Annotated in this window: 57 protein-coding genes (2 of these 57 cut by a window edge); 21 read left to right on the top strand and 36 right to left on the bottom strand. The window is 62.7% G+C overall.

Annotation, left to right across the window (positions count from 1 at the left end):
• Together JHW44_RS02490 and JHW44_RS02485 are read right to left on the bottom strand one after the other, a co-directional pair.
• On the bottom strand, nt 1-60 hold the 5' end (the start) of the coding sequence (locus JHW44_RS02490; RefSeq protein ID WP_179217676.1) for a cell division protein FtsX. The gene continues 846 nt to the left of window position 1, outside the view; 60 of the gene's 906 nt are visible here — the first part of the coding sequence; it begins with the start codon at nt 58-60; its stop codon lies off the left edge, out of view.
• Nucleotides 61-80: 20 nt separating this feature from the next.
• Nucleotides 81-755: a cell division ATP-binding protein FtsE gene (locus JHW44_RS02485; protein ID WP_089343721.1), complete on the bottom strand. Its 675-nt coding sequence runs from the start codon at nt 753-755 to the stop codon at nt 81-83.
• 93 nt (nt 756-848) lie between these two features.
• Here JHW44_RS02485 and JHW44_RS02480 point away from each other — a divergent pair, with 93 nt between their 5' ends.
• Nucleotides 849-1718: a zinc-ribbon domain-containing protein gene (locus JHW44_RS02480; RefSeq protein WP_089343722.1), complete on the top strand. Its 870-nt coding sequence runs from the start codon at nt 849-851 to the stop codon at nt 1716-1718.
• A 24-nt stretch (nt 1719-1742) separates the two neighbouring features.
• On the opposite strand, the gene JHW44_RS02475 is transcribed toward JHW44_RS02480, so the two are convergent.
• The 4 genes from JHW44_RS02475 to argH are packed head-to-tail and all read right to left on the bottom strand — an operon-like array spanning nt 1743 to nt 7098.
• Nucleotides 1743-4244 carry a DUF4175 domain-containing protein gene (locus JHW44_RS02475; protein WP_245846952.1) on the bottom strand — a complete coding sequence of 834 codons (2502 nt, stop codon included), beginning with the start codon at nt 4242-4244 and terminating at the stop codon, nt 1743-1745.
• Nucleotides 4245-4282: 38 nt separating this feature from the next.
• Entirely contained in the window at nt 4283-5548 is a 1266-nt protein-coding gene (gene lysA, locus JHW44_RS02470; protein WP_089343723.1) for a diaminopimelate decarboxylase, read from the bottom strand.
• Nucleotides 5549-5695 (bottom strand): hypothetical protein, encoded by a 147-nt coding sequence (locus JHW44_RS02465; protein WP_179217662.1) that lies wholly within the window; start codon nt 5693-5695, stop codon nt 5549-5551.
• Nucleotides 5692-7098, bottom strand: coding sequence for an argininosuccinate lyase (argH, locus tag JHW44_RS02460; RefSeq protein ID WP_089343724.1), 1407 nt, complete (start codon nt 7096-7098; stop codon nt 5692-5694). The genes JHW44_RS02465 and argH overlap by 4 nt, the downstream gene beginning before the upstream one ends.
• Before the next feature lie 22 nt (nt 7099-7120).
• Here argH and JHW44_RS02455 point away from each other — a divergent pair, with 22 nt between their 5' ends.
• The gene (locus tag JHW44_RS02455) at nt 7121-7669 is read left to right on the top strand and encodes a TlpA disulfide reductase family protein (protein ID WP_245846953.1); all 549 of its coding nucleotides are present in this window, start codon (nt 7121-7123) and stop codon (nt 7667-7669) included.
• On the opposite strand, the gene JHW44_RS02450 is transcribed toward JHW44_RS02455, so the two are convergent.
• Nucleotides 7644-8219, bottom strand: a complete 576-nt coding sequence (locus JHW44_RS02450; RefSeq protein WP_089343725.1) for a DNA-3-methyladenine glycosylase I — start codon at nt 8217-8219, stop codon at nt 7644-7646. The two genes, JHW44_RS02455 and JHW44_RS02450, sit on opposite strands and share 26 nt — an antisense overlap.
• A gap of 88 nt (nt 8220-8307) precedes the next feature.
• Between JHW44_RS02450 and JHW44_RS02445 the strand changes: the two genes are divergently transcribed.
• The 3 genes from JHW44_RS02445 to phbB all read left to right on the top strand — a co-directional run bounded on the left by JHW44_RS02445 (nt 8308) and on the right by phbB (nt 11358).
• Nucleotides 8308-9135 carry an EAL domain-containing protein gene (locus JHW44_RS02445; protein ID WP_089343726.1) on the top strand — a complete coding sequence of 276 codons (828 nt, stop codon included), beginning with the start codon at nt 8308-8310 and terminating at the stop codon, nt 9133-9135.
• Nucleotides 9136-9368: 233 nt separating this feature from the next.
• Nucleotides 9369-10541, top strand: a complete 1173-nt coding sequence (locus JHW44_RS02440) for an acetyl-CoA C-acetyltransferase (RefSeq protein WP_089343727.1) — start codon at nt 9369-9371, stop codon at nt 10539-10541.
• Between the two features lie 91 nt (nt 10542-10632).
• Nucleotides 10633-11358: an acetoacetyl-CoA reductase gene (gene phbB, locus JHW44_RS02435; protein WP_089343728.1), complete on the top strand. Its 726-nt coding sequence runs from the start codon at nt 10633-10635 to the stop codon at nt 11356-11358.
• Nucleotides 11359-11437: 79 nt separating this feature from the next.
• Here the strand turns inward: phbB and JHW44_RS02430 are convergent, their stop codons facing one another.
• The 3 genes from JHW44_RS02430 to JHW44_RS02420 are packed head-to-tail and all read right to left on the bottom strand — an operon-like array spanning nt 11438 to nt 12622.
• On the bottom strand, nt 11438-11602 hold the full coding sequence (locus JHW44_RS02430) for a YdcH family protein (RefSeq protein WP_089343929.1): 165 nt from the start codon (nt 11600-11602) through the stop codon (nt 11438-11440).
• 59 nt (nt 11603-11661) lie between these two features.
• Complete coding sequence (locus tag JHW44_RS02425; protein WP_089343930.1) at nt 11662-12420, bottom strand: tRNA1(Val) (adenine(37)-N6)-methyltransferase; 759 nt, start codon at nt 12418-12420, stop codon at nt 11662-11664.
• Nucleotides 12413-12622 carry a putative signal transducing protein gene (locus JHW44_RS02420; RefSeq protein ID WP_089343729.1) on the bottom strand — a complete coding sequence of 70 codons (210 nt, stop codon included), beginning with the start codon at nt 12620-12622 and terminating at the stop codon, nt 12413-12415. The genes JHW44_RS02425 and JHW44_RS02420 overlap by 8 nt, the downstream gene beginning before the upstream one ends.
• Nucleotides 12623-12697: 75 nt before the next feature.
• Here JHW44_RS02420 and JHW44_RS02415 point away from each other — a divergent pair, with 75 nt between their 5' ends.
• Nucleotides 12698-13699 carry a polyprenyl synthetase family protein gene (locus JHW44_RS02415; RefSeq protein WP_089343730.1) on the top strand — a complete coding sequence of 334 codons (1002 nt, stop codon included), beginning with the start codon at nt 12698-12700 and terminating at the stop codon, nt 13697-13699.
• Between the two features lie 166 nt (nt 13700-13865).
• On the opposite strand, the gene JHW44_RS02410 is transcribed toward JHW44_RS02415, so the two are convergent.
• Complete coding sequence (locus JHW44_RS02410) at nt 13866-15209, bottom strand: ammonium transporter (protein WP_089343731.1); 1344 nt, start codon at nt 15207-15209, stop codon at nt 13866-13868.
• 372 nt (nt 15210-15581) lie between these two features.
• Between JHW44_RS02410 and JHW44_RS02405 the strand changes: the two genes are divergently transcribed.
• A complete protein-coding gene (locus tag JHW44_RS02405) occupies nt 15582-17867 on the top strand; it encodes a transglycosylase domain-containing protein (protein WP_089343732.1) in 2286 nt (761 codons plus the stop codon).
• 40 nt (nt 17868-17907) lie between these two features.
• Here the strand turns inward: JHW44_RS02405 and JHW44_RS02400 are convergent, their stop codons facing one another.
• Together JHW44_RS02400 and JHW44_RS02395 are read right to left on the bottom strand one after the other, a co-directional pair.
• Complete coding sequence (locus JHW44_RS02400) at nt 17908-18480, bottom strand: MlaC/ttg2D family ABC transporter substrate-binding protein (protein ID WP_245846955.1); 573 nt, start codon at nt 18478-18480, stop codon at nt 17908-17910.
• A gap of 10 nt (nt 18481-18490) precedes the next feature.
• Nucleotides 18491-19216 carry an MlaA family lipoprotein gene (locus tag JHW44_RS02395; protein WP_272850293.1) on the bottom strand — a complete coding sequence of 242 codons (726 nt, stop codon included), beginning with the start codon at nt 19214-19216 and terminating at the stop codon, nt 18491-18493.
• Nucleotides 19217-19450: 234 nt separating this feature from the next.
• Here JHW44_RS02395 and JHW44_RS02390 point away from each other — a divergent pair, with 234 nt between their 5' ends.
• The 3 genes from JHW44_RS02390 to JHW44_RS02380 all read left to right on the top strand — a co-directional run bounded on the left by JHW44_RS02390 (nt 19451) and on the right by JHW44_RS02380 (nt 24146).
• Nucleotides 19451-21202, top strand: coding sequence for a type I secretion system permease/ATPase (locus JHW44_RS02390; RefSeq protein ID WP_089343735.1), 1752 nt, complete (start codon nt 19451-19453; stop codon nt 21200-21202).
• A gap of 242 nt (nt 21203-21444) precedes the next feature.
• Nucleotides 21445-22707: an HlyD family type I secretion periplasmic adaptor subunit gene (locus JHW44_RS02385; RefSeq protein WP_245846995.1), complete on the top strand. Its 1263-nt coding sequence runs from the start codon at nt 21445-21447 to the stop codon at nt 22705-22707.
• Between the two features lie 125 nt (nt 22708-22832).
• Complete coding sequence (locus tag JHW44_RS02380; RefSeq protein ID WP_089343737.1) at nt 22833-24146, top strand: short-chain fatty acid transporter; 1314 nt, start codon at nt 22833-22835, stop codon at nt 24144-24146.
• A 57-nt stretch (nt 24147-24203) separates the two neighbouring features.
• On the opposite strand, the gene rnr is transcribed toward JHW44_RS02380, so the two are convergent.
• The 3 genes from rnr to dapE are packed head-to-tail and all read right to left on the bottom strand — an operon-like array spanning nt 24204 to nt 28045.
• The gene (gene rnr / locus JHW44_RS02375; RefSeq protein WP_089343738.1) at nt 24204-26447 is read right to left on the bottom strand and encodes a ribonuclease R; all 2244 of its coding nucleotides are present in this window, start codon (nt 26445-26447) and stop codon (nt 24204-24206) included.
• 45 nt (nt 26448-26492) lie between these two features.
• Nucleotides 26493-26909 (bottom strand): GNAT family N-acetyltransferase, encoded by a 417-nt coding sequence (locus JHW44_RS02370; RefSeq protein WP_089343739.1) that lies wholly within the window; start codon nt 26907-26909, stop codon nt 26493-26495.
• On the bottom strand, nt 26906-28045 hold the full coding sequence (dapE, locus tag JHW44_RS02365; protein WP_419182513.1) for a succinyl-diaminopimelate desuccinylase: 1140 nt from the start codon (nt 28043-28045) through the stop codon (nt 26906-26908). The genes JHW44_RS02370 and dapE overlap by 4 nt, the downstream gene beginning before the upstream one ends.
• 252 nt (nt 28046-28297) lie before the next feature.
• Between dapE and JHW44_RS02360 the strand changes: the two genes are divergently transcribed.
• Both JHW44_RS02360 and JHW44_RS02355 read left to right on the top strand, forming a co-directional pair.
• On the top strand, nt 28298-29905 hold the full coding sequence (locus tag JHW44_RS02360; RefSeq protein ID WP_089343741.1) for an acyl-CoA dehydrogenase family protein: 1608 nt from the start codon (nt 28298-28300) through the stop codon (nt 29903-29905).
• Between the two features lie 81 nt (nt 29906-29986).
• Nucleotides 29987-30451, top strand: coding sequence for an META domain-containing protein (locus JHW44_RS02355; protein WP_089343742.1), 465 nt, complete (start codon nt 29987-29989; stop codon nt 30449-30451).
• 3 nt (nt 30452-30454) lie between these two features.
• Here the strand turns inward: JHW44_RS02355 and recO are convergent, their stop codons facing one another.
• The 13 genes from recO to JHW44_RS02290 all read right to left on the bottom strand — a co-directional run bounded on the left by recO (nt 30455) and on the right by JHW44_RS02290 (nt 42414).
• Nucleotides 30455-31174 (bottom strand): DNA repair protein RecO, encoded by a 720-nt coding sequence (gene recO / locus JHW44_RS02350; RefSeq protein ID WP_089343743.1) that lies wholly within the window; start codon nt 31172-31174, stop codon nt 30455-30457.
• A 9-nt stretch (nt 31175-31183) separates the two neighbouring features.
• Nucleotides 31184-31627 carry a VOC family protein gene (locus tag JHW44_RS02345; protein WP_089343744.1) on the bottom strand — a complete coding sequence of 148 codons (444 nt, stop codon included), beginning with the start codon at nt 31625-31627 and terminating at the stop codon, nt 31184-31186.
• A 99-nt stretch (nt 31628-31726) separates the two neighbouring features.
• Entirely contained in the window at nt 31727-32743 is a 1017-nt protein-coding gene (locus JHW44_RS02340; protein ID WP_245846958.1) for a Hint domain-containing protein, read from the bottom strand.
• A gap of 259 nt (nt 32744-33002) precedes the next feature.
• Complete coding sequence (rarD, locus tag JHW44_RS02335; protein WP_089343746.1) at nt 33003-33941, bottom strand: EamA family transporter RarD; 939 nt, start codon at nt 33939-33941, stop codon at nt 33003-33005.
• Nucleotides 33942-33986: 45 nt separating this feature from the next.
• Nucleotides 33987-34322, bottom strand: coding sequence for a DUF1491 family protein (locus tag JHW44_RS02330; protein WP_089343747.1), 336 nt, complete (start codon nt 34320-34322; stop codon nt 33987-33989).
• Nucleotides 34323-34330: 8 nt separating this feature from the next.
• Nucleotides 34331-35248, bottom strand: a complete 918-nt coding sequence (gene era, locus JHW44_RS02325) for a GTPase Era (RefSeq protein ID WP_089343748.1) — start codon at nt 35246-35248, stop codon at nt 34331-34333.
• Nucleotides 35245-35934 carry a ribonuclease III gene (rnc, locus tag JHW44_RS02320; RefSeq protein ID WP_089343749.1) on the bottom strand — a complete coding sequence of 230 codons (690 nt, stop codon included), beginning with the start codon at nt 35932-35934 and terminating at the stop codon, nt 35245-35247. Before rnc ends, era begins: the two co-directional genes overlap by 4 nt.
• Nucleotides 35931-36737, bottom strand: coding sequence for a signal peptidase I (gene lepB, locus JHW44_RS02315; protein ID WP_089343750.1), 807 nt, complete (start codon nt 36735-36737; stop codon nt 35931-35933). Before lepB ends, rnc begins: the two co-directional genes overlap by 4 nt.
• A 72-nt stretch (nt 36738-36809) precedes the next feature.
• Nucleotides 36810-37223 carry a holo-ACP synthase gene (gene acpS, locus JHW44_RS02310; protein WP_089343931.1) on the bottom strand — a complete coding sequence of 138 codons (414 nt, stop codon included), beginning with the start codon at nt 37221-37223 and terminating at the stop codon, nt 36810-36812.
• Between the two features lie 34 nt (nt 37224-37257).
• Nucleotides 37258-37992: a pyridoxine 5'-phosphate synthase gene (locus JHW44_RS02305; RefSeq protein ID WP_089343751.1), complete on the bottom strand. Its 735-nt coding sequence runs from the start codon at nt 37990-37992 to the stop codon at nt 37258-37260.
• A gap of 27 nt (nt 37993-38019) precedes the next feature.
• Nucleotides 38020-38850: a 4-(cytidine 5'-diphospho)-2-C-methyl-D-erythritol kinase gene (locus JHW44_RS02300; RefSeq protein WP_089343752.1), complete on the bottom strand. Its 831-nt coding sequence runs from the start codon at nt 38848-38850 to the stop codon at nt 38020-38022.
• A 9-nt stretch (nt 38851-38859) separates the two neighbouring features.
• Nucleotides 38860-40671 (bottom strand): tetratricopeptide repeat protein, encoded by a 1812-nt coding sequence (locus JHW44_RS02295; protein ID WP_245846960.1) that lies wholly within the window; start codon nt 40669-40671, stop codon nt 38860-38862.
• A gap of 87 nt (nt 40672-40758) precedes the next feature.
• Nucleotides 40759-42414: an electron transfer flavoprotein-ubiquinone oxidoreductase gene (locus JHW44_RS02290; protein ID WP_089343754.1), complete on the bottom strand. Its 1656-nt coding sequence runs from the start codon at nt 42412-42414 to the stop codon at nt 40759-40761.
• A gap of 247 nt (nt 42415-42661) precedes the next feature.
• Here JHW44_RS02290 and greA point away from each other — a divergent pair, with 247 nt between their 5' ends.
• Both greA and JHW44_RS02280 read left to right on the top strand, forming a co-directional pair.
• Nucleotides 42662-43132, top strand: coding sequence for a transcription elongation factor GreA (gene greA, locus JHW44_RS02285; RefSeq protein ID WP_179217665.1), 471 nt, complete (start codon nt 42662-42664; stop codon nt 43130-43132).
• A gap of 50 nt (nt 43133-43182) precedes the next feature.
• Nucleotides 43183-44079, top strand: a complete 897-nt coding sequence (locus JHW44_RS02280; protein ID WP_272850292.1) for a hypothetical protein — start codon at nt 43183-43185, stop codon at nt 44077-44079.
• Here the strand turns inward: JHW44_RS02280 and JHW44_RS02275 are convergent.
• Nucleotides 44076-44603 (bottom strand): GNAT family N-acetyltransferase, encoded by a 528-nt coding sequence (locus JHW44_RS02275; RefSeq protein ID WP_179217666.1) that lies wholly within the window; start codon nt 44601-44603, stop codon nt 44076-44078. The two genes, JHW44_RS02280 and JHW44_RS02275, sit on opposite strands and share 4 nt — an antisense overlap.
• A gap of 150 nt (nt 44604-44753) precedes the next feature.
• Between JHW44_RS02275 and JHW44_RS02270 the strand changes: the two genes are divergently transcribed.
• Nucleotides 44754-45431, top strand: a complete 678-nt coding sequence (locus tag JHW44_RS02270; RefSeq protein ID WP_245846997.1) for an AzlC family ABC transporter permease — start codon at nt 44754-44756, stop codon at nt 45429-45431.
• An 8-nt stretch (nt 45432-45439) separates the two neighbouring features.
• Entirely contained in the window at nt 45440-45763 is a 324-nt protein-coding gene (locus JHW44_RS02265) for an AzlD domain-containing protein (RefSeq protein WP_089343756.1), read from the top strand.
• Here the strand turns inward: JHW44_RS02265 and JHW44_RS02260 are convergent.
• The 4 genes from JHW44_RS02260 to JHW44_RS02245 are packed head-to-tail and all read right to left on the bottom strand — an operon-like array spanning nt 45760 to nt 49330.
• Nucleotides 45760-46392 (bottom strand): hypothetical protein, encoded by a 633-nt coding sequence (locus JHW44_RS02260; protein WP_089343757.1) that lies wholly within the window; start codon nt 46390-46392, stop codon nt 45760-45762. The genes JHW44_RS02265 and JHW44_RS02260 overlap by 4 nt on opposite strands.
• A gap of 16 nt (nt 46393-46408) precedes the next feature.
• Nucleotides 46409-46561 (bottom strand): aa3-type cytochrome c oxidase subunit IV, encoded by a 153-nt coding sequence (locus JHW44_RS02255; RefSeq protein ID WP_089343758.1) that lies wholly within the window; start codon nt 46559-46561, stop codon nt 46409-46411.
• Nucleotides 46562-46613: 52 nt separating this feature from the next.
• On the bottom strand, nt 46614-47636 hold the full coding sequence (locus JHW44_RS02250) for an MBL fold metallo-hydrolase (protein ID WP_245846961.1): 1023 nt from the start codon (nt 47634-47636) through the stop codon (nt 46614-46616).
• Nucleotides 47633-49330 carry an acyl-CoA dehydrogenase family protein gene (locus JHW44_RS02245; protein ID WP_089343759.1) on the bottom strand — a complete coding sequence of 566 codons (1698 nt, stop codon included), beginning with the start codon at nt 49328-49330 and terminating at the stop codon, nt 47633-47635. Before JHW44_RS02245 ends, JHW44_RS02250 begins: the two co-directional genes overlap by 4 nt.
• 112 nt (nt 49331-49442) lie before the next feature.
• On the opposite strand from JHW44_RS02245, the gene JHW44_RS02240 reads away from it, so the two are divergent.
• Nucleotides 49443-50393 carry an L-threonylcarbamoyladenylate synthase gene (locus tag JHW44_RS02240; protein WP_089343760.1) on the top strand — a complete coding sequence of 317 codons (951 nt, stop codon included), beginning with the start codon at nt 49443-49445 and terminating at the stop codon, nt 50391-50393.
• 97 nt (nt 50394-50490) lie between these two features.
• Here JHW44_RS02240 and JHW44_RS02235 read toward each other — a convergent pair whose 3' ends face one another.
• Entirely contained in the window at nt 50491-51918 is a 1428-nt protein-coding gene (locus JHW44_RS02235; RefSeq protein WP_089343761.1) for a Glu/Leu/Phe/Val family dehydrogenase, read from the bottom strand.
• Nucleotides 51919-52139: 221 nt separating this feature from the next.
• Here JHW44_RS02235 and JHW44_RS02230 point away from each other — a divergent pair, with 221 nt between their 5' ends.
• From JHW44_RS02230 to JHW44_RS02215, 4 genes are all read left to right on the top strand, one after another.
• On the top strand, nt 52140-52790 hold the full coding sequence (locus JHW44_RS02230; RefSeq protein WP_245846962.1) for a TetR/AcrR family transcriptional regulator: 651 nt from the start codon (nt 52140-52142) through the stop codon (nt 52788-52790).
• Between the two features lie 136 nt (nt 52791-52926).
• Nucleotides 52927-53268: a hypothetical protein gene (locus JHW44_RS02225; RefSeq protein ID WP_245846963.1), complete on the top strand. Its 342-nt coding sequence runs from the start codon at nt 52927-52929 to the stop codon at nt 53266-53268.
• 4 nt (nt 53269-53272) lie between these two features.
• Entirely contained in the window at nt 53273-53560 is a 288-nt protein-coding gene (locus JHW44_RS02220) for an I78 family peptidase inhibitor (RefSeq protein ID WP_179217668.1), read from the top strand.
• A gap of 100 nt (nt 53561-53660) precedes the next feature.
• A complete protein-coding gene (locus tag JHW44_RS02215) occupies nt 53661-53993 on the top strand; it encodes a DUF2794 domain-containing protein (protein WP_089343937.1) in 333 nt (110 codons plus the stop codon).
• 14 nt (nt 53994-54007) lie between these two features.
• On the opposite strand, the gene hrpB is transcribed toward JHW44_RS02215, so the two are convergent.
• Nucleotides 54008-55873: the 3' portion of an ATP-dependent helicase HrpB gene (gene hrpB / locus JHW44_RS02210; protein WP_089343763.1), read on the bottom strand. Its footprint extends 570 nt past the window's final position; only the last 1866 of its 2436 coding nucleotides appear in the window; its start codon lies off the right edge, out of view; its stop codon occupies nt 54008-54010.

Below are 55873 nucleotides of genomic sequence, written 5' to 3'. Positions count from 1 at the left end.
TCGATCGCCGACGCCGCCATCTCCCCACAGCAATCCACGCCACAGCGCCCGCAGGTTCAATCCACGAAAGTCAGCCCGTCTCACAGATCCGCTCCGGCCAGTTGCAGGCTGCCCCCGGCAATCCGCAGCACCCGCGCCGCGACCTGTGCCTTGGTGGCCCGGATCAGATTCAGATCGTGGGTCGCGACCACGACCGATTTGCCCGATTTGTTCAGTTCGATCAGCAATTGCATCAAGCGCATGGACATGTCCCAATCCAGATTTCCGGTCGGCTCATCGGCCAGAATCAGGTCCGGCGACAAGATGACCGCACGCGCCAGCGCGGCACGCTGACGTTCGCCCCCCGACAGTTCGGGCGGCAGGGCGCGGGCCAACTGCGACAATTGCACCCAGCCCAGCAGGTCGCGCAGCGCCGGCATATCCACCTCGCGTCCCGCCACATTCAGCGGCAGGGCGATATTCTCGGCAACCGGCAGGTGGTCCAGAAACTGGGTATCCTGATGCACGACACCGACGCGGCGACGCAATGCCGCGATATCGTCGCGCCCCATGCCGACAAGATCATGGCCAAAGGCATGGATCTGTCCCGATGTGGGCAGCAGATCGGCATAAAGCAGACGCAGCAGCGTGGTTTTGCCCGAACCGGATGGTCCGGTCAGGAAATGGAACATTCCCGGTTGCAGGCTGAGCGTCATATTCGACAAAAGCTCGGCTCCGCCGTGATAGCCAAAGCCGACATCCTGCATTTCGATCAAGCCACACCCCCTTCTTTTCGGGTTTTTCAACGGCCGCTTGGAAGCCGTGTCCGCGCTTGATAGAACAGGCTCAAGGTGAATGCGAGGGTCGGCATGGGTGAAATAAGTTTGATCTGTCCGGGCTGCGCGGCGGAATACAGAATTCCGCCTGATGCCATCCCCGAAGGTGGCCGCGATGTCGAATGCACGGCCTGCAATCGCATCTGGTTCGTGCCCGGCCCCTATCAGCAACCGGAGTCCCAAACGGCTGCACCGGCGGGGAATGCCGTCCCCGCGCCCGCCGAGAATGAGGATGACGAGGCCCTGGCACCGGATGAAGCGCCGCTTCCGCCTCCGGCACGGCAAAGATTGCCCGAATCGGTGCTGAGCATTCTGCGTGACGAAGTGGAACATGAGCGCCGCGCCCGCATGGCCGAGGACGAGTTGTTCGGAAAGCCCGAGCACAAGTCTTCAGGCGTCTCGCCCACGCCGGTCAAACCGGCCGAATACGATTGGCCCGCGACAACGATCATCACCCCCTCGCAAAACCCGAAACCACTGCGCCCGGCAGATGCAGCGGTTCAAAAGCCCAAGTCGCCTCCGCGCCCGGTTCCGGCGCCGCCGCCCGCGCCAAGGGATATGTCGCCAGAGGCCGAGCGTCCTCGGCCCAGCGCCACATCCGCAACCGTCGTCGCGGCCGCATCACCAGCCAATCCCGCACCGGCTGCGCAAGCCGAGGTGATGGCCCAGCAAAGCACGGCAGAACTGCCCGGTGCCTATGCCCAGCCAGCGGCAGGGCATGCCATCAGCAGTTATTCGATGGGCTTTGGTCTGGCCGCGATGATCGCTTTTGGCGGGCTTGCGCTGTATCTTCTGGCACCCGGCCTGGCCGATGCCGGATCGCTTGGCGAGGCACTGACGGGCTTTCGCGACTGGGTGGATCAGGGTCGGCAATGGCTGCATGTCACGGTGCGCGGCGCCTGAAGACTCTCTGTCAGGGCCGCCCCGTCAGAACCGGTCCAGCAGCCGTCCCAGATAGTCGCGCTCTTGCCGCGGCCGGTCGCGTTCACCGCTGCGCCGGCGGATTTCTTCCAGCAGATCACGCGCGCGGCGGGCCGGGTCCTGGCCTTCGGCAAGGGGATCTCCGGTGGTGATCTGGCTGCCATTGCCGCCGGTCTGCCGGCCCAGAGGGTCCAGCAGGGCACGGGACTGGCGCGTTGCGCCCTCTTGTCCGGGCTGCTGGACCTCTGCGCCCTGACCTTGCTGCGACTCGTCCGCGTTGCGCTGGTCATCACCTTCAGTGCCACCGCCTGAACCCAGCATGTCTGCCAACGACCGCATCCCTTCGCGCATCGCCTGAATCGCATCGGCCTGCCGTTGCAGGGCCGCACTGGTGTCCCCTTCGCGCAGGGCCTGCTCAGCCTCCTCCATGGCGCGACCGGCCTCGTCCAGCCTCTGCCCCGCGCTGTCGCCCTGCTGAGATCCCTGACCGGGCAACAGCCCCCGCTGCCGCCCCAGTTCCTCGCGCAGTTCGCGTTGCCGACCGGCCAGCTCATCGGCATTTTCGGATCGCTCCTGGAACTGGCCCTGCCCGAACTGGCGCTGCATGTCGCGGAAGGCCTCATCCGAGAGGCGCTGTTGTTCGCGCAGCGTATCGGCAAGCTGGTTCATCGACTGGTTGCCCTCGCCACCCTCCTGCCCTTCACCACTGCCGCCCTGCGTGATCTGCAGGTTTTCCATCAGGCGGTTGAACTGTTCCAGCAATTGCTGGGCCTCGGCCATCCGGCCTTCGTTCATCAGCCGCTGGATTTCATCCATCATCTGCTGGATCTGATCGCCCGAAACCTGTTGGCGTTGCTGGTTCTTGGCAAAGCGATCCGCCGGATCCTGCTTGCCCTGTTCGGCCAGCATGCGGGTATAAGCATCGGTGGCTTCGCGCAATTCATCCATCAGGCGCTGGATCTCATCGGGGTTGGCACCGTTGCGGATGGCCTCGGACAGCTTTTCCTGCGCCTGTTTCATCTGCGCCAGGGCATCCGCCAGCCCACCATCCTCAAGCTGGATGGCCGCCTGCCACAGGGCTTCGGCCAGGGCATCCCTCTTTTTGTCCGAAAGCCTTTCGCCCTCCAGCATGGCGACCGCAGCGCGCAATTCCAGATAAAGTGGCTGTTCGATGAAACCTTCCGGACGCCAGGTGATCGCCCGCAGGATTTCGGCGCTACGCCCCGCATTCTGGCGCGACCACAGCAGATCTCGCCGCATCTCGATCAGCGCCGCGGCGCGTGGTTCGAAAAAACGGCGGCCCGGCAATTCGGTGCTGATCGCTGGCGCACGCCCGATCTGCCCGATGCCATCCTCACCCTGCAAGGTGATCTCCACGGGCAGATTCGCCCAGGGGTGGCGCGACAGATCCTCGACCAACTGGCCGGAAAATTCGCGCCGGTCTCCCCTGCGCGGCAAGGGCAGGTCCAGACTGAAGGCCTGGCGCGGTTCGGGATCGACCTTCAGGCCATAGCGACGCTCAACCGAGGCAAGATCCAGTGCAATTCGCGCCCGTCCAGCGGCCACCCCGTGATCGTCCGTCATCCGAAAGGGCTGAACAAGACGACCATCCGCACGGCGCGAAGGGGCAGCCGTGCTCAGGACCACCGGGGCCATATCGGGCTGAACCTCAACCTGCAGGCTTCGGCCGGGCAGTTCGATCACACCGGAATATTCCGCACGGATCACCGGGGCCTTTGCATCCTCCGATGTCTGCGGTCCGATATCCTGCTGGATCGCCGCATCCTCACCGTACAGACGGAACGAGACCTCGCTGCCCTTGGGCAGTTTCAGCACTTCATCCTGAGGCAGGGCGTTGAGATAGATCGTCGGGCGCCTTGTATAGGCCGGAGGCTCGGCCCAGCCTTCCCAGTTCGGGCCTTGGACAATGCGGGCCTCGCCCGTGCCGGATCTGGACATGGTCGCGGCCACCGCCTGCAAACCCTGACCGACCTGCGCCGCGCCACCGAAGATCAGTGACATCGTCAAGGCGACAGCCGCCGCCAGACGCAGAGCGAAGGGGTCGCGACGAGCCAGTCCGGCATCGGGGGATACGACGCGCGCCTGTGCGGCACGTTCGCGCATCTGGGCCAGATGGGCCTGCCACAGGGCACCCTCTCCGCCAAGCACGGCATGGTCGGACAGGGCGCTCAACGGACGCCCGCCAAGCCCGCAGTCCACGCGCTCCAGGGCCTCCTGCCAGCTTGCCGGGCGATAGCGCAGCCCGCCCCAGATTGCCGCTCCGACAACGGCAAGCAGCATTCCTGCGGCCAGCCAGGGCAGCACGACGGGCGGAATCACCGCCACGGCACCAAGAGAAAACGCGGCAATCACGACGCAAAGCAGCGTGGCCAGAGGCCAGAAAGCGGCAGCCGCACGTTCCCATATCATCGCCCAACGCGTCAGCCTGACGGCCCGTGACGCATTGGGGATATCGGTCAGGCCAGTTTCGACCTGCCGGGGGGACATGCCCCCCTTTTCGTGTATGCCAATCGCTTTGCGCCGCCTTAGAGCCATTCGGGGATGGTATCGCGCGCCAGCATTTCCTCAAATGAAGGTCTGGCCCGGATGACGGCGAAGTGATCGCCGCTGACCAGCACTTCGGGCACCAGCGGTCGCGAGTTGTATTCCGACGCCATCACCGCGCCATAGGCCCCGGCTGAACGAAAGGCGACCAGATCGCCGGACTGCAACTGCGGAAGCTGTGCGCCTTTTTCAAAGGTGTCACCCGATTCGCAGATCGGACCGACGACATCCATCTCGCGCAGCGATGCGCCAAGTTCCGCCTGTGCCACCGGCACGATATCGTGATGGGCATTGTACATCGCCGGACGCAGCAGATCGTTCATCGCCGCATCCACGATCAGGAAATCACGGCCCTCGCCTTCCTTCAGATAGATCACCTGCGCCAGCAGGATGCCGGCATTGCCGACAATGTTGCGCCCCGGTTCGATCTCGATCTCGCAGCCCAGATCCCCGACGGTTTCGCGGATGACCTGTCCGTATTCGATCGGCAGGGGTGGCGCGGTATTGTCGCGACGATAGGGAATCCCCAACCCGCCACCCAGATCAAGCCGTGAAATCTCATGCCCACCGGCGCGCAGCGCCCGCGTCAGCTCTGCAACCTTGGTGTAGGCAAGGCGAAAGGGCTCCAGATCGGTCAGCTGGCTGCCGATATGCACATCGATCCCGACGACCTTCAGCCCGGGCAGCGCGGCGGCCTCGGCATAGACCTGGCGCGCCTTGGAAATGGGAATGCCGAACTTGTTGTCGGATTTGCCGGTGGCGATCTTTTCGTGGGTCTTGGCATCGACATCGGGATTGACCCGAATCGCGATGGGAACCTCGGCCCCCATGGATGCCGCGACGCTTGAAAGGACAAGCATTTCCGGTTCGGATTCGATATTGAACTGGCGGATTCCGCCTTCGATGGCCTGACGCATTTCCTGCGCGGTCTTGCCGACACCGGAAAACACGATCCTGTTTCCCGGCACTCCGGCCGCCTTGGCGCGCAGATATTCACCGCCCGAAACCACATCCATGCCCGCGCCCAGATCGGCCATCAGCTTCAGGACGGCAAGATTCGAGTTCGCCTTGACGGCAAAGCAGACAAGGTGATCGGTCCAGTCCAGCGCCTGCCGGAACAGATTGAAATGCCGCGTCAGCGTGGCTGCGGAATAGACATAGACCGGGGTGCCGACCTCGGCCGCGATCTGCGTCAAAGGCACGTCTTCGGCACATAGCGTGCCATCGCGATAGGTGAAATGATCCATCTAGAGTTCCGTCCGGACGCCAATATAGGCATCACCTGAAATGGTGATGCCGCTTTCCTGATCAGCCTTCGGGCTGGGCCGCACCGGCGGACCATCGACGCCACATGCGGCCAGCGCCAGAACTGCAATCAATGCCAGACGCATCATGCCAGTTTCTCTTTCCAGCGCGCGATTTGCGCCCGCACCTGATCCGGGGCCGTTCCACCATAGCTCTGGCGCGAGGCGACCGAGTTATGCACGCCCAGAACGCCAAAGACATCCTCGGTGATCGCGGCATTGACCGACTGCATGTCTTCCAGCGACAGATCGGGCAGATCGACGCCGCGCTGTTCAGCCATCGCCACCAGAGAACCGGTCACATGGTGAGCGTCGCGGAAGGGCAGCCCGGCCTCGCGCACCAGCCAGTCGGCCAGATCCGTCGCGGTCGAGAAGCCCGCCGATGCCGCCGCCTCGAGCTTGTCCTTGTTGGCCGTCAGATCCGACAGCATGCCCGCCATGGCAGCCAATGCCAGCTGCAGGTTGTCCGCCGCGTCGAAGACCTGTTCCTTGTCTTCCTGCATGTCCTTGGAATAGGCCAGCGGCAGGCCCTTCATCACCGTGAACAGCGCCACGGTCGCCCCCAGAATCCGCCCGATCTTGGCGCGAATCAGTTCGGCGGCATCGGGGTTGCGCTTCTGGGGCATGATGCTGCTGCCCGTGGACCATTTGTCCGACATCGAGACAAAGCGGAACTGCGCAGATGACCAGATCACCAGTTCCTCGGCAAGGCGCGACATATGCACCGCGCAGATCGAGGCTGCCGACAGGAATTCCAGCGCGAAATCACGGTCGCTGACCGCATCGAGGCTGTTGGCCATGGGGCGATCGAAATCCAGTGCCCTGGCGGTGGCCTCGCGGTCGATGGGATAGCCGGTTCCGGCCAGAGCCGCAGCTCCAAGGGGCGATTCGTTCATCCGCCGGCGCGCGTCCTGAAAACGCGACAGATCGCGTCCGAACATCTCGACATAGGCCATCATGTGATGGCCCCAGGTCACCGGCTGCGCGGTCTGCAGATGGGTGAACCCGGGCATGACCCAGCCGGCCCCGCTTTCGGCCTGCGACAGGGCCGCGCGAATCAGCGTGGTCAGCCCGTCGATCACCGCGTCACATTGATCGCGCACCCACAGACGGAAGTCCGTGGCCACCTGATCGTTGCGCGACCGCCCGGTATGCAGGCGTCCCGCAGGTTCGCCGATGATCTCTTTCAGCCGCGCTTCGACATTCATGTGAATGTCTTCCAGCTCTGTGCGGAAGGGGAAATCGCCGGCTTCGATCTCTGACAAGACCGTGAGCAGGCCTTCCCCGATGGCCTTGGCATCGTTATCGCTGATGATGCCTTGCGCGGCCAACATGGCGGCGTGGGCCCGGCTCCCCCGGATATCCTGGGCATAGAGTCGCCGGTCAAACCCGATCGAGGCGTTGATGGCCTCCATGATCGCATCGGGTCCGGCGGCAAAGCGGCCGCCCCACATCGTGTTGGCGGCATCCTTGGTTTGGGGCCGGTCAGTCATTCTAAGGTCCTTCGGAGGTCAAATGCTGCGTTCTGCCCTGCTTTATACGGCGCTGGTTATCGGTGCAAACACCGCCTTGGCTGGCGAGGTCGATTGGCAGGCCGCCCAATCGGCGGGATTGGTGAAACTCGTGCCCTCCGAGGACGCCCCGGCCGTGTCCGAACTGGGCTTCACCGACCCCGATGGTGGCGAGCATTTCCTTGCCGATTACCGTGGAAAAGTCGTCTTGCTGAACTTCTGGGCGACATGGTGCGCCCCCTGCCGCGAGGAAATGCCCTCGCTGGAAAAACTGCAGGCCGAGATGGGCGGCGATGATTTCGCTGTCGTGCCGGTCGCCACCGGTCGCAATGCCCCTGACAAGATAACCAAGTTCTTTGATGAAACGGGCGTGCAGAATCTGCCGGTTCTTCTGGACCCGAAACAGCAGCTTGCACGCGAAATGGGCGTGCTGGGCCTGCCGGTCACGATTCTGATCGACCGCGAAGGCCATGAGGTCGCCAGATTGCTGGGCGATGCAGATTGGGCCGGAGAGCCCGCCAAAGAGGTCATCCGCCAGTTGACAGCCGACTGACCTCGCCGTGACGCGGGCAGGTGGTGACATGGTCGTTGACCATCCCGGTCGCCTGCATGAAGGCATAGGTGATCACCGGCCCGCAAAAACTGAAACCACGTTTTTTCAAAGCCCTGGACATGGCCGCCGACTCGGCCGTATCGGTGGGGACATCGGCTGCCGTCGCGAAATTGTTCTGCTTCGGCGCGCCGCCAACGAATGACCACAGCCAGGGCGCGAAACCTTCCTGCTCTTCGACCTCGATGAAATGGCGCGCACCTTTCACGGTGGCGGCGATCTTGCCCCGATGGCGGATGATCCCCGGGTTCTTCAGCGCCATCTCGATCCTGCGATCATCCCAGGCGGCGATTTTCTCGGGGTCGAAACCTTCGAATTCCGCGCGAAAGGCATCGCGCTTGCGAAGGATCGTGATCCAGCTCAAGCCGGCCTGAAAGCCGTCCAGCACCAGCTTTTCCCACAAGGCGCGCGAATCATGTTCCGGCACGCCCCATTCGCGGTCGTGATACTCCACATAAAGCGGATCGTTGCCGCACCAAACGCATCGAGTCATGTCACGTTAACCTTATGTCCAGATTTTCCTGCGCGTTCACCGGAAATTAGGCAATCTTCGCCAGAGTGCACCAACACCTGTATCGAAGATGAGGCCTGACGTGAACGACGGCATCCCGACCATAAGCTCACCGCTGGATTTCGCAATCGATCAGCAAAGCCGGATCACCATGCCTGCCGTGCGCGCCGCGGTCGAGCAAGGTCACGGAGTTCTGGCCTTTCAGCCCATCGTCCAGGCGCAGCGCACCCATCAGGCCGCATTCTACGAAGGGTTGATCCGAATCATCGACGATTCGGGGCGGATCGTGCCACTCAAGGATTTCCTGCCGGCTGCCGAAAGCACCGAACTTGGCCGCCAGATCGATTGTCTGTCCCTGTCGCTGGGATTGCGGGCACTGGCCGAGGATCGCGCGCTGCGCCTGTCGATCAACATGTCGGCTCGCTCGATCGGCTATCCGGAATGGAGCAGAACCCTGCGCCGCGGAATTTGCGAAGATCCCTGCATCGGTGAAAGGTTGATTCTTGAAATTACCGAAAGCTCGGCCATGGGAATGCCCGATCAGGTGCGCAATTTCATGCGCGAAATCCAGGATTTCGGTATCGCCCTTGCCCTGGATGACTTCGGCGCAGGCTATACCTCGTTTCGGTATCTGCGTGATTTCTGCTTTGACATGATCAAGATCGACGGCCAGTTCATCCGCGAGATCGCCGAACATCCCGACAATCAGGTGCTGACCCGCGCGCTGATGTCCATTGCGCATCATTTCGACATGTTCACCGTCGCCGAATCGGTGGAAACCGCCGAGGATGCCAGCTTTCTGATCGACAACGGCATCGACTGCCTTCAGGGCTTCTACTTCGGCGCGCCAACCATTGCGCCGCCATGGAAATCACCGCCCTCTGTTGCCCTGAGATGACTCCCGTGCCTCGCCCCCCCCGAGGACCCTTCAGCTTTCAAGGCTGCGCCGCCCGTCTTGCCAGAATCCCTCCCGATCCGCTGTCTGCGGGTGGACCCACCTGATGTCAATTCATGCGGCATTCTGTCCGTTCCACACCTTATGCGGTGAAGCTTGGCTTGACCTTACGACATGAAACCGCATCCTAACCTCGATTCGCCGGACATCCGGCGCAGATGGGAAGGAGCCCCTCCATGACAAATGCCGTAATTGTTTCCGCTGCTCGTACACCGGTCGGAAGTTTCCTCGGATCCTTCGCTAACGTGCCCGCCCACGATCTGGGCGCAGCCGTTCTGAAAGAAGTTGTCGCCCGCGCCGGCGTCGACCCCGCTGAAATCAGCGAAACGATCCTTGGTCAGGTTCTGATCGCCGCCCAGGGCCAGAACCCCGCACGTCAGGCCCATATCAATGCTGGCCTGCCACAGGAATCCGCTGCATGGCTGCTGAACCAGGTTTGCGGCTCTGGGCTGCGCGCCGTCGCGTTGGCTGCACAGCAGGTAATGCTGGGTGACGCGCAGATCGTTCTGGCGGGCGGACAGGAAAGCATGTCCATGTCGCCCCATGCGGCCTATCTGCGGGCCGGTCAGAAGATGGGCGACGTGAAAATGATCGACACGATGATCCGTGACGGTCTGTGGGACGCCTTCAACAATTACCATATGGGCCAGACGGCCGAAAACGTTGCCGAGCAGTGGCAGATCAGCCGCGAACAGCAGGACGAATTCGCCGCTGCCTCGCAAAACAAGGCGGAAGCGGCGCAGAAAGAGGGCCGTTTCGATGACGAGATCGTTGCCTACACGGTCAAGGGCCGCAAGGGCGACACGGTCGTCGACAAGGATGAATATATCCGTGCCGGATCGACCGTAGAGGCGATGCAGAAGCTGCGCCCCGCCTTTACCAAGGACGGTTCGGTGACCGCTGGCAACGCCTCGGGTCTGAACGACGGCGCCGCCGCCGTGATGGTCATGACCGAAGAAGAAGCAGCCCGTCGCGGTCTGACCCCGCTGGCACGGATTGCCTCGCATGCAACCGCCGGTCTGGACCCTGCAATCATGGGCACCGGCCCGATTCCCGCCAGCCGCAAGGCGCTGGAAAAAGCCGGCTGGAAGGTCGGCGATCTGGACCTGGTCGAAGCCAACGAGGCATTCGCGGCGCAGGCCTGCGCCGTGAACAAGGACATGGGCTGGGATCCCTCTATCGTGAACGTCAATGGCGGCGCGATTGCCATCGGCCACCCGATTGGTGCTTCGGGTGCGCGTATCCTGAACACCCTGCTGTTCGAAATGCAGCGTCGCGATGCCAAGAAAGGCCTGGCGACCCTGTGCATCGGCGGCGGCATGGGTGTCGCCATGTGCCTGGAGCGGTAACAGCGAAAATTGGGTGCGCAATTATGTTGCGCACCTTACCTCTGTTCGATAGCAAGATTTCAACCTGGTTTCAGAAGAGGGAGGTTTACCGATGTCCAAAGTCGCACTGGTCACCGGAGGCACGCGCGGAATCGGCGCTGCAATTTCAAAGGCACTGAAAGAAGCTGGCTACACCGTTGCTGCAAACTATGCCGGCAATGACGACGCCGCCAAGGCCTTTACAGAAGAAACGGGAATCAAGACCTTCAAATGGTCGGTTGCCGATTATGACGCCTGCGCGGCAGGGATCAAACAGGTCGAGGATGATCTGGGGCCAATCGCGGTTCTGGTCAACAATGCCGGGATCACACGGGACGCGATGTTCCACAAGATGACCCCTCAACAATGGAAAGAGGTCATCGACACCAATCTGACCGGCCTGTTCAACATGACGCATTCGGTCTGGCCGGGCATGCGGGAACGCAAGTTCGGACGGGTGGTCAATATCAGTTCGGTCAACGGACAAAAGGGTCAGGCCGGGCAGGCAAACTATTCGGCCGCCAAGGCCGGTGACATCGGCTTCACCCGCGCACTGGCGCAGGAAGGTGCCCGGGCCGGCATCACGGTCAATGCCATCGCGCCGGGATATATCGGCACCGAAATGGTCCGCGCCATTGATGAAAAGGTCCTGAAAGAGCGTATCATTCCGCAAATTCCGGTGGGTCGTCTGGGCGAGCCTGAAGAAATCGCCCGCACGGTGGTTTTCCTTGCCGCCGATGACGCAGGTTTCATCACCGGCTCGACCATCAGCGCGAATGGCGGTCAGTTCTTCTCGTAGAATTCCGACCGGCAGAAATGATCAAGGCCCGCGATCAGACGCGGGCCTTTTTCTTTATCCTGTCACGGTTCAACCAGGATCAGTTGGACAATCGCGATATTTCTTCCTTGATGCGAAGCTTCTCGCGTTTCAGTTGAGTGATTTCGAGATTACTCGTACTTGGACTTCTTTGTGCCCTCTCAACAGCATCAGAGAGTGTCTGATGCTTTCTGCGCAGCTCCTCAACATGGGAAGTAACCGACATCGCGTCCTCCTCTGGGGTTGTGTCGAACATCATCATTGCACCACAGGATTTCGATTCTGTCACGATACTTTCGCAAACAGCCTCGTGATTGGCTGTCCGTCGCGCAGGACCGCTCGCGCAACCTCTGTCAGATCCTCTCCGTCGCGTTCATGGGCGGCACCCGCATGCATGACGAAGGGTGCCAGCAAGCGCAGGGGACTGCGGGCACCCTTTTGTGCCGTCAGCAGCACGCGGCCTGCCTGACGTCCGGCGCGCGCGGCGATGGGCAGCACCGCAATCGCACCGGCGCGCCCCCTCAATCCGACCAACAGATCATCCAGCCGATCCGCCCTCTGGATCAATGTCAATATCCCGCCGGGCCGCAACCTGCGCAATCCGGCATCCAGCCAGACCGACAACGGGGTCACCTCCTGCCGTGCAGCCGCGCGGCCTGCCAAGGGAGCCGGCGTGCCAGACAGGAAATAGGGCGGATTCGCGATCACGTGATCAAAGCTGAGCGCCTTCAGTTCGGCAGGCGGCCGTGACAGATCCCCGGTCATTACCCGCAGGGCAATCCCGTTTCTGGCGCCGTTTCCGCGGGCCAGTTCGGCAAAATCCTCTTGCTGTTCCAGCCCGACCAGATGCAGCCCCGGCACGCGCCAGCCAAGGCACAGGCTGGCCACCCCTGCCCCGCAGCCCAGTTCCAGCACCCTTTGCCCGGCCTGCGCAGGGCAGGCTGCGGCCAGCATCACCGCATCCGCGCCCGAGCGATAGCCCCGCGCAGGCTGGGTAATCTGCAGCCGCCCCCCCAGAAAGCCATCCTCGCGAGTCTCAGTCATCCAGCCCGGCATCCCGCAGCACCGCGCGTGCCATGAACTCGTCGCGATCGGCCACCATCACCCTGCGAGGCAATATGCCGATCGAACCTTCCAGAACGCTCATATGCTGGTCCATTTCAAATGCGACGATCCCCTCGGCCTGCAACAGGTCAAGAACGCGGGAAAGCCGGACGGGATCGGTGCTGCGCAATAGCTCTTTCATCGTCAAAAACGTAAGGGGCGGTTGCGAAATTGTCGATGGCGTGGCAAGGGTTTGTCGCAAACGCAAGGTGTGGACATGGGTGTGAACGAAAACGTCCAGAAGCCGCTTGATCATCTGTCGGCGGCACTGGCTCCTGAAATGGAGGCGGTGAACAGGCTGATCCGCGAACGCATGTCCAGTCGGCATGCGCCGCGGATCCCCGAGGTGACGGCCCATCTGATCGAGGCGGGCGGCAAGCGCCTGCGTCCCATGCTGACTCTGGCGGCGGCCAAGCTGCTTGGCTATGACGGCCCCTATCACATCCATTTCGCCGCCTCGGTGGAATTCATCCACACCGCCACGCTGCTGCATGACGATGTCGTGGATGAAAGCAGCCAGCGACGCGGGCGGCCCACGGCCAATCTGCTCTGGGACAACAAATCCTCGGTCCTGGTCGGGGATTATCTCTTTGCCCGCAGCTTCCAGCTGATGGTCGAGCCCGACAATATGCGGGCATTGGAAATCCTGGCCAATGCCAGCGCGACAATTGCCGAAGGCGAAGTGTTGCAGCTGACAGCGGCGCAGGATCTGCAGACCGATGAGGATGTCTACCTGCAGATCGTACGCGGCAAGACAGCGGCACTGTTCTCGGCAGCGACCGAGGTCGGTGGTGTTGTGGCAGCGGGATCGCCCGAACAGGTCAAGGCCTTGTTCGATTATGGCGATGCGCTGGGAATTGCCTTCCAGATCGTGGACGACCTGCTGGACTATGGCGGCGTGACCCAGACCATTGGCAAGAATGTCGGCGACGACTTCCGCGAACGCAAGCTGACCCTGCCGGTCATCAAGGCGATTGCCGCCGCCGATGCCGAAGAGCGCGCATTCTGGGTACGCACCATTGAACACGGCGATCAGCGCGATGGCGACCTGGAGCAAGCCCTGAGGCTGATGGCAGACCATGGCGCCATGGAGGCCGCGCGACGCGATGCGCTGGACTGGGCCGGGCGCGCGAAAACCGCGTTGACTGCCCTGCCCGATCACCCGATCCGCGCCATGTTGATGGATCTGGCCGATTTCGTCGTCAGCCGCGTCGCGTAGATAAAACAATCCACCATCGAATCCGAAGGCCGCCTGTCGCGAGAACGCAGGCGGCCTTTGGGTTTTCTGTCGGGACCAACTGGGCCTGACAGGCACGACGACCCTTGCAACGAAAAGCGGGCCGCTTGCGCGGCCCGCCCTCTCCGGGAAGAGACCCGTGATCCGGTTATTTCGCCTGAACGAAATCCGGATATGCTTCCATGCCCATTTCGGAAATATCCAGGCCGGTGATCTCGGATTCGCGATCCACACGAATGCCCATGGTCACTTTCAGGATCGTCCAGATGGCAAAGCTGACGATGAACACGAAGGCTCCGATTGCGATGACACCGATCGCCTGCGTGACATAGCTGGTATCGGGATTGGTCGCCGGAACGATCAGCGTACCCCAGATGCCTGCCACCAGGTGAACCGGAATGGCGCCGACGACGTCGTCGATTTTCAGCTTGTCCAGCATCGGAACGACGATCACCGCAATGGCACCACCGACGCCACCGATCAGGACCGAGGCAAAGATGGACGGCGTCAGAGGTTCGGCGGTGATCGACACCAGCCCTGCCAGCGCACCGTTCAGAACCATGGTCAGATCGATCTTGCCATAGACCAGCTGCGTCGTGATGACCGCGGCAATCGCACCGGCCGAGGCGGCCATATTGGTGTTGACGAAGATCCGGCTGACATCCGCCGCATCATTGACCGACCCCAGAGCCAGCTGCGATGCGCCGTTGAAGCCGAACCAGCCCAGCCACAGGATGAAAGTCCCCAGAGTGGCAAGCGCAAGGTTCGAACCCGGCATCGGCTGCATCCGGCCATCGGGACGGTATTTGCCGTAACGCGCACCCAGAACGATGGCACCGGCCAGCGCAGCAAAGCCGCCAGCGGCGTGAACCAGGGTCGATCCCGCAAAGTCAGAGAAGCCCATTTCGCTGAGGAAGCCGCCGCCCCACTGCCAGCTGGCTTCGATCGGATAGATCACGCCGGTCAGGACAACGGTAAAGATCATGAAGGGCCACAGCTTGATGCGCTCGGCCAGGGTGCCCGAGACGATCGAGGCCGTGGTCGCACAGAACATCAGCTGGAAGAAGAAATCCGAACCGGAAGAATAGCCGTCATCCGCGACTCCCGCACCCACCGGGTCAATGCCCTTGGGGCTGAACAGCTCGCCCAGGATTCCGGGCATCGTCCATTCGCCGGGATACATCAGGTTGTAGCCGATCAGCCAATACATGATGCCGGCAATCGCAAAGAGTGAAATGTTCTTGAACAACTGCGTGGTCACATTCTTGGACCGCACCAGCCCTGCTTCCAGCATCGCAAAGCCGGCAGCCATCCACATGACCAGAAAGCCGCCGATCAGGAACAGCAGCGTATTAAAGATATAGACCACATCCGCGCTGACGGCCTCGACCGCCGCCATGGCGGTTTCGGGCGTTGCGGCGGCCTCCTGCGCGGCGACCGGCAGCGCACCAAGCGCCAGTGCCGCGATCAATCCGGGAAAAATCTGTTTCATCAGTCCTCGCCTGTCTTCTGCTAAAGGCGACCGCGAGCTGGGCCGCAACTAAGGCCTTGATCCACAGTTCGACCTTATCTGCACAAGTCGGGGGTGCCGCGCCGCACTGCGGAAACCGATTTTGCCTGTTTTTTGACCTGAATCGGGCCGATATGCGAAGATGGAAGGCAGAGTCGCATCGGTCACAGACTCATTTCAAGGCATGTCGCCCGTCGCTTGGGCAATCACTCGACCGCGCCAGCCATATACGTAACACCGCCTATGGCGGATCACGGATTGGTCAGCCCAATTCCCACGACCTGATTCTTCCTGTATGGTGACCGCCAAATTGGCCAGTAAAACCGGCCCGGCAGAGACGCAGGCATCCTTGGAATGAAACGACCCACCGGCACCCCGAAGCGCACGGGCCGCAGCCCCGTTGCCGAAAAACGCAACAAACCCAAACCGAACCCGAAGCCCGGGGTCAAACGGCACAAGACACGCAAGGCACGGCGCGGGAATGTCGTCATACGCACGATCACCGGCACGGTCTCGCTGATCTGGCGGGTGATCTGGGGATCGTTCTGGCGGCTGGGCATGGTCTTCACCCTGATCATCGCGGCAGCCACGGCCTATTATTACAGCGGCCTGCCAGAACCCGAAGAGCTGTTTGACGCACGCGCACGCGGCTCGGTCACGATGCTGGATCGCGACGGGCGCGTTTTCGCATGGCGGGGGGAAACCTTTGGGACCGTCACCAGCGACAAGATCGCGCCGGTCTTGCGCGAAGCGGTGATCGCCACCGAGGACCGCCGCTTCTATCGCCATTTCGGCGTCAGCCCGCGCGGCATTGCCGGGGCCATCAAGATCAACCTCGCCGAAGGTCGTGGCCCGCTGGAAGGCAATGGCGGTTCGACCATCACCCAGCAGGTTGCCAAGCTGCTGTGCCTGGGTGACACCTTTGACCCGATCCGCTGGAAGAATGAGGCCGAGTTCGAGGCCGATTGCCGGGTCGGCAGCATCTGGCGCAAGGTGAAAGAGGTTCCCTTCGCCTTCGCGCTGGAGGCCAAATATTCCAAGGACGATATTCTCAACATCTACATGAACCGGTCCTATCTGGGGGCCGGTGCCCGTGGCTTCGAGGCCGCCAGCCAGCGCTATTTCAACAAGCCTGCCACCGATGTGACCCCGGCCGAGGCCGCGATGCTGGCTGGTTTGCTGAAAGCGCCAAGCTATTTCGCACCGACGGCGAATCTGCAGCGCAGCCAGAACCGGGCCAGTGTCATTCTGGATCTGATGCATGAACAGCATTATCTGGACGATGAGGAATATCAGACGGCCAAGGCGCATCCCGCGGTTCTGTCCAAGGCAGCCTCGGCCCGCGCGGGGGGGTATTTCGCGGATTGGGTCATGGAAACCGGCCCCGGCTTCCTGACCAGCGAAACCACCGAGGATGTGACGATCAAGACCACCTTCGATCAACGCATCCAGCGCGCGGCCGAACGCGCCATGAAGAACATCTTTGCCGAAAAGGTGAAGGAAGGCAGCAAGGCGCAGGCCGCCGTCGTCGTCATGTCCGCCGATGGTGCCGTGCGCGCCATGATCGGCGGACGGGACACGACGGTGAATGGTGCCTTCAACCGCGCGGTGCAGGCCAAACGGCAAACCGGGTCCAGCTTCAAGCCATTCGTCTATGCCGCCGCGCTGGAAGCCGGATATCAGCCCAATGACATCGTGCAGGACGGACCGCTGACGATCCGCATTCCCGGCAGCAAGCCCTGGTCACCGCAGAACTACAGCCGCCGCTTCTATGGTCCCGTCACGCTGACGGAAGCCCTGAAGCGTTCGCTGAACACCGCCACGATCCGCCTGCAAGAGGCCGTGGGCCGCGATGCGGTTCGCCGCATTGCCCATGATTTCGGGATCGTCAGCAATCTGACCACCAGCCCGTCGCTGGGGCTGGGTGCCTCCGAGGCCACCCTGCTGGAGCTGACCGGCGCCTATGCCGGGATCCGCAATGGCGGCACATCGGTCGCGCCCTATGGCCTTGTCGAATTGAAGATCAAGGGCGACGATCAGCCTCTCATGGGGCAGATGGGCGGCCTGGGCGAGCGCGTCATCAGCCAGCGGGCCGCAGGCCAGCTGATCTACATGATGCAGCAGGTCATCAGCAGCGGGACCGGGCGCCGCGCACAGTTGAGCGACCGTCCGGCCGCGGGCAAGACCGGCACGACCAGCAGCTATCGCGACGCATGGTTCGTGGGCTTCACCGAACAATATGTTGTCGGCGTCTGGATGGGCTATGATGACAACACCCCGCTGACCGGCGTGACCGGCGGGGGTCTGCCTGCCGAGATCTGGAAGGCAGTCATGACCGAAATTCACGAAGGATTGCCGGTCCTGCCATTGTCCACGGTGTCACCCGATGGCAGCGGCATCATCCTGTCCAGCGGCGATGGCACGCCGCAGGTGGTAACCTCCGGATCGGCCGACGATCCGCTTGCCGCCGCACTGGCCGGAGTGATGAATGGCGTGCAGAATCAGCAACAGGGCGGGCGCGTCATCACCGCACCGACCGAGATCCAGGGTCAGGCCCCGCAGACACCGGGCAACAGCAATGGCGCCAGTTCGGATGATGCCCTGAGCCGGGCATTGAACGGAATTCTGGGCGGCAACTGAAACGCCGCCCGCCACATCGACAGAAATGACAGGGGCCGGCCTAGCCGGCCCTTTTCAGTTCTTCGGTCAGGGCTGCGACATCCCCCTTGCGCCGGGCCAGCATCGCAGCCATTTCCGCGCGCTCGCTGGCCAGCATGTTCACGCCCTCGATGATCAGGTTGAAGAACAGCACCTGTCCCGATTTGTCCGAGACATGCCATTCGATCGCCATCGGCGCGCGCCCGTTCAGATAGGCCACGGCGTCCACGGCGTAATAGCTTTTCAACGGGCGCGCGCCTTCGACCTTGATCTGCGAGCCAATGAATTCACGGAAGCGCTTGCCGTATTTTCGCCCGATATACCCCTGAAAGGCGGCCTTATACGACGCGAACTGCGCGGCGCTGACCTGACGGGCAGCCGGGCCCAGAACGCTGCGGGCTATGATGTTCACATCCGCATAGCGGGCAAAGACCCTTTCGAAATGCTGATACATCTGCGCCGGAGGCTGGCCCGAATTGATGATCGCAAAGACGTCATCAACGGCATTCTGAATCAGGCTGCGCGCCGAATCCGCGGTCATTGCCGCTGCAGGCCGTGCGCCCAGGGCCACGGCCGCCCCGGTCAGGAGCAGCATGTGACGCCGGTCAATCCGCATAGGGATCAATGAATCCGGCGTCTTGCTCCGGCTCGGCATAGAGGTCGTCATATGGGTCAAACTCGGCTCCCTTTTCTCCGACATCGTGACGGCGGTGCATCAGATAGATCAGCCGCGTCTGGGCATAGCTATCCGCACTCTGCTGCAGGACGCTATCCATTGAATCGCTGAAACGTGCCCGATCCCCGACTTTCGCACCGATCCGCAAGGCATATTCAGCCGCGATCTGCGGTCCCGTCAGAATATGGACCAGAGGATCCAGCACAAGGTCGATCACCTTGCCCGCGCTGTCACGCTGGGTGGATGGCCCCAGCACGGGCAGTTCCAGATAGGCGCCTTCGGGAACGCCCCAGACCGCCAGGGTTTCCCCGAAATCGGTGTCTGTCTCATTCAGGCCCAGCTTGCGCCCCGCCGGATCGAACATCCCCGCGATCCCGATGGTAGTGTTCACGATGAAGCGGGACAGGTTTCTGGCGGCCGGGGCGGGACGACCTTGCAGCAGGTTGTTCACGACCTTGCCGGGCAAGGACAGATTGGCACCCATGTTGATCACCAGATCCGCTGGCTGCATCTGCCCGCCCTTCGGCGCAGTTTCCGCATCCGAATTTGCGTGCTTGTCCGATCCGCTCAGCCTTGCGGCCAGCGATTTGTTGAAGTCATGGGTCCGCCGGTTTTCCGCCTCATAGGGGTCGTTGATCAGGATTCCATCCTGCATCCGGGGCTGTTTCGCGCAGCCACTCATCCACAACGCGCATGACAGGAACACAGGTACCGCAAACAGAGAAATATGGCGCAAGGAAATTCCTAACCTTTTCGGAGTATTTCGAAGATGAGCCTCGCAAGTGCTGACAGTTGGCACGTAACATGGGAATAATGGTCCGAAGATGATGCGGCAAGCCCAGTGGCCGCATAGCGCAGGAACGGGATTCAGAATGAAAGCAGCACTGTCATGAACAAGGCGCCTCTTCCAAATGATGGCGACAAGGAATTGCGGCGGGCCCGTGCGGCGGGCCTGCATCTGTTCATCGCCGTCGGGCTGTTTTCGGCAATCGTGAACCTGCTGATGCTGACCGGACCGCTGTTCATGCTGCAGGTCTATGACCGGGTACTGGGATCGCGGTCGGTGGAAACCCTGACCGCCCTGTTCGTCCTGGTGGTCTTCCTGTTCCTGATGATGGGCGTGGTCGATCTGGCGCGCAACCGGGTGACACAACGCATCGCGGCACGCTTTCAGGACCGGATGGAGGGGCGCGTCTTTACCGCGGCCCTGCGCGAAGGGGCGATCAGCGGCGATGAATCCGCAGCGACCGCCAGCGGCATGCGGGATCTGGATTCGGTCCAGCGCTTTATCGGCTCTCCGGTGCTGCTGGCCATGTTCGACCTGCCATGGGCTCCGCTGTTCCTTGCTGCCGTCTTCATGTTCCACCCATTGCTGGGAGCCGTGGCAACGGCTGGCGGCCTTGTTCTAGTCGTCTCGACCATCGCCAACCGCCTGCTGACGCGACGCCCCTTGCAGAATTCGGCCCTCGCCTCGGCCCAGGCGCAGCGAATGGCGGATCTCTATCGCGACGAAGGCGAAGTGATCGGAGCCCTGGGCATGCGCAGCGCGACCTTTGCGCGCTGGAGGCGCGCGCGCGGCGAAGCCCAGGAAAACGCCGTGCGCGGTGCCGATACCTCGGCCAGCTTCACAGTCTTTTCGCGCAGCTTCCGCCTGTTTCTTCAAAGCGCGATGCTGGCCACCGGTGCGCTGCTGGTTCTACGTCAGGAGGTCACGCCCGGTGCGATGATTGCCAGTTCGATCATGATGGGCCGTGCTCTTGCTCCGGTCGAGCAACTGGTCGGCGGCTGGGCGCTGGCGCAGGCAGCGCAGGACGGCTGGGAACGTTTGTCCCGCCTGCTGACCCGACAGCCGCCGCCGGCGGCCAAGACCCCGCTGCCGCGCCCCGAGGCCCGTCTGGATGTCCGGCAATTGTCGGTCGCCCCGCCGGGACAGGGAATCGCCACCCTGCGCGGCGTCAGCTTTTCGGTTGCCCCCGGTCAGGCCATGGGCGTGATCGGACCTTCTGGTGCCGGGAAATCCACTCTTGCCAGGGCATTGATCGGGGCATGGCCCGTCGGAGCCGGGTCAATCCGACTGGGCGGCGCGACGCTGGATCAATATGATCCGGATGTTCTGGGCTCACTGATTGGCTATCTGCCTCAGCAGGTCACCCTGTTTGACGGCACGATTGCCGAAAATATTGCCCGCCTCGCCCCTGACCCCGACCCCGAGCGTGTCGTGCGCGCCGCAAGGGCGGCCGCCGCGCATCAGATGATTCTGGATCTTCCAAAGGGCTATGACACGCTGATCAGCCAGACATCCGGCAGGTTGTCCGGCGGACAGATCCAGCGGATCGGGCTGGCACGGGCGCTTTATCCAGACCCGCTCCTGCTGGTTCTGGATGAGCCCAACTCGAATCTGGACAACCAGGGTTCCGAGGCGCTGAACGCCGCCATTCGCCGCGTGAAGGCGCAGCGCGGTGCAGTCATCATCATGGCCCACCGCCCCGCCGCCATCAACGAATGCGAATTGCTGCTGGTCATGGAACAGGGTGTGCGCCGCGCATTCGGACCCCGCGATCAGGTTCTGCAGGAAATGGTGCAGAACTCGGCCCAGATCAAGAAAGCGCAAGAGGCCGGCCGCAGCGGAGGCGTAGCATGACCCAGGACCCCATCAAAGACGGCCAGCCCCGCGATACTCAACACCCGGTCACCCCGTCACCCACGCCGGCCAGTCCGGGCAAGGCAGCAGATGCCGCGACCGATCCCGACAAGGCCGCGCAATCGGTCCTGCAGCGACGCGCCCAGAGTCGTGGCACCCGGGTTGCCCCGCCTGCGCCGCCCCCGCCACCCCAGCCCATCACACCGCCCGATGCCGACCGCTGGCCGGTGCGCGGTTCGGTGATGCTGGGTCTGGTCGCGGTGTTGGTCCTGCTGGGCGGATTCGGACTATGGGCCTCGCAAAGCCGTATCTCCGGCGCGGTCATCGCCCAGGGACAGGTCGAGGTCGAGCAGCGCCGGCAGGTGGTTCAGCATCCCGATGGTGGCGTGGTCGAGGAAATCGCCGTGACCGAGGGCGAATCCGTCGAGGCCGGCGATCTGCTGATCAGGCTGGACGGAACCCTGCTGTCGACGGAACTGGCCATCGTCGAAGGTCAGTATTTCGAAATACTCGCCCGGCGCGGTAGGCTCGAGGCCGAGCGCAGCGATTCGGCCGAAGTGAAGTTCCCCGAAGAACTGCAGAAATCCGCAGCCGACAACCCCGATCTGCAGGCCCTGATCGACGGTCAGCTCAGCCTGTTTCAGACGCGACGCGACACATTGCGCCAGTCACTGGAACAGCTGCAGAAGCAGTCCGAACAGGTCAGCTCGCAGGTGGACGGGATCGATGCACAGATCGACGCGCTGCATCGTCAGCGAGAGCTGATCGGCGAGGAACTGGAGGATCAGGAAACCCTGCTTGAACGCGGGTTGGCGCAGGCATCACGCGTTCTGGCGCTGCAACGCGAAGCGGTGCGGCTGGACGGCCAGTTGGGCGAATTGCAGGCCAGCCGGGCCGCCGCCGAAACACGTCAGATCGAACTGGACATCCAGAGACTGCAACTGGGATCGCAACGGCGCGAACAAGCCGAAACCGAGCTGCGCGATCTGGGCTATCGCGAGCTGGAACTGGCCGAACGCCGTCGCAGCCTTATCGAGCAGACAAACCGGCTGGACATTCGCGCTCCGGTCTCGGGAATCGTCTATGACCTGCAGGTCACAACCCCCCGTTCGGTTATCCGTTCGGCGGATCCGCTGATGTATCTTGTTCCCCAGGATCGACCTTTGGTCATCGGCGCGCGCCTTGCCACCATCAATGTCGATGAGGTCAGGATCGGGCAGCCCGTGGTGCTGCGCTTTTCCTCGTTCTCATCGCGTACCACGCCCGAGATCGACGGCGCTCTGGCACGGGTCTCGGCAGATGCCCTGACCGATGAGGCCACCGGAACCCCCTATTACCGCGCCGAGGTCACGATACCGCCCGACCAGCTGGAAAAACTGGGCGACCTGATCCTGATTCCGGGGATGCCGGTCGAGGTCTATATCCAGACCGGTGAACGCAGCCCGCTGGCCTATCTGCTCAAACCTCTGGCTGATTACTTCAACCGCGCCTTCCGGGAAAACTGAGCCCTGCCCGCTTCGGGGCGGGGTTCAGTGGATTGATATCCCAGCCTGAATCGGCAACCAGTCAAAGCTTGCAACCGGACCGCAGTTGTCGCAGCCTCGGCGGGCAACATGAGGGAGGGAGCGCCATGCTCAGAGCATTGTCCCGGCCTGCCACGCGGCTAATGGAGCGCTGGCTGCCGGATGCATTCATTTTCGTCATCATCCTGACACTGGTTGCCGCTGTCGCGGCGGTTTCATCCCAGGATGTCACGCCCGCGGCGCTGATCGGCATGTGGGGTGACGGCTTCTGGTCGCTTCTGCAGTTTTCCATGCAGATGCTGCTGGTTCTGGTCACGGGCTTCATTCTGGCCAGTTCGCCACCTGTGCGCCGCCTTCTGGAATGGGTGGCCGGTTTTGCCACGACGCGGGGATCGGCGATCATCCTGGTCAGCGTGGTGTCCCTGGCCGCAAGCTGGCTGAACTGGGGCTTTGGCCTTGTCGTCGGCGCCATCTTCGCCAAGGAACTGGCCCGCAAGATTCGCGTCGACTATCGCTTGCTGGTAGCCGCGGCCTATTCGGGCTTTGTCATCTGGCACGGCGGATTGTCGGGTTCCATCCCGTTGACCATTGCGACAGAGGGGCATTTCACGGCCGATCAGATCGGGGTCATTCCGACATCCGAGACCATCTTTTCCTACTGGAACCTGATCATTGTCGCGCTGATCGTTATCGTTCTGCCCATTGCCAACCGCATGATGCTGCCGCTGGAATCAGAACAGGTGCTGGTGGATCCGAGCCTGCTCAACGAAGCCACCGCCCCAAAGGCGCGGCCTGAACATGCAACTCCGGCGGAATGGCTTGAAAACAGCCCGATCCTGATGTGGTTGATCGGCGTTCCCGGACTTGTCTGGCTGGCAACCTATTTCGCCGCAGGCGGCGGGTTGAACCTGAATGTCGTGAACTTCATGTTCCTGTTTCTGGGGATCATCTGCCACGGCACGGCCCGCAGTCTGCTGACGGCACTGGATCAGGCAGTGCGCGGCGGGGCAGGCATCGTCATCCAGTTCCCCTTCTATGCAGGAATCATGGCCATCATGACCGGCAGTGGGCTGGCCGCCAGCATGTCCGAATGGTTCGTGTCGATCTCGACCGCCAACAGCCTGCCGTTCTGGAGTTTCATCAGCGCCGGCATCGTCAATATCTTCGTGCCCTCGGGCGGCGGTCAATGGGCCGTGCAGGCCCCGGTCATGCTGCCCGCAGCCGAAGCTCTGGGGGCCGATATTCCGCGCGTCGTGATGGGGATCGCATGGGGCGATGCCTGGACGAACCTGCTGCAACCCTTCTGGGCGCTGCCGATGCTGGGCATCGCCGGGCTGAAGCCACGCGACATCATGGGCTTCTGCGTGGTCCTGTTGCTGGTTACCGGCGTGCTGATCGGCGGATTGCTGTATCTGCTCTGATCGGTCGACGCGGCACGGATCAATGGGGCAGGATCACTGCCCCCCTTTTCTTCTGGCCTATTTCTTGCGACGCCGCTTAGCCGCGCGCTTGACCTCGGCCAGACGCGCCTTGGTCGCATGGCGGCGCGGCGACATGCCGCGCTTGCCCTTGCGGCCGCCTCGCGGCATCGCGCTGCCTTCCAGTTCCAGCAGTTCCAGCGTCAGCCCACCGGTCACCGGGATCGCCTCGGCCAGCCGCACGGTCACCCGCTGACCGACCCCGATCTGGATGCCGGTATCCGCTCCGACCAGCGTCTGGGCATCAGCGTCGAAATGGAAATACTCGCGACCGATATCGCGGATCGGCAACAGGCCGTCGGCACCGGTCTCATCCAGTTTGATGAAAGCGCCAAAGCGCTGAATACCGCTGATACGTCCGGTCATTTCGCTGCCGACGCGGTCTGACAGATAGGCGGCCAGGTAACGGTCGGTGGTATCCCGTTCAGCCGCCATGCTGCGCCGTTCGGTTTCGCTGATATGAGTCGCGGTTTCAGCCATCCGCTCGATATCACCTTCGGACAGGCCATCCTTGCCCCAGCCATGGGCCGAGATCAGCGCGCGATGCACGATCAGGTCGGAATATCTGCGGATCGGCGAGGTGAAATGCGCATAGGATTTCAACGCCAGCCCGAAATGGCCGAAGTTTTCCGGGTGATAATAGGCCTGCGTCATCGACCGCAGGGTCGAGATGTTGATCAGTTCGTCGAAATCGGTGCCCTCGGCCTGGGCCAGCAGTCGGTTCAACTGGCTGGTATGCAGCACCTGCCCCTTGGCCAGCGCAAAGCCCGAGGCCTGCGCCACCTCACGCAGGGCCTCCATCTTGTCCTGGCTTGGCTCTTCATGGACCCGGAACAGCAGCGGTCGCTGACGACGGGCCAGTTCCTCGGCCGCGGCGACATTGGCCAGCACCATGAACTCCTCGATCAGCCGGTGGGCGTCAAAGCGTTCACGGAAGTTCACCGATTTGACCCGCCCGTCACGGGTCAGCTCGATCCGGCGCTCGGGCAGATCCAGATCCAGCGGCTGACGGCGTTCGCGCGCGGATTTCAGCAAGTCATAGGCATGCCAGAGCGGTTTGATGACGTCACCCATCAATGGCGCGGTCTGATTGTCTGGCGCGCCATCTGCCCCGGCCTGCGCCTGTTCATAGGACAGGCTGGCCCGGCTGTTCATCATGCCACGGTGAAAATCATGGCTGATCTTCTGACCATCGGGGCCAAGACGCATCCGCACGGCGATGACCGGGCGGTCGACCGCCTCGTGCAGCGAGCACAAATCCGCCGACAGGGCCTCGGGCAACATGGGCACGACGCGGTCGGGGAAATAGCTGGAATTGCCACGGGTCCAGGCCTCGCGGTCCAGAGCACTGCCGGGGCGCACGTAATAGGCGACATCGGCAATCGCCACCCAGATGGTCGCGCCGCCATCCTCTTCAACAAAGGCCGCGACAGCGTCATCGTGGTCGCGTGCATCGGAAGGGTCGATCGTGACCAGCGGCAGATCACGCAGATCCTCGCGGCCTTTCATCGTGGCCGCTTCGCGGGCTTCGGCCTCTTCGATGACCTTGGCGGGAAATTCATCGGGAATGCCATGCTGGTGAATGGCAATCAGGCTGACCGAACGCGGGGCCGAGGGATCGCCCAGTCTTTCAGTGATGCGGGCAACCGGCAGGCCCATCCGCCCCTTCGGGCCGATCTGCTCGGCCTGCACCAGTTCACCATTCTGGGCACCCATGGTCGCATCGGCACGCACTTTCCATTCGCGGTCCTGCCCCTTGTCGATGGGCATGATCCGCCCGCCTTCGCTTTCGGCGCGGAATATTCCGGTGATCTTCTGGGTCGAGGCGGTAATGCGGCGTATCAACCGGGCCTGATAATGGTGATCCTCGCCCGAGACTTCGGCCAGCCGCGCCAGAAAGCGCTCGCCGCGTCCAAGTGCAGGGTCGGTGCCGCGCGGCATGTACAGGATGCGCGGCATCGGCCCCTCGCCCCGCCATTCCAGCGGTTTGACGAACAGGTCGCCCGATCCGTCAGGGGCCAGCAATTCCACCACCGTCACGGGCGGCAGTTTCTCGGCATCCAGATAGTGGCGGCGGCGCCGCTCCAGCAGGCCGTCGGCCTCCAGTTCCTTCAGCAGGCGCTTCAGTTCGATCCGCTGCGCACCCTTGATCCCAAACGCCTTGGCAATGTCGCGCTTGGAATTGGCATCCGGATGCGCCTCGACCCATTCCATGATCTGCTGTTTGCTGGGAATCTGGGTCATCGGTTCATACCTAACAAGGATGGCCGTCACGCCCGGCCGGATACATCAAAGGTCGCGCGTCATGTCGCGATGCGGAATCCCCGCATCATCATAGATGGGGCCATGCGCGACAAAACCCAGCTTTTCATAGAAGCCAATCGCATGGGTCTGCGCCCCCAGCAAGGCCCGGCGCATCCCCGGACGGGCGCGCAACACATCCATCGCGGCTCGGATCAGGGCCGCGCCCACCCCGGTTCCGCGGGCCTCCTGCAGCACACAGACCCGTCCGATCTTGCCGGTATCGCCCTTTTCCAGAATCCGCGCGGTGCCAACGGCCCGGTCATCCTGCCATGCAAGCAGGTGAATCGCTTCACCATCCAGCCCGTCCCATTCCTCGGCCTCGGGAACCTTCTGTTCGATGATGAAGACCTGGCGACGCAGGTCACGGCAAATCTGCAGATCTGTGGTTTCTTCAATTCTCATGCAAAAAATCTTTCCAGAATGCGGCGATAGATCGATTGCAGTTGCTGGACCTGGGCGACGGGCACGCGTTCATCGACCTGATGCATGAAATGCCCGACCAGACCGAATTCGACCACGGGGCAGTGATCCTTGACGAAGCGCGCATCCGATGTCCCGCCCGAGGTCGAAAGCTCGGGCTGATGGCCGGTCTCCTGGGTGACCACATCGCGCACCAGATCGACGAATGCGCCGGGTTTGGTCAGGAAGGATTCCCCCGAGATATTCGCCGAGATCGACAGGCTGACCCCGGTTTCGGCCTCGATCGCGGCCGCGCGTTTTTCAAGGTCGGCGGTCAGCGATGCCCCGCTGTGCAGATCATTGAATCGGATATTGACCACCGCCGTCGCCGTGGCAGGAATGACATTCGAGGCCGGATTGCCGCAATCAATGCTGGTGATCTGCAGGCCCGAGGGATCGAAATGTTCGGTCCCTTCATCCAGCGGGCTGGCGATCAGATCATCCAGAAAACGGGTCAGCGCATGCAGGGGATTGCGGGCGCGATGCGGATAGGCGGCATGCCCCTGCAGCCCGGTGGCCTTGATGCGGAAGGTTACAGAGCCACGTCGGCCGATCTTCATCATCTCGCCCATGAAATCGGGGTTTGATGGCTCTCCGACAATGCAGACATCCATCCGCTCGTCATGTTCGGCCATCCAGTCCAGCAGCGCCCGCGTGCCGTCCTGCGCCGGTCCTTCCTCATCCCCGGTGATGGCCAGGATGATCGCACCATCGGGGGGCGTCGCGGTGACGAAATCGACAGCTGCAGCGGCAAAGGCGGCCACGCCGGACTTCATGTCGGTCGCGCCGCGCCCCCAGATGACACCCTCTTCAACCAGCCCGCTGAAGGGCGGATGGGTCCAGGCGGCGGGATCGCCGGCGGGGACGACATCCGTATGCCCGTTGAAGCCAAAGGTCCGTGCGCCTTTTGCGCCCCATCGCGCGAACAGATTCGGTGTGCCATTGCGATCAACGCGATGCACTTCGAAGCCTGCATCGGCCAGCACGCCCTCAAGCAGCGCCAGCGCGCCGCCCTCTTCCGGCGTGACAGAGGGGCATCGGATCAGTCGGGCGGTCAGGTCGGCTGCATCGGTCATAATGGGTCCAAAATCGTTGCTCTGTTGGCGCAGCCGTCATCGGTGTGCACTGCAATCTTTTCAAGGCCGAACCTGCACCAGCACCGTCCCGGCTGCAAGGCAGGCGGGCGGCATCCGGGGGCCTGCACCGCGCGGCCCGTGAACACCAAATTCCATGCGACATTATTGAACGAAACGTCGCGCCTTTGCGCATTATAGTTGCGCTGCAGTTGCGAAGTGGCTACCAATGCTGCAACGCCGCGAAAGGACGAATCGATGAAAGACATGCAGCATTTGGGTCAGGCCGTTCTGTCGGAAATTGAGGCGCTGCAAGCCCGCGCGATCGAGAACCTGCGCAAGAAGGTTGCCCCGCAGGGGAAACCTGATGCCGCCCTGATGGAAACACATCAGCATGCGGTGCACGCACTGTCCTGGCTTGCCACCTATGTCGAAGCGCTCAAGCAGCTGTCGCGCTGGTCCGAAAGGGTCAGCGGCGAGATGGAATCCCTGATCCTGCGCATCGGTTTTGGCGAATATCTGACGCAGATTTCCGGCGGCATCATGATGAGCCAGAATGAATTCGCGCGCCCGTCCGATCTGGAGGTCGAATGGCAACCCTCCGAGGCCGCCCGGGCACTGATGGCGGGGAACAACCCCGACACCCGCGCGAAGCTGGCCGGGATGATCGTCGGATCGCAGGGCAGCGCGACCTTCGGAAAATCGGGTCTGGACGAAGATCTGGAAATGATCCGCGACCAGTTCCGCCGTTGGGCCGACGACAAGGTCGTGCCCCATGCTCATGACTGGCATCTCAAGGACGAGCTGATCCCCATCGAGATCATTGATGAACTTGCCGAATTGGGCGTCTTTGGCCTGACCATCCCCGAGGAACAGGGCGGTCTGGGCATGTCCAAGGCGGCGATGGTGGTTGTCAGCGAGGAATTGTCGCGCGGCTATATCGGTGTCGGCAGTCTGGGCACCCGCAGCGAGATCGCCGCCGAACTGATCATCGGCGGCGGCACCGAGGATCAAAAGGCACATTGGCTGCCGAAACTCGCCAGCGGAGAAATCCTGCCCACGGCCGTCTTTACCGAACCCAATACGGGCAGCGATCTTGGCAGCCTGCGCACCCGCGCGGTCAGGGATGGCGACAACTGGAAGATCACGGGCAACAAGACCTGGATCACTCATGCGGCGCGCACCCATGTCATGACACTTCTGGCACGAACCGACCCCGACACGACGGATTATCGTGGCCTGTCGATGTTCATCGCTGAAAAGACGCCGGGCACCATGGAGGATCCCTTCCCCACACCGGGAATGACCGGCGGCGAGATCGAGGTTCTGGGCTATCGCGGCATGAAGGAATACGAACTTGGCTTCGATGGATTCGAGGTCAAGGGCGAGAACCTTCTGGGTGGCGTGACCGGCCAGGGCTTCAAGCAACTGATGCAGACCTTTGAATCCGCCCGCATCCAGACTGCGGCCCGCGCCATTGGCGTGGCCCAGAACGCGCTGGAACTGGGGCTGCAATATGCTCTGGACCGCAAGCAGTTCGGCAAGCCTCTGGTCGAATTCCCGCGCGTGGCCGACAAGCTGGCAATGATGGCCGTGGAAATCATGATCGCACGCCAGCTGACCTATTTCAGCGCATGGGAAAAGGATCACGGCCATCGCTGTGACCTGGAGGCCGGCATGGCCAAGCTGCTGGGCGCAAGGGTCGCATGGGCCTGCGCCGACAATGCATTGCAGATCCATGGCGGCAATGGCTTTGCGCTGGAATACCAGATCAGCCGGGTCCTGTGCGATGCCCGCATCCTGAACATTTTCGAAGGTGCGGCCGAAATCCAGGCACAGGTCATTGCGCGACGCCTGCTGGGCTGATCCGTCCATCCGGGGGATAGACTATCCCTGCAAAAGCGGGTTCACTATGATGTGAATTACCTGTTTGAAGGAGAATGTCCCATGCCCCGCCTGACCCCTGCCGGCCTTGGCGTCGCTGTCGCTGCCACCGCCGCAACGCTTGCTCTTGCTTCCTGCGGTCCGGCCCCGATCGAGACTGGCGGCATTCCGCAGGGCGAATATGTGCTGGTGGGCATGGATGGCGGCACCGTCCCGCTGCGCAATGTGACGCTCAGCCTTGCCGGCACACAGATCACGGGCCGCGGCCCCTGCAACAGCTTCAGCACCCAGAACAGCGCCACGCTGCCGGCACTGCAGCTGTCGCCGATTGCCTCGACCAGAATGTATTGCAAGGATGCGCCTTTGGAGGGCCGGTTCTTCTCGGTCCTGCAATCCGCCACCTCGATGGAATACTCGGGCGGCGTCCTGAAGGTCAAATCACCCGAGACATGGCTGATTCTGGAACGTGGCCATCGTGCAGATGAAGTTCAGGTCAGCGCTGTGGAGGCCGCGCGCGGCACCCAATAAGCCCTATTGCACCAGCAGACGCCGGATCAGACGGTTGCGGGCAGCGGGCAAGGGCCGTCCCACCAGTTCTGTGGCAAGTCGCTTCTCCAGAAAATGACCGGTGATGGCCAGCCCTTCGGCAAGGCCATTGCCCCGGTTGTCACCAACGCCACCCAGTATCGCCGGCAAGGGCAACAAGCGATCCGCCCATTCGCCCGCCCCGGCCCGGCTGACCGCACGCCCCGAACGCGGGCTGACATAGGCCAGGCCCTCGCTGGCGCCCGTGACGGCACAGCGCTCCAGATCCAGACCGAACCCCATATCCTCCAGCAACCGCATCTCCCAGGTCAGATAGACTTCGCCCCAGTCGCCGCCCGCATTCATCCGATCCAGCAGGATTTCGGTCAGGCCGGTCAGAACCGGATGAGGATCTCGCTCAGGCAGAGCAAAGATCATCAGCGCGCAAACCGCATTCAGCCCGGCCAGCCCCAACGGATCCAGCAACAGGGACGACCGGCTGCCACAGGGTTCGACCGCGAAATGCCCTAGCTGGTCGTCATTGCGCGCGCGCCAGCGCAGAGCCAACCGCGTTCCCGGTTGCAGCATCGCCGACCGCTTGCGCGAGGCTCCACCCGGCACCAGCCCCGCGCGGCGACCATATTCCATGGTCAGAACGTCGATGATGACGGCATTCTCGCCATGCGGTCGCTGCGCGAGAACGGTTCCTTCTGCCTGCCATTCCATCTGTCCGGATCAATCCCGTCCGTCAGGCAGCGTCAAGCCGCCGTCACCGTCCAGCGGCCAGAAGGGATTGGTCGCGATCTCCCAGACATGGCCGTCGGGATCGGAGAAATAGCCGGAGTATCCCCCCCAGAACACCGGCTGGGGCGTTTTCAGGCAGGTGGCTCCTGCATCCAGCGCCGCCTGGAAGGCTGCATCCGTCTGGGCCTTGTCCGGATAGTTCTGCGCCAACGTCATCGCCCCCGTTCCCAGATCTGCACCGGGCCGGCCCTGATCGCGGGCCAGATCTTCGCGCCCGAACAGCGCCAGAACGGCCCCGTTCATCTGGTAGAAGACAATGCCAGCCTGCGATGAGACATGCCGCCGCCAACCCCAGGCGGCATAGAACTCCTCAGCGCGGGCCAGATAGGCCACGCCAAGCGTGATCAATGTGACCCGCTGACGGGAAAGCGACATGGCACACCTCCGGCCCTGATCCTTGCAGGCTGCCACGCTGCGCAAAAAGGGGCAAGAGCGCGGCGCCCTGCCCCTTTTCACATCGGGAATGTCGTCAGATCAGTTGACGATGGCCCGCCCGTTCTGGGCGTGACGCATGGCCATCTGGCGCGCCTTGCGACCCGGAATGATCGGACGGATCGGATCTGCGGCCGGCATGTCGCGCAGTTCGGGAAACAGCGACAGGATTTCCTCGCGCGCCGCCGCGCCGACCGATTTCAGCGCCTGCGGACCGGTGAACAGCGACTCCGTCAGCGCGCCATTCGACCAGACCACCTGATGGCCATCGAAAAGGAAGTGGTAATAGATCACACGATCAATGTCCTGCGCCAGTTCGATCCCATCCAGCGCCAGAAGCTGTTTGGCGGCAACAAGGACTTCATCGGTGCCGAACATGCGTTGCGCGATCTTCGAGCGCACCAGCACGCGATGCTGTGGCGATACGGTCAGATCCTGCACGGGCAGCCCATCGCCCAATGCGCCAGCGCGAATGATCACCGGTCGCATGTTCGGAGCCTTGTTCAAATCGACCTCGGCATGGCCGATCCATTGAATTTCCTGCGCGCCATGATCGGCGGTCAGAACCATGTCGCCCCTGCTCAGCATTTCAATAGCCAACTCGCCCGAAGGGGTCGCGATCATTGTCCCCTTGGTAAAGCAGGCGAATTCGAGTTCTGGACGATTGACATTAAGCCCCGCATAGGTGTCGCCCAGCACCGAATCCAGGCGGACGGAAACGATGGCCGCCGATTCCAGCACGGCATTGCCGGCCGCACCAAGGGACGGCGCCAGAATCAATTCTCCGGTGGTCGATTGAAATACGGGAATTGCAGCCGTCTGGGTCGATCCGTCAAAAAAGGTGACCGTGACGGCATAGGCGGCAGCGCCGTCGAAATCATAGGTTTCGTTGACGCCATCGCCATCGAGGTCCGTTACAAATTGATCTGTCCCGTTAAAGTTGTTTTGATTTAGAACAGGAGTATCATTGATTGAATTGGTTTCAAAATAATCCTGCGCCTCGACCGTGATGATATGATTGTACAGCGGATCTGAGGCACTGCCGAATGTCTGACCCACGAATTGCGCGCTGTCGGCATTTTCAGCTAGATTATTGCCTTCTTGCGGGTCAATAGATTGGGAGATATTTCCCAGATAAATTCCATCCCAGGTTGTGGGCATAACAATACTCTCTCAACAGCGAACACGCGAAAACAACCCGCCAAAACGGGTAAAAACAAAACGGCCAGAGCATAAAATATCTGACCCACCCTCATTGAATAACAATCAACGAGAATGGCGCAAAGCTATCCAAAAGGACAAATTTAGAGACTATTGGTTATTGGATTCGGTGACTTGTCGGAGCCCGGCGCGCGCGACGGTTCACATTTGCCGTGCGCAGCAGGGAAACGGAATAGATCACCAGGGCGATCCAGATCAGCGGGAAGGCAATCATGCGCTCGGTGCCAAAGGGCTCGCCAAGTATGAATACCGCGCAAAGCAGGATCATGGTTGGCGCCAGATATTGCAGAAAACCGATTGTGGACAGTCGCAACAGTTTGGCACCATTGGCATAGAACAGCAGCGGAATAGCGGTGACCGGTCCGCAGCCCACCAGCATCAGGATATCGCGTGCGCTGCCATCGCCGAAACCGCCCTGTCCGGTCACGCCAAGCCAGATCAAATAGCCAGCCGCGAAGGGGGTCAGCAGCAGAACCTCCAGCGTGAAGCCCTGGTTCGGTCCCAGCGGCAGGCTTTTCTTGCAATAGGCGTAAAAGCCCCAGCTCAATGTCAGCGTCACCGCCACCAAGGGCAGCCGACCGGCCTGAACCGTCAGCACCACGACCGCCACAAAAGCCAGAAGAATCGCCAACATCTGCAAGCGCGACAACCGTTCCCCCAGCAGCATGGCCCCCAGTGTCACACTGAACAGCGGGTTGATGTAATAGCCAAGGGCGGCATCCAATGTGTGATCATGTCCCACCGCCCAGACATAGGTCAGCCAGTTGACGGAAATCAGCGCCGCCGTCAGCGCCGCCATGGCCAGCAAACGCGGATTGCGCAGGGCCGCCACAACATCATCCGAACGACGCTGCCAAAGCAGGACGGCCGCGGCTATCGGCAAGGACCAGATCACCCGATGGGCGATCACCTCGGGAGGCCGAATATCCGCCAATGCGTTCATGTAAAGCGGGAGCAGCCCCCAAATGCTATATGCGGCCAGCGCAAAGGCCAGACCACGCGGCGAATCAGATTGGGGAGAAACCGGCTTGTTCATGCCTATTGCATAGGCTGCAAAGTGACGCTGCGCCAGATGGCGCGATCACGCCAACCCGTCGCTGTCCAACAGGGTCTGACCGTCGCGACTCTCGATCTCGATGACCCACAGATCTGGGTCAAAGCCGCGCTGGCGCTGAACCGCCTGATCGATCTCGGCTTCGGGGCCCTGCTGGATCATCTTCCAGGGACGCGCCCCGGTTTCGAAGTCCCATTCACGGGAATAAAGCTGCGCGCTTCCGTCCAGAAGCGCGCATTTGACCAGAACCGCTCCTGCGGTCGCATCGCCGCGAGCCACGACATAGGCGGGAATATTGGCCAGCCCCAGCCGTGCCAGATAGGCCGACACCCAGATCCCCGCGGCAAGTCTTGCTTCGGGCATGGGCCTGCTCAGTTGTCGCCGTCGCGGAAGTTCAGCCCGATCTCGCCATAGCGTTCGGCTTCATTCTGCCAGTTCTCGCGTACGCGGACCTGCAGGAACAGATGAACGCGACGGCCCATGAATTCCTCGAGATCGACACGCGCGGCCTGGCCGACGGCCTTGATGGTCTCGCCGCCCTTGCCCAGCACGATGCCCTTGTGACCGGGACGGGACACATAGACGACCTGTTCGACCCGCGCCGAGCCGTCCTTGCGCTCTTCCCAGGCTTCGGTCTCGACCGTCAGCTGATAGGGGATCTCTTCATGCAGCCGCAGCGTCAGCTTTTCGCGCGTGACCTCGGCGGCGATCATCCGCATCGGCAAATCGGCGATCTGGTCCTCGGGGTAAAGCCAGGGCCCTTCAGGCAGGCTGTCGGCAAGCCATTTGCGCAGATCAGCGCAACCATACCCCTTTTCCGCCGAGACCATGAAGGTCTGTGCAAAGGGATAGGCCTCGTTCATTTGCCGTGACAGGGCCAGAAGCGCCTCTGAACGGGTGCGGTCGATCTTGTTGATGATCAGGGCAACCGAGGTCTTGTGGTCCAGTGACTCGAGCGATTCCAGAATCGCGCGCACACCATCTGTCAGCCCGCGATGCGCCTCGATCAGCAGCAGGATGATGTCGGCATCCGCAGCCCCACCCCATGCCGCCGCGACCATCGAGCGGTCCAGCCGGCGACGCGGGCGAAAGATGCCGGGCGTATCCACGAAAACCAGCTGGCTTTGGTCCTCGATGGCAATGCCGCGTATGCGGGCACGGGTGGTCTGCACCTTATGCGTGACAATGCTGACCTTTGCGCCGACCATCTGGTTCAGCAAGGTCGATTTTCCCGCATTGGGTTCGCCGATCAGGGCGATGAATCCGGCACGTGTCGGGGTATCGGTCATTTTCGGCCCTCCAGCCGCTCCAGCAATTGCCGAGCGGCGGCCTGTTCAATGCTGCGTTTGGTTCCGGCGCCCTGCGCCTCGGCGGTCTGGCCATTGGCCAGCCGGACGGTGATATGAAACACCGGTGCGTGATCCGGACCGCTGCGCGAGGTCTGTTCATAGACGGGGGGCGGCATGCCACTGGCCTGCGCCCATTCCTGCAAGGCGGTCTTGGGGTCGCGCGGATCCTCGTCGATGGAATTCAGCCGGTCCCGCCACAGGTTCAGCACGACCCGGCGCGCCGTGTCAAAGCCGGCATCCAGATAGACGGCGGCGATCACCGCCTCCATCCCATCTGCCAGCAGGGCATCCTTGCGCCGCCCACCCGACAGCATCTCGGAGCGGCCCAGCTTCAGCACATTGCCCAGCCCGATCTCGCGCGCCAGGGCGGCACAGGTCTCGCCCCTGACCAAGGCGTTATAGCGGGGCGCAAGCTGGCCTTCGCTGGCCTTCAGATCAGCATGAAACAGCGCTTCGGCCATGACCAGCCCCAGCACCCGGTCGCCAAGAAACTCCAGCCGCTGATTGTCCGGCCGCGTCGCCGAGGCGATCGAGCCATGGGTCAAGGCGCGGATCAGGAGTTCGGGGCGCGCGAATTCATGGCCCAGACGGGTCATGAAGGCGCGAATATCAGCAGATGGTGTCACTCGACTGCCTTGAAGAAACGATCAGGACGCCAGGTCCAGAAATACAACAAAGAGCGTCCCGCCGAGGAGAACATGATCCGGTCCGCGCGGCCGATCAGATATTTGGCCGGCACGAAGCCCAGACCGCCCACCTCCTGCGGGAAGCGCGAATCTTCGGAATTGTCGCGGTTGTCGCCCATGAAGAAATACTGACCTTCGGGAACGGTGAAGGTCGGCGTGTCATCGGCAACCCAGCCATCGACGATGTTCAGCACGTCATGGCTAACGCCATTGGGCAGGGTTTCGGTCGAACGCGGCTTGACGCATTCGCCCCCTTCGGCAACCGGATCATTGGAACAACGCGGAACCAGGCCTTGCGGGCCCTGTTGTTCCTTGATCTCGACGAAATCGCCAGCCGGATCGGTCTGCACCTCTTCCCCGTTCAGCCACAGCTTGCCGCCGCGCATCTGGATCGTGTCACCCGGCAGGCCGATCACCCGCTTGATGAAATCGACATTGCGTGTGGGGTGACGGAAGACGACTACATCGCCACGCTCGGGGTCGCGTCCCATGATGCGTTCCGAGATCGGGCACAGCGAAAAGGGACAGGACACTGCCGAATAGCCATAGGCCATCTTGTTGACGAAGAGGAAGTCTCCGATCAGCAGCGTGTCCTTCATGCTGCCCGAAGGAATCCAGAAAGGCTGGAAGAAAAGCGTCCGGAACACCCCGGCGATCAGCAAGGCCCAGAAAATCGTCTTGACGGTTTCCCAGATGCCTTCCTTCTTTTCGCCACCTTTCTTGCGCAGCGTGCTGTCGGCCATTCTGTCAGTCCTTCCGGTTTGTGGCGCTCTGGCCGCTAATTCCGCGTTCATGGTCCCCCACAGGGGGCAAAGTCAAGCCAAGGCAGGCTGTCGTGGCCGGGCCTCGATCACGACAAAGGCCTGCGCCCAGGGGTGATCATCGGTCAATGTCACATGGACGATGGCCTCATGCCCGACCGGAGTCATCTGTGCCAGCCGGTCGGCAGCCCAGCCGGTCAGTTCCATCACCGGCTGCCCTGATTCCATATTGGCGACCGCCATGTCCCGCCAGCTGATGCCCATGGCCAGCCCCGTCCCCAGAGCCTTCGAGCAAGCCTCCTTGGCCGCCCAACGTTTCGCCAGGGTCCCGGCCTCATCCCTGCGGCGCGCCGCCTTGGCCAGTTCGATCTCGGTAAAGACGCGCTTGCGGAACCGGTCGCCAAAGCGGGCCAGCGTATTTTCGATACGCTCGATATTCGCCAGATCGGTTCCGATCCCCAAGATCATCGTCCGCCCCGCATCCTGCCCCGCATTCGGCACTTCATTTGCGCGCATCATCCATGCAGCGGCGCATTTTCTGAATCGCCGGTCCAAGCCCCAGGAAGACGGATTCGGCAATCAGGAAATGACCGATGTTCAACTCGGCAATCTGGGGCAGCGCCGCGATCGGGCCAACCGTATCAAAGGTCAGCCCGTGACCGGCATGAACCTCCAGCCCCAGTTCCGCAGCCAGAGCCGCCCCGCGCGTCAGCCCCGCCAGTTCCGCATCGCGCGCGGCAATGTCACCTTCGGTATCGAAATCGCAATAGGCACCGGTGTGCAGTTCGACCACGGCGGCACCGATCCGGGCCGCAGCCTCGATCTGGGCCGGTTCATGGCCGATGAACAGCGACACGCGGCTGCCCGCCTCGCGCAGTGGCGCGATGAAATCGGCCAGATAGGCCTCATTTCCGGCCACATCCAGCCCGCCCTCGGTCGTGCGCTCTTCGCGCTTTTCAGGCACCAGGCAGATTGCATGGGGCCGGTGGCGCAGCGCAATCGCCTGCATTTCCGCCGTTGCCGCCATTTCCAGATTCAGCGGCAGGCGGGAATGTTCGGTCAAAGCGTCGATATCGGCGTCGCGCATGTGGCGACGATCCTCGCGCAGATGGGCGGTGATTCCATCCGCACCGGCCTCTTGGGCCAGATGTGCCGCGCGCAGCGGGTCCGGCCAGGGCGTTCCGCGTGCGTTGCGAATGGTGGCAACGTGATCGATATTGACGCCGAGGCGCAGCATGACATTTCTCCGCTTGTTTTGGGCAGTCTAACGACCCCTCTGCGAGGGCACCAGTTCCGTCGCCTCCGCCCACCAACCGTGCCGGGACAGCGCCGCCGCAGCCTTGCGGGCCTGAGCATCGCTTTCAAACAGCCCGAAACATGTCGCCCCCGAACCGGACATGCGCGCAAGACCTGCGCCATTCTGCTCAAGCGCCGCAAGCACCTGCGAAATCAATGGCAGGATATCCCGCGCCGCCGGTTCCAGATCATTGCGCGTCTGCCGCAGCCAGCCGATCAGAGCCGCAAGGTCCGACCACGACGGGATTGCGCCAAGAGGCGCATTGTCTCGCGATGTCAGGGCGCGAAACACCGCCGGGGTCGAGATCTCATGTCCGGGATTGACCAGAACCGCCGACACCCTGGGAAGGCCGGAAAGCGGCGTCACGATTTCGCCGATTCCCTGCATGCGCGCCGGTTGCGACAACATGCAGACCGGGATGTCCGCTCCCAACCGGTCGATGCCTTCGGGACGGGAATGACCCATGCGCTCCAGCCCGCGCAACACTGCGGCAGCATCGGCCGAGCCGCCACCGATCCCCGAGGCGACCGGCAGATTCTTTTCCAGGGAAATCGCGACGCTTGCGCCGGCCAGTTCTGCCGCCCGCCAGCAAAGATTGCCGGAATCGGCCTCCAGCCCCCGCGCAAAGGGTCCATCGATCTGCAGTGACATCGGGCCCGCACGCAGGCTCACCCGATCCCCTGTCGCGGCAAAGGCAACCAGCGAATCCAGCAGGTGATAGCCATCCTCCCGGCGCCCCGTGACATGAAGCGCAAGATTCACCTTGGCCATGGCCGTTTCGACGACAGCTGCAGTCATCGTGCCGGTTCAGTCCAATGCCCGTGGATTGTCGCCCGCCCCGGCCTGCCTGACCACCAAGGAGGCCTCGTCGCCCTCTTCGGCCAGGACAGCATCCAGACCGCGCTCCAGCTTGGCCCGGATCCGTTCAGGATCGACATCATCATTGCTGTCGGGGTTCAGCGAAAGCGCGCGTTTCCACTGGGTTTCCGCTTCGCGCTTGCGGCCGTTCATCCAGTAGATATCCCCCAGATGGTCATTGACCAAAGGATCGGCGGCCATGGTGCCGATGGCTTTCTCCATCGGCGCGACCGCCTCGTCATAGCGACCCAGACGGAAATAGGCCCATGCAAGCGAATCCAGGATATAGCCGTCATCGGGCGACAGCTCGACAGCACGCCGGATCAGTTCCAGCGCCCGGTCCAGATTCTCGCCGCGGTCAATCCAGCTATAGCCCAGATAGTTCAGCAGACTGGCCTGATCGGGACGGATCTCGATCGCCGCCAGCAGATCCTTCTCGGCGCGTTCGAACTGTCCCGCGCGTTCCAGCGCGATGCCACGCGCATACAGCGGGAACCACCGTGCCTGATCGGGCGCATCCGTCAGCAGGGTCAGCGCCTTGTCATAGGCAGGCACAGCCTGCGAGAATTTCTGCTGCTGGCGCAACAGATCCCCCAATGCAATCCAGGCCTGCGGCAATTCCGGATAGGCCGCGGTCAGGGACAGGGCGGCCTTTTCAGCCTCGTCATGGCGGTCGGCCTGCGACAGGGCATCTATCCGCGCCAGTTCGGCGACCGGACGCATCTGCCCCTTGCGGCGCAGGGTCTCATATTCCTCTTCGGCCAGATCGAACTGCTGATGTTCCTGCAGCAATTGCGCCGTCATCAGACGCGCCTCGGTCATCTCGGGCGACAGCCATGACGCCAGCCGGGCATGAATCAGTGACAGAGGCTCGGGATTCGGATTCGAGGCCAGAGCAGTCGCAAAGGTCAGAAACACCTGCGCGACCCCGTCGGCGGGTGTGCGCACCACGTCGAATGCGACCGGCTCTCCGGCCTTCAAGGCATCGCGCAATGCCAGCAGTTGCGGTTCGGCCTCAAGCCCCGGCAAATTGTCCAGCAAGGCAATCGCCTCGTCGCGCCGCTCAAGCTGGGCCAGAATTTCCGCGCGCGCCATGAAGCCCAGAACATGCGCGCCGGTCACGCGACCTTCCAGCAGCTTCGCGGCGCGCTCATAATCGCCCACCAGCGCCCGTGCCAGCGCCAGATGATAATTGACCATCGGCGCCACATCGGGGGTCTTCGCCATTTCCTCCAGCAGCACCATGGCATCCGAGGCGCGGCCCGCGCCCATCAGTGCCCAGGCACGGATCATGCCGACCATCAGATCGCGATCCTTGCGATGCGGCCTGGTGCTCTTCTCGGGATCCGTGCGTTCAAGCAAGGCATCCCAATCGCCCTGATGCACAAGATCCGCGCTGCGAACCAGACGGGACAGTTCGGTGCTGTCCCCGCGCTCTTCCATCCGGGCGGCAAATTTGACCCCGCGCTCGATCTCGCCCGCGGAACAGAATGCAACCAGTGCGCTGTCTGCCAGATAGGCATCGCCCGGATCATGCGCCACGGCCTGAGCGAAATATCGGGCTGCGGCGCGATAATCGCTTTCGACGGCGGCCATACGCGCGGCCAGATACGGCCCGGCAAGCCCGAAGACCGGTGCGCTTTCCTTCGCCTCGTCCTCCGGGCGCGGCGAAGGCCGGTCCTGAGCATGAAGAGCAGCCGGTGCCCCGAGGGACAACAGCAGGGCAAGGGTCAGCGCCAGATTCGGGCGGGTCAGGTTCAAGGTTTCCATCCCGGATAACAGAGTTTTCTAGCGCGACCCTATCGCCGCAGCCACCCCCTCGCAACGGGCCAGCTGCGGCAAATGCGATCACATGTTCGGGTAATTCGGCCCGTCACCGCCCTGCGGCGTGGTCCAGTTGATGTTCTGCGACGGATCCTTGATGTCGCAGGTCTTGCAGTGAACGCAGTTCTGGAAGTTGATCTGGAAGCGCGGTTCGCCGCCCTCTTCGATCACCTCATAGACGCCGGCCGGGCAATAGCGCTGCGCCGGCTCGGCGAATTCGGGCAGGTTCACCCGGATCGGCACCGAAGGATCCTTCAGCTTCAGATGGCAGGGCTGGCTTTCCTCGTGATTGGTGAAGGCGAAAGCCACATTGGTCAGCCGGTCAAAGGACAGCTTGCCGTCCGGCTTGGGATAGTCGATCGGCTGGAAGTCCTTGGCCTTGCCGGTCGCCTGCGCATCGCTCTTGCCATGCTTCCAGGTGCCAAGAGGGTTCCAGCCGGTCAGGTTCGACACCCACATGTCGAAACCGCCAAGCACCAGCGAGGGCCACAGGCCCAGACGTGACCAGATCGGCTTGACGTTGCGGACCTTTTTCAGATCCTTGGCAATATCCCCGCCACGAACTGCCGCGTCATAGGCGGTCAGACGATCACCCTCGCGGCCCTCCTTCAGCGCCGCAGCCGCGGCTTCGGCGGCCTCGATGCCGGAAATCATCGCATTGTGATTGCCCTTGATGCGGGGAACGTTGACCATTCCCGCCGAGCAGCCCAGCAGAACACCGCCATCAAAGGACAGCTCGGGGATGGACTGCAGCCCGCCCTCGCTGATCGCCCGCGCGCCATAGGCAACGCGTTTGCCGCCTTCCAGAAGCTCGGCCACCATCGGGTGATGCTTGAAGCGCTGGAATTCCGCGTAAGGGTAAAGATAGGGGTTCTCGTAGTTCAGGTGGACGACAAAGCCGACCAGCACCTGATTGTCCTCGAAATGATAGATGAAGCTGCCGCCACCGGCATTCTTGCCGAGGGGCCAGCCCATGGTGTGGACCACCCGGCCCTTCTTGAACTTCTCGGGCTTGACCTCCCAGATTTCCTTCATGCCAAGGCCGAATTTCTGCGGCTCGTGACCCTCGGAGAGATTCAGCTTGCCGATGATCTCCTTGGCCAGGCTGCCGCGCACGCCTTCGGCGATGAAGACATATTTGCCGTGCAGTTCCATCCCCGGTTCATACATGTTGCCGGGGGTGCCATCCGAATTCAGGCCCATCTCACCGGCGACGACGCCCTTGACGCGATTGCCATCCCAGACGATCTTGCTGGCGGCCATGCCGGGGAAGATTTCGACCCCCAGTTCCTCGGCCTGTTCGGCCAGCCAGCGACAGACGTTGCCCATGCTGACGACATAGTTGCCGTGATTGTTCATCAGCGGCGGCATCGGCCAGTTGGGCACGCGCATCTGCCCACCCTCGCCAAGCACGAAGAAGTTGTCATCCACGACTTCGGTGTTCAGTGGCGCGCCCTTTTCCTTCCAGTCGGGGATCAGCCGGTTCAGCCCGGATGGGTCCAGCACCGCACCCGACAGGATATGGGCGCCGATTTCAGAACCTTTTTCCAGAACCACGACCTGGATCTCGGGATCAATCTGCTTCAGCCGGATCGCTGCTGACAGCCCCGAGGGGCCTCCACCGACGATCACAACATCGTATTCCATCGACTCGCGTTCGATCTGCGTCTCGTCGGTCATGGCTGGAAACTCTCCCCTCTCTTGTCTAGCTGGCACAGGACTAACGCGGCTTTTTCGATGGGGCAATCATAACACTGTTATCTGGACAGCCTAATTTCGCCGACTGCCTGTCTGGTGGGCTTGCAAAGCTCTGGAATTTGGGTTCACGATGCATGCGACGGAATTTCGCGCCCCTGCCATGGCAAATGGTGGGGGCGTTCGATTAGCGTCGGGACGGCAACCGCAACCCGGAAGGAAATGGGCAGCGATGGAAAAGATACCGATGACCCGCAGCGGCTTTGTGGCGTTGGAACGCGAATTGACCGAACTGAAAGGCAAGGACCGCCCTGCCATCATCCGGCAGATCGCCGAAGCGCGCGAACATGGCGATCTCTCGGAGAATGCCGAATATCACGCCGCGCGCGAGAAACAGGGTTTCATCGAAGGCCGCATCAAGGAACTGGAAGCGATCCTCTCGCGTGCCGAAGTGTTCGACCCTGCGAAACTGTCCGGCTCGATCAAATTCGGTGCCACGGTCGACCTGCTGGACGAGGACACGGAAGAAGAGCGCACCTATCAGATCGTCGGAGAGGCCGAGGCCAATATCGAACGCGGCCTGCTGAACATGCGTTCGCCGCTGGCGCGCGCGCTGATCGGCAAGGATGAAGGCGACAGCGTCGACGTCAAGACTCCGGGCGGCGTGCGCAGCTATGAAATCCTGGCCATCCGGTACGAGTAGCGCTGATGTCGCTGGTCGCCCGGATCACTTCGCTGGCGCAACGGGACTCCATGTCTGCGATCGGACTGGGCCTCAGCGCCGCCTGGCTTGCGCTGGTGCTGATCTTCTGGCTGGTGACGCCGGCCGCGCAAACTGAAATCGGCGGCATCGGCAGGCTTGTGGCCGTTGTCGGAATCCTGTTGCCGCTGGTGCTGATCTGGACTGCCGTGGCGCTGGCACGCTCGATTGCGACGCTGCGCGCCGAGGCCGAGGACATGCGCCGCAGCCTGACACTGCTGCGTGAGTTCGCGGCAACGCGGGGGGCACCGCCTCCCGCCCATCCGGAGGGTCCCGCCAGAACCGCGCCGGCGGCGCGCCCCCTGGAAGGGCGTACAACCGCGACTTCATCACCGGTGCCCCCCGCAGCGGCCACGACGCGGATGCGGCCGGTCGAGCCGCGCCCGACGCCCCCGGCTGCGGATGCCGACGAAAAAGTCACTGTCGCACCCGAGACATTGATTCGCGCGCTGAATTTTCCCGACGGTCCAGATGACGCCGATGCCATTTCGGCCCTGCGCAGCGCATTGAAGGACCAGAGCAATTCGCGCGTGCTGCGGGCATCACAGGATGTCATCACCCTGCTGGCCAGCCATGACATCTATATGGATGACCTGTCACCCGTCCACGCCCCGGCGGAAGTCTGGCGCGACCTTGCCCAAGGCGCGCGCGGAGAGACCGTTTCGGCCCTTGGCGCGATCAGGGAAGAGGCCACCGAGGATGTGGTGGCCTCGATGTTGCAACAGGATGAGATTTTCCGTGACGCGGCGCATCATTTCCTGCGCCATTTCGACGCCTTGCTGTCACGGCTGATTCCGCAGCTGGACGATGATCGGATCGCCACCCTGTCACAAACGCGGTCGGCGCGGGCCTTCATGCTGCTGGGACGGGTCACCGGCATCTTCGGCTAACCCCGCCGGTTCAGATCGTGGCGCAGGAGCAGCACCTGCCCCGTCCAGGGCCAGCCATAGCGCCCGCGCCCGACCTCGACGAAACCCAGGCTGGCATAGAACTGCCGCGCGCCGCGATTGCTCTTTTGCACCTCGGCGCGCAGGCCGCCCATGCCGCGCTGGCGCGCCAGTTCCACCAGAGCCCCGATCAAGGCCCGCCCGGTTCCCTGCCGCATCTCGCGTGCGATGATTCCGTCAATGACCATATCCGACGTCGCCGGAGCAGCGCGATAGGCCAGCGCCGCAAAACGCGGAATTTTCTTGAGGAAGCCTCCGTCACCATCGCGGATACCGGCTACTCCGACAAGCTGATCACCCTGCATGGCCACCATCCCGTGGGCTGCATCCATTGCCGGAATCGCCGCCTGTCCGCCGGTCCAGATCCCGAAGCCGCGCCACCACAAGGCCGCGGCATCCGCCATGACACAATCGGGCACCGGATGATGAATATCGATCCGACAGGCTTGCCACTGATTGCCCGTCATGCAAGCAAGCGGTGCACAGGATACAGCATTGAAAGTTTCATGGCTCCCTCGCCCGAACCCAGACCCGAACCGCAGCAGCCCCCGGCGCTCGACGATCCGGCAAGCAAACGCGCCCTGACGCGCACGGCTGGCGCAGCATATCGCCATGGCATGCTTCAGGCGATGCCTTTTCTGCTGGTCATCATTCCCTTCTCGATCCTGTTCGGCGTGGTTGCCACCGAGGCAGGGATGGACCTGGCGAAAGTCATGGGCTTTACCGTGCTGGTTCTTGCCGGAGCCTCGCAGTTCACGGCGATCCAGCTGATCTCGGACAATGCTCCGGCGATCATCGTGATCCTGTCCGGGCTGGCCGTCAATCTGCGCATGGCGATGTATTCCGCCTCGCTGGTGCCATGGCTGCGCGGAGCTTCGGGAACGCAGAAGGCTTGGCTGGCCTATGTGCTGATCGACCAGAGCTATGCCCTGTCGATCCAGCATTACGAACGCCATCCGGGGCTGTCACTGCGCCAGAGGCTTGCCTATTTTGCGGGCACGGCAACGACGCTTTGCGTGCCATGGGTGATCGCGACCTGGGTCGGCGCGACCGTCGGTCAGGCGATTCCCGAAGAGGTCGCGCTGGATTTCGCCATGCCGATCACCTTTCTGGCAATGATCGCCCCCATGCTGCGCACCCCGGCCCATCTGGCAGCCTGTTTCGTGGCCGTGGCGGGTGCGCTGGCCCTGGCGTGGATGCCCTCGGGGCTTGGCCTGCTGATCGCCGCGCCCCTGGGAATGGCGACAGGAGCCCTGGTCGAATACTGGATCGAAAAGAAGCGGGGCACGGCGTGAACGGGGAAATGTCGGATCTGGACATCTGGATCATCATCATCGCCCTGGGGATCGGTACCTTCCTGATCCGCTGGTCATTCCTGGGCGCATTGGGCGATCGGGAATTGCCGGGCTGGGTTCTGCGGATGCTGCGCTATACGCCGGTGGCCGTGCTTCCCGCGCTGGTCGCCCCGCTGGTGCTGTGGCCAGCCGCGAATGACGGCCAGCCCGAACCGGCCCGAATGGCCGCGGCCACGGCAACCGTGATGGTCGGCCTGCTGACCAAGAACGTGATCCTGGCGATCGCCGCCGGGGCCATCACCCTGTTCGGCCTGCTGTACCTGCTGGGCTAGACCGGCCGCGCGGGGCGATTGGTGATCACCCCGTCCTTCTGTTTCAGAAGCACATCGTGATTATTCGCCGGATCGCCATCCATATGGCGTTTCGAGGTCACGCCGGGCAGGGTCAGGAACCAGTTGCGCAGCTTGATCGGCGAAAAGCCCGAAGGCGCGCCCTCGAAGCCCGGCAGGCCGCGCAGCACTGTCGATGTCTCGACCGCGCAGAAGCTCTTGTTCGCGGCGCCATTTGCCTCGGCCCGCGCGATGGCCAGATCGGCCACCTCGCGACTGACGGGAACGCTGTCCTCGGCGACCCAATAGGTGCTGCGGGCGTGGTAATCGATATAGAAGCGGCGGAAATTGTCCGTGATCCCGTAAAGGACATCATGCCTTTCGGGAATTCTCGGGTGATTCCACGTCCCGGCCGGATCATAGATCACCCGCTGACTGCCATTGATCATCAGGGCGGAATGTCCGCCCTCGCCGCGGGGAATGCCGATCACCGTGAACAGGGTGATCGAGGGCGGCCCCTCGGCGACAAAACGCGCCTGCCTGACAGCCTCGTCACTCGCCCAGATATTGTCTGCCCCGCAGGCAGCCAACACAAGCGGCAGCGAGGCCGCCAGAAACACGCGTCTTTTCATGAAATCTTCGTGCGAATCAGGCGTTGGACAGCGCCAGGAAGATCAACACGACGATCGCGATCCCACTGACCCAGGTCGTCATGCGGATAAAACCGGCAAATGTCTTGCGTTGCGCGGTGATGTCCATTTCGCCCAGCTTGTGCTCGGATATCTCATGATGCGTGGCCATGACTGCCCTCCGGATGATGTTTGTCATGCGATAGCTGAAACTTCAGCCACTGTCACGCCCCCCAAAATACCGCACCGTCTCTTTCGTCAACAGCACGAATAGCGCCATTCAGACGCAGGTGATTGATATGGGCGACAGCCTCGACAAGGGCCAGCCCGAATTCCATCGCCGCGATCTTGCGCTTGAACAGAATGTCAAAGCAGCCGACCGCACTGCGCGGTTCCTTTTTCAACGCATCGACAATGCGACCCAATGCGCCGTGATGATTGTCGATCAGCTGCTGCAGGCGCGTCGGCAACCCGGTGAAGGGCAGCTTGTGCCCCGGCAGGACCAGATGATCAGGCTGGGCCAGCGCCGCCATGCGATTGCAGCTGTCCAGCCATTCGCCCACCGGGTCGGCGTCGGGCTCTGTCGGATAGACCCCCAGGTTGGGCGAAATCGACGGCAGAAGCTGATCGCCCCCGATGACCAGATGGTCATCCTGCGACCAGAAGGTCAGATGACGCGGCGCATGACCATCCCCCATGGCCACCCGCCAACGGCGCCGACCAAAGCTGACGATCTGGCCCTCGCTCATGCGGGTAAAGCCAAGCGGCAGCGGATGCACGACATCAGCGGAATTATAGGGTCGTTCCGCCATGCGTTTTGCCAGAATTTCCGCAGGCATACCGGCGCGTCGCCAGAAATCGACCGACTGGCGGGGCGGACGATCCTGAGTATCCAGTTGCAACATCCGCGCCATCAGCCATGCGGTGCGGCTCATCATCAGTTCGGCGCCGTCACTTTCCATGAACCAGCCCGCCAACCCGATATGGTCGGGATGATGATGCGTGCCGATCACCCGATTGATCGGCAATCCCTGCAATGGACCGGCACGCAATCGGGCCCAGATCGCCCGTGCGGCTGCCGTGTCAAAGCCGGTGTCCACAATGGTCCAGCCGGTGTCATCCCGCAGGGCATAGACATTCACATGGTCCAGCGCCATGGGCAGCGGCAAACGCATCCACAGCACGCCATCCGCAACCTCGATTGCCTCGCCCTCGGCGGGAATGCTCTCGAAAGGATATGAAATCACGCCGAAAAATCTCCAGCCAGCGCGGCATCACTGATCGCGGTCAGTTCCTCCAACCCGGCCCGCGCCTCGGCCAGATCCGAGGCATAGCGCGGCAGAACCCGTGAAATATACACCCGGGCCAATGCGACATGCGCAGCCGATCCGGCCATGGCCGCGCGCAGATGATAATGCGCGCCCAGAACCCGCGCAAAGGCCATCAGGAAGGGCACCGCACCGCCGAAACGTTCCGGCAGGTCGCGTTCCATCATGGCCAGCGTCGCTTCGCGCATCGTTTCCCCTGCCTGCCAGACTCTTTCGGACAGATCGTGATGAGCACCATTCGCGGCCTTCGCATTGTCCAGTATCTCGTCCAGCAGCCGCATGGCCGCATCGCCACCGTCGGCCAGCTTGCGCCCGACCAGATCCATTGCCTGAATGCCGTTGGTCCCCTCATAGATCGGGGTGATCCGCGCATCCCGCAGATATTGGGCGGCGCCGGTTTCCTCGATATAGCCCATCCCGCCATGCACCTGCACGCCGGTATCAGCCACGCGGCAACCGACATCGGTGCCATAGGCCTTGGCAATCGGCGTCAGGAAGGCAGCCCGGGCGGCATGTTCCGCAGCGCCTGTCGCACGCTGCATGTCGATCGCGCTTGCGCAGGCAAGACAGATCGACCGCGCCGCAAAAACCTCGGCCCGCGCGGTGGCCAGCATCCGACGGACATCGGGGTGATTGATGATCAGACCCATCTGATTGCGTTCGCCCGCATAGGCCACTGCCTGCTGCAGTGCCGCTTCGGCCACGCCGACACCCTGAACCCCCACGCCCAGACGCGCGCAGTTCATCATGGTGAACATCGAGGCCATGCCCTTGTGCTCTTCCCCGATCAGCCAGCCGGTCGCGCCCTCATAGCTCATGACACAGGTCGGACTGCCGTGGATGCCCATCTTTTCCTCGAGGCTGACCACCTTGATAGAGTTGGCCACACCCGGATTTCCCTGATCGTCGGGCAGGAACTTCGGCACCATGAACAGGCTGATCCCCCGCGTGCCCCTGGCCCCATCGGGCAGCCGCGCCAGCACCGCGTGGCAGACGTTCGAGGTCACATCGCTATCACCCCAGGTGATGAAGATCTTCTGTCCGGTAATGCGATAGGTGCCGTCCTCATGCCGCTCGGCACGGGTGGTCAGGGCACCGACATCGCTGCCCGCGCCCGGCTCGGTCAGATTCATCGTTCCCGACCATTCCCCGCTGTTCAGCTTGGGCAGATACAGCGCCTTCAATTCTTCGCTGGCGTGATGCTCCAGTGCCTCGATCTGCCCCTGGGTCAGCAGCGGGTTCAGTTGCAGCGCCAGACATGCGCCGGACATCATCTCGGCCACGGCCATGTTCAGGGTCATCGGCAGGCCCATGCCGCCATACTCCGGATCTGCCGCCAAACCGATCCAGCCCCCTTCGGCAATGGCCGCAAAACCTTCCGCATAGCCCGGAGAGGCGCGAACCCTGCCGTTCTCCAGCCGTGCCGGCACCTGGTCGCCACTGCGGTTCAGCGGGGCCAGCACCTGCCCCGCCAGCTTGCCCGCCTCGGCCAGGATCGCCCGGGTCGTGTCCTGCGTCGCCTCGGCAAAGCGATCGGTCTCCTGAACCTCGGAATAGGCGATCACGCGGCTCAAAATGAATTCGATCTGTTCAACCGGTGCCGCATAGGTCATCGGATTCCCCTCCCTCGGCGCCTTGGCATTGCCCGCTGGCGCGATTATCACACAGTTCAGTTCGCATCTTAGGATGATGGGAACAAGCCTCAACCGGAACACAGCGTCACGAATGAAAACCGAAAGACTGACCGCCGACAATGACGGGCTGGACCGCGCAATCGCGTTGCTGTCCGCGGGAAAAACCGTGGCCATCCCGACCGAGACGGTCTATGGCCTCGCCGCCGATGCGCGCAATGGTCAGGCGGTGGCAGGGATTTTCGCCGCCAAGGACCGGCCGACATTCAACCCGCTGATCGCCCATATCCACGATCTGGACGCCGCCAGGGAACTGGCCGAATTCAACGCACAGGCCGAAAGGCTGGCAACGGATTTCTGGCCCGGAGCCCTGACCCTTGTCCTGCCCCTGCGCGCATCGGCGGGCATTTCACCGCTGGTCACGGCAGGTTTGCAGACGATCGGCCTGCGCATGCCATCCAATACCACGGCCCGTGAGGTCCTGCGCCGATTCAATGGCCCGCTCGCCGCGCCCTCGGCAAATGCCTCCGGACGTGTCAGCCCCACCAGCGCGGCTCATGTTCTGGACCCGGACGGCGGCCTCGATGGGCGTATCGGGGCCGTTCTCGATGCCGGTACTTGCCCGATAGGCGTTGAATCGACCATCGTGTCATGGATCGATGGACGCCCGACACTGCTGCGCCATGGTGGCGTGCCGCTGGAAGCCCTTGAAGCCTCTCTTGGCCAGAGGCTGGCTCAGCCCGCCGCCAATCCCGACAAACCCAGCTCGCCGGGCCAGTTGCTCAGCCATTATGCTCCCCAGGCCCCCGTGCGGCTGAACGCGGCCAGCGCGGAACCCGGTGAAACCTATCTTGCATTCGGCGCGCCGGGCACATTCACCCTGTCGGCCACGGGCGATCTGAACGAAGCGGCGGCAAATCTCTTTGACGTGCTGCGTCAGGCCGACCGGCAAGGCCGGCCCATCGCGGTCGCCCCCATTCCCGAAACCGGACTCGGCGCGGCCATCAACGACCGACTGCGGCGCGCCGCCGCCCCGCGCCCCTGACGGTTTCTTCTTCGCGCAAATACCCAATCCCGCCGCAGCCACGAAAGCCACGCGTGATACGGCGCGACCGGAACATCCGATCGCGCCCTTTGGTCAGTTACAGCCCAAGCGAACCGTAAACATTGGAAATCTGCCGAATCGACACGACATAGGCGGCTGTGCGCAGGTCATCGACGCGGGGGTTGGCCAGCCAAACCTCCCTCATCTTGCCGAATGCCTCGCGCATCGTGTCCTCCAGGCCCGAACGCACCAGTTCCAGTTCGTCCGCCCCGGTCAGGAAGGCCTGCTTGAAACCGCGTGACAGGGTCCAGTTCAGCCCGGTATCGGCTGAAAGCCGCTCCAGTTCCTCAACCAGCATGCGTGCGCGCGCCTCTTCGTGACGGCGCTCCAATCGGCCAAGGCTGATCTGCGACAGGTTCTTGACCCATTCGAAATAGGACACGGTCACACCGCCGGCATTGGCATACATGTCGGGGATGATCACCACGCCCTTGCGCTTGAGGATTGCATCGGCATCCGCAGTCACGGGACCGTTGGCAGCCTCGATGATCACCTTGCATTTGATCCGCTCGGCATTCTCGGCGTGAATGACGCTTTCGACGGCAGCCGGGATCAGGATGTCGCATTCATCCTCCAGCGCCAGCAGCCCTTCCTCGCGATACTCGCCGCCGGTAAAGCCACGAACGCCGCCTGTCGACTGAATATAGCCGCGCAACGCATCGATATTGATGCCCTGGGGATTGGTGATCGCCCCATCGCGTTCGATGACCGTGGTGATCAGCGCCTTGTCTTCCGTCGAGAGGAACTGCGCGGCGTGATAGCCCACATTCCCCAGACCCTGCACGATGATCCGCTTGCCTGCCAGAGTCCCCTCCAGCCCGGCGCGCTTCATCACATCTTCGTGACGGAAGAACTCCTGCAAGGCATATTGAACACCCCGTCCGGTGGCTTCGACCCGACCGTCGATTCCGCCTGCACTATGGGGTTTGCCGGTCACACAGGCCTTGGCGTTGATGTCATCGGGATGCAGGCGCTTGTAGGCATCGGCCATCCAGGCCATTTCGCGCTCCCCGGTGCCCATGTCCGGGGCCGGCACGTTCTGGCTGGGCGAGATCAGATTGCGGCGCGACAATTCATAGGTAAAGCGGCGCGTGATCTTTTCCAGCTCATCCTCGTTCCAGGCACGCGGATCAATGCGCAGCCCGCCTTTCGACCCCCCGAAGGGCAGATCGACCAGCGCACATTTATAGCTCATCAGCGCAGCCAGGGCTTCAACCTCGTTCTGGTTGACGTCCAGCGAATAACGGATGCCGCCCTTGACCGGCTCCATATGCTCGGAATGGACCGAACGGTAACCGGTGAAAGTGTGCAATTCGCCGCGCAACCGCACTCCGAAACGTACGGTATAGGTCGAATTGCAGACCCGGATCTTTTCTTCCAGACCGGGGGGCAACTCCATCAATCCGGCAGCATGGGCGAACATCCGATCGACAGAATCGCGGAACGAGTTGGTTGCGGCGCACATCAGTGTTTCCTCCGGTCAGTGCAAAGGCGATTCGAGGCCTTCATCGCGGAAGCTAGGACAAGTCTGTCCGATGTTCCACGGCGCATTCCTGCCCTTGACGTAAAGAGCATACTTTGCTTTTCCCTAAGGGCTGCAATTCAGCATTTTTCATTTTATCGACCGAACCGCCCGAGCATTTGGCGAGTTACACATTTGCACTTCAGTATTGTGAGGTTCCGATTTTGACAGTTCAACACCCCCGCAAGGGGCGCAAACTTGCACAGGTTCATGTAGGAGCAAGGCAGATATTCCTGCGGGATGGATATGCCGGTGCAAGTGTCGACGACATCGCCCGCGCGGCCCGCGTCTCCAAGGCGACGCTTTACAGCTATTTCCCTGAAAAATCGGTCATGTTCCGCGAGGTCATGCTGCATGAGCTGGAGGAAGTGGCGCAGCAGTCTCCTGTCCAGATCGACAGCGCGATGCCCGCGCAGGCTGCCCTGCCTGAAATGGCCCGGCAGATCGCGCAGTGGCAATATTCGGACCTGCCGCTTTGCCTGCTTCGCGTCAATATTGCCGAGGCGAACCGCTTTCCCGATATCGCCGGGAAATACCAGAAGGTTCTTGACGACATTCTCTACGATGTCATCCGCCAGCATCTGGACCGTTGGGTGACGCAGGAAGAACTGGTCATCCAGAACAGCCTGCTCGCCGCGCATCAACTGGTCAGCCTGACGGGCGCGACCCTGCAGGAACGCCTGCTGGTCACGGCCATGCCGCCCGAGGCGCATGCCGCCCATATCCGCGATGTCAGCGCCGAGGCGGCCCGCATCTTCCTGGCAAGCTATCAGCCCGTTGACGGTCGGCAAAGACATGCCGCCAAAGCCTGCTGACGCAGGCATGACAAGGGCCGGGGCCATGATGAAAACGTGACCCGACGGCCGGGTTCTCAACCAGACTGACAGCCCGTATAACGGCCAACAATCACAAGCCGCCCGCAATCGGGCCCATCAGAGGGACGCCGACATCATGAAGATGACCTTGTTTCTGCCATTTGCCGCTGTCATGGCCACGCTTGCAGGCTGCGCACCGGCACCTGTGCCGACGCCGGCGCCCGAGCCGGTGGTCACCCTTCCCCCGGTGCCGACCGAAGGCATCGCCGGCCTTGAGGAACGCCAGCCCGATCTGTGCAAGGCCAAGGATTACGTCGCCTATCTGGGCCAGCCCGGCACCGTGATCCAGACCCTGGGCATCACGCGCAACTATCGCGTTGTCGAATACCGCGGCATCGAGCCCCAGGAATATGACCCGCTCCGGCTCGTGTTCCGTCTGGATGCCTCGGGCAATATCTACAACATCGACTGCGGTTGATCGGATGCGCCTGTCGTTTTCCCTTTTGGGCGTCCTGGCAATCTTCACGGTGGCAGCCTGCGCCCCCCCCACCCCGCGCGAGATCACCCCGGACGAACCCGCCGATCAATGCGGTGCCGCGGGATACAAGGGGCTGATCGGTCAGCCCCGCGACATTCTGGACAAGATGTCATTCCCGATCGGCACGCGTCAGATCGGCCCCGAGGATGCCGTCACCTCTGATTTCAGACCCGATCGGCTCAACATCGAATATGGCAGCAACGGACGAATCGACAGCGTCAGCTGCTATTAGGCAAGCGGCGGGCGGTGCCGGAAACGGTTGCGCCCCCTGAACTGTCTTTCCCTCTTTTCGCATTGATTTGCGCCGCAGCCGGTGTCACCATTTGTTCATGATGAATGCCGCTCCGCCGTTTCCGGCTGATCCCGATCGCGTGGTTTTCAACCGGCAGGAGCTGGCCGTGATCCTGTCCCTGTACGGGCGATTTGTCGCTGCCGGGGAATGGCGCGATTATGGGATGTCCTTCCTGCGCGACGCCGCGATCTTCAGTGTCTTTCGTCGTGCCACCGAACACCCGCTGTATCGTATCGAGAAACGGCCCAAACTGCGCAACGCTCAGGGGGCCTATGCGGTCATCGGCATGGACGGGAGAATCCTGAAACGCGGTCATGATCTGGCCATGGTCCTGCGGGTGCTGGACAAGAAGCTGATCCGACCCATCGGCTGACCTGCCCGGGTGGCTCATGTCCCGCGTGGTTTGGCACGCGTCGTCGGATCGGCACTGGTCGGGTCTTCGGGCCACGGGTGGCGGGGATAGCGCCCACGCATCTCCTTGCGCACCTCAGCATAGGAACTGGCCCAGAACCCCGGCAGATCGGTCGTCACCTGCACCGGTTTGCCGCCGGGTGACAGCAGGCTGATGCGCAGGGGACGCCCGGCCACGACCGGATGTCGGGTCACGCCGAACAATTCCTGCAGGCGCAACTGGATCGAGGGCGTTTCATGCCCATAGTCGATTGGCACCTTGCGCCCCAGCGGTGTCTGGAAATGCGCGGGGACCTGCGCCGCCAGCCGTTGCTGCCCCTCCCAGCCCAGCCGCTGCATCAAGGGTTCGACCAGGTCCAACGCACGCAGATCAGCCAGGGTCCGGCATTGCCCCAGCCATGGCAGCAGCCATTCGCCATCCGCGAGCAGGGCCTCGTCCGACACAGCTTCTTCGCCGTCAACCAGCGCCATCCGTGCCCGCAGTCGCGCCGCCGCAGGTGTCCATGGCAGGCCAACCTGACGCAGCCCCTCCAGCGCCGCCCCGGCCACCGCCGATTGCGGGGCCTCTGTCCATGCGCGATCGGTCAGGACCAGCGCGCCGAGGCGTTCCTGCCGCCGCGCCATCACCCGCCCTTCGCGGCGCGACCATTCACATAGCGCGACCTCCTCGATCCGGTCGGCGAACAACTCGCGCAGCACGGCCTCGTCGATCGGCGCAGCCAGCCGGATGCGGGCCTCGCGCTGATCCCCCGCCAGGTCAAGCGCCACGAGCAGACGCTGCCCCGCCAGCGGGTCTTCGGCGGGCAGAACCGCGCCCTTGCCGCCCGACAGCACATAGCGGGGCTGATCGCCCTTGCGCCGCATCCCGATCCGATCGGGATAGGCCAGCGCCACCATCGCACCCGACGACAGCCCGCGCATGGGCTGATCCCTGCCGCGCTCTCTGGCGCGCCGCCGCAGACGACTGGCCTCATCCCGAAGGCGTTTCAGCGCGGGTTGATGAAATTGATAGGGCCGCTCACGCGCAAAGGCCCGCGCGTCGCGCAACAGGGCAAGACGCAGACCGATATCGCTTGGCGCGCCGCGCAGGGGATCGCGGTCGGACAGCAGCGCCGCCAGCTCGGCAGCGCCTTCTCCGGCCAGTGACAGCATATGGCCCAGACGCGGATGCAACGGCAGCGCCGCCAGCGCCTTGCCATGGGGCGTGATCCGCCCTGCCCCATCCAGAGCACCCAATTGCTGCAACAGCTGTCGCGCCTCGGCCAGCGTGCCCTCGGGTGGCGGCGTCAGAAAGGCCAGATCCCCCGGTTGCGCGCCCCATGCGGCAAGCTCCAGCGCCAGACCGGACAGATCGGCGACCATGATTTCGGGCGGAGCAAAGGCGGGAAATGCGCCCTCCTCGGCCCTGGCCCACATGCGATAGCAGATCCCCGGCGCCACCCGCCCGGCGCGACCGCGGCGCTGATCGGCCTCGGCGCGGCTGACACGCTCGGTCACAAGCCGGGACATGCCGCTGCCCGGATCAAAGCGCGCCCGTCTTGCGCGACCGGCGTCCACCACAACCCTCACCTGCGGAATGGTCAGCGATGTCTCGGCAATCGAGGTCGCCAGAACGATCCGCCGCCGGCTGCCCGGTTCAGACAGCGCCTTGCGCTGATCCCTGGCCTCCAGCGCCCCGAACAGCGGCAGCACCTCGCAATCGCAGTCATTCAGCACCCCCATGACCCGGCGAATTTCACCCTCTCCGGGCAGAAAGGCCAGGATCGTGCCGCCGGTCTCCCGGGTTTCGTGCTCGGCCCGCCGGATCAACCGCGCGGCCTCGTCGATCAACCGTGATGCCGC

Source organism: Paracoccus seriniphilus (genome assembly GCF_028553745.1).
GTDB lineage: Bacteria > Pseudomonadota > Alphaproteobacteria > Rhodobacterales > Rhodobacteraceae > Paracoccus > Paracoccus seriniphilus.
This window is presented reverse-complemented; position numbering and strand designations above follow the sequence as displayed.

Bases quoted from the DNA above. Each gene is read 5' to 3' on its own strand.
- JHW44_RS02480 (WP_089343722.1), top strand. From the start codon at position 849: ATGGGTGAAATAAGTTTGATCTGTCCGGGCTGCGCGGCGGAATACAGA.
- JHW44_RS02475 (WP_245846952.1), bottom strand. From the start codon at position 4,244: ATGTCCCCCCGGCAGGTCGAAACTGGCCTGACCGATATCCCCAATGCG.
- lysA (WP_089343723.1), bottom strand. From the start codon at position 5,548: ATGGATCATTTCACCTATCGCGATGGCACGCTATGTGCCGAAGACGTG.
- JHW44_RS02465 (WP_179217662.1), bottom strand. From the start codon at position 5,695: ATGATGCGTCTGGCATTGATTGCAGTTCTGGCGCTGGCCGCATGTGGC.
- argH (WP_089343724.1), bottom strand. From the start codon at position 7,098: ATGACTGACCGGCCCCAAACCAAGGATGCCGCCAACACGATGTGGGGC.
- JHW44_RS02455 (WP_245846953.1), top strand. From the start codon at position 7,121: ATGCTGCGTTCTGCCCTGCTTTATACGGCGCTGGTTATCGGTGCAAAC.
- JHW44_RS02450 (WP_089343725.1), bottom strand. From the start codon at position 8,219: ATGACTCGATGCGTTTGGTGCGGCAACGATCCGCTTTATGTGGAGTAT.
- JHW44_RS02445 (WP_089343726.1), top strand. From the start codon at position 8,308: ATGAGGCCTGACGTGAACGACGGCATCCCGACCATAAGCTCACCGCTG.
- JHW44_RS02440 (WP_089343727.1), top strand. From the start codon at position 9,369: ATGACAAATGCCGTAATTGTTTCCGCTGCTCGTACACCGGTCGGAAGT.
- phbB (WP_089343728.1), top strand. From the start codon at position 10,633: ATGTCCAAAGTCGCACTGGTCACCGGAGGCACGCGCGGAATCGGCGCT.
- JHW44_RS02430 (WP_089343929.1), bottom strand. From the start codon at position 11,602: ATGTCGGTTACTTCCCATGTTGAGGAGCTGCGCAGAAAGCATCAGACA.
- JHW44_RS02425 (WP_089343930.1), bottom strand. From the start codon at position 12,420: ATGACTGAGACTCGCGAGGATGGCTTTCTGGGGGGGCGGCTGCAGATT.
- JHW44_RS02420 (WP_089343729.1), bottom strand. From the start codon at position 12,622: ATGAAAGAGCTATTGCGCAGCACCGATCCCGTCCGGCTTTCCCGCGTT.
- JHW44_RS02415 (WP_089343730.1), top strand. From the start codon at position 12,698: ATGGGTGTGAACGAAAACGTCCAGAAGCCGCTTGATCATCTGTCGGCG.
- JHW44_RS02410 (WP_089343731.1), bottom strand. From the start codon at position 15,209: ATGAAACAGATTTTTCCCGGATTGATCGCGGCACTGGCGCTTGGTGCG.
- JHW44_RS02405 (WP_089343732.1), top strand. From the start codon at position 15,582: ATGAAACGACCCACCGGCACCCCGAAGCGCACGGGCCGCAGCCCCGTT.
- JHW44_RS02400 (WP_245846955.1), bottom strand. From the start codon at position 18,480: ATGCTGCTCCTGACCGGGGCGGCCGTGGCCCTGGGCGCACGGCCTGCA.
- JHW44_RS02395 (WP_272850293.1), bottom strand. From the start codon at position 19,216: ATGCAGGATGGAATCCTGATCAACGACCCCTATGAGGCGGAAAACCGG.
- JHW44_RS02390 (WP_089343735.1), top strand. From the start codon at position 19,451: ATGAACAAGGCGCCTCTTCCAAATGATGGCGACAAGGAATTGCGGCGG.
- JHW44_RS02385 (WP_245846995.1), top strand. From the start codon at position 21,445: ATGCTGGGTCTGGTCGCGGTGTTGGTCCTGCTGGGCGGATTCGGACTA.
- JHW44_RS02380 (WP_089343737.1), top strand. From the start codon at position 22,833: ATGCTCAGAGCATTGTCCCGGCCTGCCACGCGGCTAATGGAGCGCTGG.
- rnr (WP_089343738.1), bottom strand. From the start codon at position 26,447: ATGACCCAGATTCCCAGCAAACAGCAGATCATGGAATGGGTCGAGGCG.
- JHW44_RS02370 (WP_089343739.1), bottom strand. From the start codon at position 26,909: ATGAGAATTGAAGAAACCACAGATCTGCAGATTTGCCGTGACCTGCGT.
- JHW44_RS02360 (WP_089343741.1), top strand. From the start codon at position 28,298: ATGAAAGACATGCAGCATTTGGGTCAGGCCGTTCTGTCGGAAATTGAG.
- JHW44_RS02355 (WP_089343742.1), top strand. From the start codon at position 29,987: ATGCCCCGCCTGACCCCTGCCGGCCTTGGCGTCGCTGTCGCTGCCACC.
- recO (WP_089343743.1), bottom strand. From the start codon at position 31,174: ATGGAATGGCAGGCAGAAGGAACCGTTCTCGCGCAGCGACCGCATGGC.
- JHW44_RS02345 (WP_089343744.1), bottom strand. From the start codon at position 31,627: ATGTCGCTTTCCCGTCAGCGGGTCACATTGATCACGCTTGGCGTGGCC.
- rarD (WP_089343746.1), bottom strand. From the start codon at position 33,941: ATGAACAAGCCGGTTTCTCCCCAATCTGATTCGCCGCGTGGTCTGGCC.
- JHW44_RS02330 (WP_089343747.1), bottom strand. From the start codon at position 34,322: ATGCCCGAAGCAAGACTTGCCGCGGGGATCTGGGTGTCGGCCTATCTG.
- era (WP_089343748.1), bottom strand. From the start codon at position 35,248: ATGACCGATACCCCGACACGTGCCGGATTCATCGCCCTGATCGGCGAA.
- lepB (WP_089343750.1), bottom strand. From the start codon at position 36,737: ATGGCCGACAGCACGCTGCGCAAGAAAGGTGGCGAAAAGAAGGAAGGC.
- acpS (WP_089343931.1), bottom strand. From the start codon at position 37,223: ATGATCTTGGGGATCGGAACCGATCTGGCGAATATCGAGCGTATCGAA.
- JHW44_RS02305 (WP_089343751.1), bottom strand. From the start codon at position 37,992: ATGCTGCGCCTCGGCGTCAATATCGATCACGTTGCCACCATTCGCAAC.
- JHW44_RS02300 (WP_089343752.1), bottom strand. From the start codon at position 38,850: ATGACTGCAGCTGTCGTCGAAACGGCCATGGCCAAGGTGAATCTTGCG.
- JHW44_RS02290 (WP_089343754.1), bottom strand. From the start codon at position 42,414: ATGACCGACGAGACGCAGATCGAACGCGAGTCGATGGAATACGATGTT.
- greA (WP_179217665.1), top strand. From the start codon at position 42,662: ATGGAAAAGATACCGATGACCCGCAGCGGCTTTGTGGCGTTGGAACGC.
- JHW44_RS02280 (WP_272850292.1), top strand. From the start codon at position 43,183: ATGTCTGCGATCGGACTGGGCCTCAGCGCCGCCTGGCTTGCGCTGGTG.
- JHW44_RS02275 (WP_179217666.1), bottom strand. From the start codon at position 44,603: ATGACGGGCAATCAGTGGCAAGCCTGTCGGATCGATATTCATCATCCG.
- JHW44_RS02270 (WP_245846997.1), top strand. From the start codon at position 44,754: ATGCTTCAGGCGATGCCTTTTCTGCTGGTCATCATTCCCTTCTCGATC.
- JHW44_RS02265 (WP_089343756.1), top strand. From the start codon at position 45,440: ATGTCGGATCTGGACATCTGGATCATCATCATCGCCCTGGGGATCGGT.
- JHW44_RS02260 (WP_089343757.1), bottom strand. From the start codon at position 46,392: ATGAAAAGACGCGTGTTTCTGGCGGCCTCGCTGCCGCTTGTGTTGGCT.
- JHW44_RS02255 (WP_089343758.1), bottom strand. From the start codon at position 46,561: ATGGCCACGCATCATGAGATATCCGAGCACAAGCTGGGCGAAATGGAC.
- JHW44_RS02245 (WP_089343759.1), bottom strand. From the start codon at position 49,330: ATGACCTATGCGGCACCGGTTGAACAGATCGAATTCATTTTGAGCCGC.
- JHW44_RS02240 (WP_089343760.1), top strand. From the start codon at position 49,443: ATGAAAACCGAAAGACTGACCGCCGACAATGACGGGCTGGACCGCGCA.
- JHW44_RS02235 (WP_089343761.1), bottom strand. From the start codon at position 51,918: ATGTGCGCCGCAACCAACTCGTTCCGCGATTCTGTCGATCGGATGTTC.
- JHW44_RS02225 (WP_245846963.1), top strand. From the start codon at position 52,927: ATGAAGATGACCTTGTTTCTGCCATTTGCCGCTGTCATGGCCACGCTT.
- JHW44_RS02220 (WP_179217668.1), top strand. From the start codon at position 53,273: ATGCGCCTGTCGTTTTCCCTTTTGGGCGTCCTGGCAATCTTCACGGTG.
- JHW44_RS02215 (WP_089343937.1), top strand. From the start codon at position 53,661: ATGAATGCCGCTCCGCCGTTTCCGGCTGATCCCGATCGCGTGGTTTTC.